48 protein-coding genes and 1 pseudogene (1 of these 49 running past the window's edge) are annotated in these 57,671 nt (G+C 72.7%); 10 read left to right on the top strand and 39 right to left on the bottom strand.

Annotation, left to right across the window (positions count from 1 at the left end; genetic code table 11):
- Positions 1–67 precede the first annotated feature (67 nt).
- Positions 68–565 carry a PaaI family thioesterase gene (locus J2S44_RS30105; protein WP_310420770.1) on the top strand — a complete coding sequence of 166 codons (498 nt, stop codon included), beginning with the start codon at positions 68–70 and terminating at the stop codon, positions 563–565.
- Between the two features lie 170 nt (positions 566–735).
- On the top strand, positions 736–2,355 hold the full coding sequence (locus J2S44_RS30100) for a methyl-accepting chemotaxis protein (protein WP_310420769.1): 1,620 nt from the start codon (positions 736–738) through the stop codon (positions 2,353–2,355).
- A gap of 42 nt (positions 2,356–2,397) precedes the next feature.
- On the opposite strand, the gene urtE is transcribed toward J2S44_RS30100, so the two are convergent.
- From urtE to J2S44_RS30065, 7 genes are all read right to left on the bottom strand, one after another.
- Positions 2,398–3,096, bottom strand: a complete 699-nt coding sequence (urtE, locus tag J2S44_RS30095) for an urea ABC transporter ATP-binding subunit UrtE (RefSeq protein WP_310420767.1) — start codon at positions 3,094–3,096, stop codon at positions 2,398–2,400.
- Positions 3,093–3,845, bottom strand: a complete 753-nt coding sequence (urtD, locus tag J2S44_RS30090; protein ID WP_310420765.1) for an urea ABC transporter ATP-binding protein UrtD — start codon at positions 3,843–3,845, stop codon at positions 3,093–3,095. The genes urtE and urtD overlap by 4 nt, the downstream gene beginning before the upstream one ends.
- Positions 3,842–5,017 carry an urea ABC transporter permease subunit UrtC gene (gene urtC, locus J2S44_RS30085; RefSeq protein WP_310420763.1) on the bottom strand — a complete coding sequence of 392 codons (1,176 nt, stop codon included), beginning with the start codon at positions 5,015–5,017 and terminating at the stop codon, positions 3,842–3,844. The genes urtD and urtC overlap by 4 nt, the downstream gene beginning before the upstream one ends.
- A complete protein-coding gene (gene urtB, locus J2S44_RS30080; protein ID WP_310420761.1) occupies positions 5,014–5,853 on the bottom strand; it encodes an urea ABC transporter permease subunit UrtB in 840 nt (279 codons plus the stop codon). The genes urtC and urtB overlap by 4 nt, the downstream gene beginning before the upstream one ends.
- Positions 5,853–7,076, bottom strand: a complete 1,224-nt coding sequence (urtA, locus tag J2S44_RS30075; protein ID WP_310420759.1) for an urea ABC transporter substrate-binding protein — start codon at positions 7,074–7,076, stop codon at positions 5,853–5,855. Before urtA ends, urtB begins: the two co-directional genes overlap by 1 nt.
- A 185-nt stretch (positions 7,077–7,261) precedes the next feature.
- Positions 7,262–8,593, bottom strand: a complete 1,332-nt coding sequence (hisS, locus tag J2S44_RS30070; protein ID WP_310420757.1) for a histidine--tRNA ligase — start codon at positions 8,591–8,593, stop codon at positions 7,262–7,264.
- A 21-nt stretch (positions 8,594–8,614) separates the two neighbouring features.
- Positions 8,615–9,304, bottom strand: coding sequence for an MBL fold metallo-hydrolase (locus J2S44_RS30065; RefSeq protein ID WP_310420755.1), 690 nt, complete (start codon positions 9,302–9,304; stop codon positions 8,615–8,617).
- A gap of 211 nt (positions 9,305–9,515) precedes the next feature.
- Between J2S44_RS30065 and J2S44_RS30060 the strand changes: the two genes are divergently transcribed.
- The gene (locus J2S44_RS30060) at positions 9,516–10,376 is read left to right on the top strand and encodes a peptidylprolyl isomerase (RefSeq protein WP_310420753.1); all 861 of its coding nucleotides are present in this window, start codon (positions 9,516–9,518) and stop codon (positions 10,374–10,376) included.
- A gap of 54 nt (positions 10,377–10,430) precedes the next feature.
- Positions 10,431–11,261, top strand: a complete 831-nt coding sequence (locus J2S44_RS30055; RefSeq protein ID WP_310420751.1) for a peptidylprolyl isomerase — start codon at positions 10,431–10,433, stop codon at positions 11,259–11,261.
- A gap of 1,360 nt (positions 11,262–12,621) precedes the next feature.
- On the opposite strand, the gene J2S44_RS30050 is transcribed toward J2S44_RS30055, so the two are convergent.
- The 22 genes from J2S44_RS30050 to pgsA form a co-directional block, all read right to left on the bottom strand.
- Positions 12,622–15,144: a RelA/SpoT family protein gene (locus tag J2S44_RS30050; protein ID WP_310420749.1), complete on the bottom strand. Its 2,523-nt coding sequence runs from the start codon at positions 15,142–15,144 to the stop codon at positions 12,622–12,624.
- A 166-nt stretch (positions 15,145–15,310) separates the two neighbouring features.
- Positions 15,311–15,871, bottom strand: a complete 561-nt coding sequence (locus J2S44_RS30045; protein WP_310420747.1) for an adenine phosphoribosyltransferase — start codon at positions 15,869–15,871, stop codon at positions 15,311–15,313.
- Positions 15,872–15,997: 126 nt separating this feature from the next.
- Entirely contained in the window at positions 15,998–17,155 is a 1,158-nt protein-coding gene (gene secF / locus J2S44_RS30040; protein WP_310420744.1) for a protein translocase subunit SecF, read from the bottom strand.
- Position 17,156: 1 nt separating this feature from the next.
- Positions 17,157–19,127: a protein translocase subunit SecD gene (secD, locus tag J2S44_RS30035; RefSeq protein WP_310420742.1), complete on the bottom strand. Its 1,971-nt coding sequence runs from the start codon at positions 19,125–19,127 to the stop codon at positions 17,157–17,159.
- Between the two features lie 162 nt (positions 19,128–19,289).
- Positions 19,290–19,652, bottom strand: a complete 363-nt coding sequence (gene yajC, locus J2S44_RS30030; RefSeq protein ID WP_310429996.1) for a preprotein translocase subunit YajC — start codon at positions 19,650–19,652, stop codon at positions 19,290–19,292.
- 221 nt (positions 19,653–19,873) lie between these two features.
- A complete protein-coding gene (gene ruvB, locus J2S44_RS30025) occupies positions 19,874–20,920 on the bottom strand; it encodes a Holliday junction branch migration DNA helicase RuvB (RefSeq protein WP_310420740.1) in 1,047 nt (348 codons plus the stop codon).
- On the bottom strand, positions 20,917–21,519 hold the full coding sequence (gene ruvA / locus J2S44_RS30020; RefSeq protein ID WP_310420738.1) for a Holliday junction branch migration protein RuvA: 603 nt from the start codon (positions 21,517–21,519) through the stop codon (positions 20,917–20,919). The genes ruvB and ruvA overlap by 4 nt, the downstream gene beginning before the upstream one ends.
- The gene (ruvC, locus tag J2S44_RS30015; RefSeq protein ID WP_310420735.1) at positions 21,516–22,091 is read right to left on the bottom strand and encodes a crossover junction endodeoxyribonuclease RuvC; all 576 of its coding nucleotides are present in this window, start codon (positions 22,089–22,091) and stop codon (positions 21,516–21,518) included. Before ruvC ends, ruvA begins: the two co-directional genes overlap by 4 nt.
- Before the next feature lie 83 nt (positions 22,092–22,174).
- Entirely contained in the window at positions 22,175–22,789 is a 615-nt protein-coding gene (locus J2S44_RS30010; RefSeq protein WP_310420733.1) for a TetR/AcrR family transcriptional regulator, read from the bottom strand.
- 95 nt (positions 22,790–22,884) lie between these two features.
- Entirely contained in the window at positions 22,885–24,456 is a 1,572-nt protein-coding gene (locus J2S44_RS30005; RefSeq protein WP_310420731.1) for an MFS transporter, read from the bottom strand.
- Between the two features lie 110 nt (positions 24,457–24,566).
- Positions 24,567–25,670, bottom strand: a complete 1,104-nt coding sequence (locus J2S44_RS30000) for a DUF1996 domain-containing protein (protein ID WP_310420729.1) — start codon at positions 25,668–25,670, stop codon at positions 24,567–24,569.
- 158 nt (positions 25,671–25,828) lie between these two features.
- Positions 25,829–26,485 (bottom strand): response regulator, encoded by a 657-nt coding sequence (locus tag J2S44_RS29995; RefSeq protein WP_310420727.1) that lies wholly within the window; start codon positions 26,483–26,485, stop codon positions 25,829–25,831.
- Positions 26,482–26,610 (bottom strand): hypothetical protein, encoded by a 129-nt coding sequence (locus tag J2S44_RS29990; RefSeq protein ID WP_310420725.1) that lies wholly within the window; start codon positions 26,608–26,610, stop codon positions 26,482–26,484. The genes J2S44_RS29995 and J2S44_RS29990 overlap by 4 nt, the downstream gene beginning before the upstream one ends.
- The gene (locus tag J2S44_RS29985) at positions 26,607–27,779 is read right to left on the bottom strand and encodes a sensor histidine kinase (protein WP_310420723.1); all 1,173 of its coding nucleotides are present in this window, start codon (positions 27,777–27,779) and stop codon (positions 26,607–26,609) included. Before J2S44_RS29985 ends, J2S44_RS29990 begins: the two co-directional genes overlap by 4 nt.
- The gene (locus tag J2S44_RS29980) at positions 27,776–28,246 is read right to left on the bottom strand and encodes a hypothetical protein (protein ID WP_310420721.1); all 471 of its coding nucleotides are present in this window, start codon (positions 28,244–28,246) and stop codon (positions 27,776–27,778) included. Before J2S44_RS29980 ends, J2S44_RS29985 begins: the two co-directional genes overlap by 4 nt.
- A gap of 820 nt (positions 28,247–29,066) precedes the next feature.
- Positions 29,067–29,822: a YebC/PmpR family DNA-binding transcriptional regulator gene (locus J2S44_RS29975; RefSeq protein WP_310420719.1), complete on the bottom strand. Its 756-nt coding sequence runs from the start codon at positions 29,820–29,822 to the stop codon at positions 29,067–29,069.
- A 54-nt stretch (positions 29,823–29,876) separates the two neighbouring features.
- Positions 29,877–30,485 carry a pyridoxal 5'-phosphate synthase glutaminase subunit PdxT gene (pdxT, locus tag J2S44_RS29970; RefSeq protein WP_310420717.1) on the bottom strand — a complete coding sequence of 203 codons (609 nt, stop codon included), beginning with the start codon at positions 30,483–30,485 and terminating at the stop codon, positions 29,877–29,879.
- On the bottom strand, positions 30,482–31,399 hold the full coding sequence (pdxS, locus tag J2S44_RS29965; RefSeq protein WP_310420715.1) for a pyridoxal 5'-phosphate synthase lyase subunit PdxS: 918 nt from the start codon (positions 31,397–31,399) through the stop codon (positions 30,482–30,484). The genes pdxT and pdxS overlap by 4 nt, the downstream gene beginning before the upstream one ends.
- A gap of 245 nt (positions 31,400–31,644) precedes the next feature.
- On the bottom strand, positions 31,645–32,238 hold the full coding sequence (locus J2S44_RS29960) for a LemA family protein (protein WP_310429994.1): 594 nt from the start codon (positions 32,236–32,238) through the stop codon (positions 31,645–31,647).
- Positions 32,239–32,243: 5 nt separating this feature from the next.
- Entirely contained in the window at positions 32,244–33,386 is a 1,143-nt protein-coding gene (locus tag J2S44_RS29955; RefSeq protein ID WP_310420714.1) for a glycosyltransferase family 4 protein, read from the bottom strand.
- Positions 33,387–33,396: 10 nt separating this feature from the next.
- Complete coding sequence (locus tag J2S44_RS29950; RefSeq protein ID WP_310420713.1) at positions 33,397–34,293, bottom strand: phosphatidylinositol mannoside acyltransferase; 897 nt, start codon at positions 34,291–34,293, stop codon at positions 33,397–33,399.
- A complete protein-coding gene (gene pgsA, locus J2S44_RS29945) occupies positions 34,290–34,922 on the bottom strand; it encodes a phosphatidylinositol phosphate synthase (protein ID WP_310420711.1) in 633 nt (210 codons plus the stop codon). The genes J2S44_RS29950 and pgsA overlap by 4 nt, the downstream gene beginning before the upstream one ends.
- 219 nt (positions 34,923–35,141) lie before the next feature.
- On the opposite strand from pgsA, the gene J2S44_RS29940 reads away from it, so the two are divergent.
- Entirely contained in the window at positions 35,142–37,298 is a 2,157-nt protein-coding gene (locus J2S44_RS29940; protein ID WP_310420709.1) for an elongation factor G-like protein EF-G2, read from the top strand.
- A 43-nt stretch (positions 37,299–37,341) separates the two neighbouring features.
- Here the strand turns inward: J2S44_RS29940 and J2S44_RS29935 are convergent, their stop codons facing one another.
- From J2S44_RS29935 to J2S44_RS29915, 5 genes and pseudogenes are all read right to left on the bottom strand, one after another.
- On the bottom strand, positions 37,342–37,968 hold the full coding sequence (locus J2S44_RS29935; RefSeq protein WP_310420707.1) for a maleylpyruvate isomerase N-terminal domain-containing protein: 627 nt from the start codon (positions 37,966–37,968) through the stop codon (positions 37,342–37,344).
- Positions 37,969–38,015: 47 nt separating this feature from the next.
- Entirely contained in the window at positions 38,016–38,474 is a 459-nt protein-coding gene (locus tag J2S44_RS29930) for an HIT family protein (RefSeq protein WP_310429992.1), read from the bottom strand.
- A 106-nt stretch (positions 38,475–38,580) separates the two neighbouring features.
- Positions 38,581–39,633, bottom strand: coding sequence for a pectinesterase family protein (locus tag J2S44_RS29925; protein WP_310420705.1), 1,053 nt, complete (start codon positions 39,631–39,633; stop codon positions 38,581–38,583).
- 412 nt (positions 39,634–40,045) lie between these two features.
- Positions 40,046–42,046, bottom strand: a pseudogene (gene thrS, locus J2S44_RS29920) (threonine--tRNA ligase); the annotation flags it as partial.
- A 40-nt stretch (positions 42,047–42,086) separates the two neighbouring features.
- A complete protein-coding gene (locus J2S44_RS29915) occupies positions 42,087–43,508 on the bottom strand; it encodes a HAMP domain-containing sensor histidine kinase (RefSeq protein WP_310420703.1) in 1,422 nt (473 codons plus the stop codon).
- A gap of 89 nt (positions 43,509–43,597) precedes the next feature.
- Here J2S44_RS29915 and J2S44_RS29910 point away from each other — a divergent pair, with 89 nt between their 5' ends.
- A complete protein-coding gene (locus tag J2S44_RS29910; RefSeq protein WP_310420701.1) occupies positions 43,598–44,164 on the top strand; it encodes a hypothetical protein in 567 nt (188 codons plus the stop codon).
- A 23-nt stretch (positions 44,165–44,187) separates the two neighbouring features.
- Here the strand turns inward: J2S44_RS29910 and J2S44_RS29905 are convergent, their stop codons facing one another.
- From J2S44_RS29905 to J2S44_RS29890, 4 genes are all read right to left on the bottom strand, one after another.
- Positions 44,188–45,225 (bottom strand): tetratricopeptide repeat protein, encoded by a 1,038-nt coding sequence (locus tag J2S44_RS29905; protein WP_310420700.1) that lies wholly within the window; start codon positions 45,223–45,225, stop codon positions 44,188–44,190.
- Entirely contained in the window at positions 45,222–46,841 is a 1,620-nt protein-coding gene (locus J2S44_RS29900) for an ATP-binding protein (RefSeq protein ID WP_310420698.1), read from the bottom strand. The genes J2S44_RS29905 and J2S44_RS29900 overlap by 4 nt, the downstream gene beginning before the upstream one ends.
- Positions 46,842–46,889: 48 nt before the next feature.
- Complete coding sequence (gene mgrA, locus J2S44_RS29895; RefSeq protein WP_310420696.1) at positions 46,890–47,924, bottom strand: L-glyceraldehyde 3-phosphate reductase; 1,035 nt, start codon at positions 47,922–47,924, stop codon at positions 46,890–46,892.
- A 63-nt stretch (positions 47,925–47,987) separates the two neighbouring features.
- Positions 47,988–49,079 (bottom strand): lytic polysaccharide monooxygenase auxiliary activity family 9 protein, encoded by a 1,092-nt coding sequence (locus tag J2S44_RS29890; RefSeq protein WP_310420694.1) that lies wholly within the window; start codon positions 49,077–49,079, stop codon positions 47,988–47,990.
- Positions 49,080–49,406: 327 nt separating this feature from the next.
- Between J2S44_RS29890 and J2S44_RS29885 the strand changes: the two genes are divergently transcribed.
- The 4 genes from J2S44_RS29885 to J2S44_RS29870 all read left to right on the top strand — a co-directional run bounded on the left by J2S44_RS29885 (position 49,407) and on the right by J2S44_RS29870 (position 54,970).
- Entirely contained in the window at positions 49,407–50,096 is a 690-nt protein-coding gene (locus J2S44_RS29885; RefSeq protein WP_306832792.1) for a response regulator transcription factor, read from the top strand.
- Positions 50,097–50,125: 29 nt separating this feature from the next.
- Positions 50,126–51,529, top strand: a complete 1,404-nt coding sequence (locus J2S44_RS29880; protein WP_310420692.1) for a sensor histidine kinase — start codon at positions 50,126–50,128, stop codon at positions 51,527–51,529.
- A gap of 231 nt (positions 51,530–51,760) precedes the next feature.
- Complete coding sequence (locus tag J2S44_RS29875; RefSeq protein WP_310420690.1) at positions 51,761–54,553, top strand: RICIN domain-containing protein; 2,793 nt, start codon at positions 51,761–51,763, stop codon at positions 54,551–54,553.
- 6 nt (positions 54,554–54,559) lie between these two features.
- Positions 54,560–54,970 carry a hypothetical protein gene (locus tag J2S44_RS29870; RefSeq protein ID WP_310420688.1) on the top strand — a complete coding sequence of 137 codons (411 nt, stop codon included), beginning with the start codon at positions 54,560–54,562 and terminating at the stop codon, positions 54,968–54,970.
- 45 nt (positions 54,971–55,015) lie between these two features.
- Here the strand turns inward: J2S44_RS29870 and J2S44_RS29865 are convergent, their stop codons facing one another.
- Positions 55,016–57,671, bottom strand: the 3' portion of a protein-coding gene (locus tag J2S44_RS29865) for a hypothetical protein (RefSeq protein WP_310420686.1). It continues 1,079 nt past the right edge of the window; 2,656 of the gene's 3,735 nt are visible here — the last part of the coding sequence; its start codon lies beyond the right edge, outside the window — the gene reads right to left on this strand; it ends in the stop codon at positions 55,016–55,018.

Raw genomic sequence — 57,671 nt, 5'->3', positions numbered from 1 at the left:
ACCGCCGGCTGATTTTCGGTTCCGCCGGGTCTCGCGGTGCGGCGGTCGCGGCTGGCAGGCTTTCGCCATGGACGAGACGCAGCGCAGCCGCACGTACGGCTGGACGGATCCCGCGGCGATCGCCGCTCACCTCGGCCGCCGCAGCGGTCTCGACCTGATCCGCGCGATGGCGGCGGGCGAGGTGCCGGCGCCGCCGATCATGCACACGGTCGGGATCGCGGGCATGGAGGCGAAGGAGGGCTGGGTCGGCCTGGAGTTGACGCCGCAGGAGTTCCACTACAACCCGCTCGGCTCGGTGCACGGCGGTGTCATCTCGACGCTGCTGGACACCGCGGCCGCGTGCGCGGTGCACACCACGCTGCCGGCCGGCGTCGGCTACACCTCGCTGGACCTGAACGTGAAGTTCGTCCGGCCGGTCACCGTCGCGACCGGCCGGGTGCGCTGCGAGGGCACGGTGCTCAACCGCGGCCGCCGGACCGCGCTCGCCGAGTCGCGGCTCACCGACGCGGCCGGCCGGCTGCTCGCCCACGGCACGTCGACCTGCCTCATCTTCGACATGCCGTGACCGCTCCGCCGGGCCGGGACCGGCCTGGAGCATCTGATCCACACCACGCCGGTGCTCGGCGGGCGGTAAAAAGCGGTGCCCGATGGGGCAAAAACATAAGACCTCGTGCCGACCGGTCGATTAGCCGGTTGCAGTCCGGTTGCGTCCGGTTCTGATTCGGGGGATGACAGATGAGCAGTGAGGCCTCCTCGGCCGCCCGGCGGGGCGGTCCGGCGCGCTTCTTCACCGACCGGGGTGTGAACGCGAAGATCCTCTCGGCCGTGGCCGTGGCCTCGGTGGCCGCCGGGGTGATCGGTGTGACCGGCTTCGTGCAACTCGACTCGCTGGCGGACAAGAACGAGCAGCTCTACACGGACAACGTCGCACCGTTGACCGTCCTCTCGTCGCTGCAACGCGACATCCAGGCCTGGCGCGCCCGGGTGCTGGAGTACGGCGGCGCCGACGCGGCGACCCGGACGACGCTGCGCGGCGAGATCGACGACCGGGAGAGCCGGATCGAGGCCGGCGCCGCCGAGTACGCGCCGCACGCGGTGGACCCGGACGCCATGCCGACGTTCGACGCCAGCTACGAGAAGCTGGTCGGCATCGCGGAGAACCAGCTGATCCCGCTGGCCGAGCGGGGACAGACCGGGCAGTTCTTCGCGGACTACCGCACCGTCTTCCTGCCGGAGATGACCCTCGCCGCCGACGCCATCGAGACGGAGAACGCGGCCGAGGCCGCGCAGGCCAAGTCACGCGCCGACGACGGTGCCGCGACCGCGGCCACCGGCAAGGAGACGCTGCTGATCGTCGGCGTCGTCGGCGTGCTGCTCGCGCTCGCGCTCGGCATCTGGGTGGCCCGGCAGATCGTCGGCCCGCTGGCCCGGGTCAACCGCTCGCTGACCCGGATGGCCGAGGGTGACCTCACGGACGAGCCGGACGTGCACGGCCGGGACGAGGTCGGCCAGATGGCGGCCGCGCTGGTCCGCGCGCTCCGGCAGACGCGCGAGGTGGTCTCGTCCGTCGGCGCGGCCTCGCAGAGCCTGGCCGCCGCCGCCGAGGAGACCTCGGTCATCGCGAACCAGATCGCCAAGAACGCGGAGGAGGCCTCCACCCAGGCCAAGGTCGTCTCGGCCGCGTCCGAGGAGGTGTCCCAGGGCGTGACCACGGTCGCGGCCGGCTCCGAGGAGATGGGCGCCGCGATCGGCGAGATCGCGCAGAGCGCCAACAACGCGGCCGAGGTCGCCGGGCAGGCGGTCGCGGTGGCGGAGTCCACCAACCAGACCATCGCCACGCTCGGCGAGTCGTCCCGCCAGATCGGCGACGTGATCAAGGTGATCACCGCGATCGCGGAGCAGACCAACCTGCTGGCGCTCAACGCCACCATCGAGGCGGCGCGGGCCGGCGAGGCCGGCAAGGGCTTCGCGGTCGTCGCGACCGAGGTCAAGGACCTGGCGCAGGAGACCGCGCGGGCCACCGAGGACATCTCCCGCCGGGTCGAGGCGATCCAGGCCGACAGCAACCAGGCGGTGACCGCGATCCAGGAGATCGCGGAGGTCATCGGCCGGATCAACGACTACACCACCACGATCGCGTCCGCGGTCGAGGAGCAGTCCGCGACCACGGCCGAGATGAACCGCAACGTGGCCGAGGCGGCGAGCGCGACCGGCCAGATCAGCGCCAGCATCGACAACGTGGCGGAGAACGCCCGGATCACGGCCGAGTCGGTCGCGGACGCCCAGCGTTCCGCCGCCGAACTCTCCCGGATGTCGACCGAGCTGCAGAGCACGGTCTCCCGCTTCACGTACTGACCGGGCCCCGCTCTCCATCGCGCCGGTGAGGTCATCACCCGATCACACGGAGAGAAGCTGGTGCAGGGACTCGTCGTGCAGGTCCGTGCGGTTGCCGGAGCGGACGACCTCGCCGGCGTCCAGGACGACGAACTCGTCGGCGAGGCGCAGTGCCGTGTCCAGGTACTGCTCGATGAGCAGGATGCCCAGGCCGGCCTCGGTGTGCAGGCGGGCGATCGCCTCCTCGATCTCCACGATGATCGAGGGCTGGATGCCCTCGGTCGGCTCGTCGAGCAGCAGCATGCGGGGGCGGGTGACCAGCGCGCGGGCCATCGCGAGCTGCTGTTGCTGGCCGCCGGAGAGGAAGCCGGCGCGGCGCTTGAGCAGACCGCGCAGCGCCGGGAAGAGGTCCAGCGCCTCGTCCAGCGCGGCCCGGTCACCGGCCCGCGTCGCCTCCAGCGTGACCCGCAGGTTCTCGGCCACGGTCAGCTGCGGGAACGTCTCGTGGCCCTGCGGGACGTAGCCGAGCCCACGGCGTACCCTCTCGTGGGTCTTCAGGTTCGAGATGTCCTGACCCTCGAACGTGATCGTGCCGGCGCGCGCGGGCAGCACACCCATGATGGCCTTGAGCAGCGTGGACTTGCCGACGCCGTTGCGGCCCATGACGCAGACCAGCTCACCGGCCGGCGCGTGCAGGTCAACCCCGAAGAGCACCTGCGCCCGGCCGTACGCGACGTCGAGACCCGATACCGCCAGCGTCATGTCGTGGCCTTCCGTGAGGTGGATCGTCCGAGGTAGACCTCCTGCACGCGCGGGTCCGCCTGGACGGCGGCGACCGTGCCCTCGCGCAGCAGCCGGCCCTCGTGCAGCACGGTCACCTGGCTGGCGAACCGGCGCAGGAACTCCATGTCGTGCTCGATCACCACGACCGTGTGGTCCTTCGCGACCGCCTGCAGCAGCTCACCGGTGCGGTCGCGCTCGCCGCGGCTCATCCCGGCCACCGGCTCGTCCAGCAGCAGCAGGCGCGGCCGCTGCACGATGAGCATGCCGATCTCCAGCCACTGCCGCTGGCCGTGCGAGAGCACTCCGGCGGGCCGGCCGGCCAGCGACGTCAGGCCGGTCGTCTCCAGCGCGGCGGTGACCTCGCCGGAGACGCCGCGCCGGGCGCGCAGCAGCGCCGGGATCCGGCGGCGGAACGACGCGGCCAGGTCCAGGTTCTCCAGCACGGTGAGTTCCTCGAACACCACCGAGGTCTGGAAGGTACGGCCGATGCCGAGCCGGACGATCGCGTGCTCGCGCCGCCCGACCAGCTCGGTGCCGTCGAACCGCACCGAGCCGGACGCGGGCCGGGTTCGTCCGGTGATCACGTCGATCAGCGTGGTCTTGCCCGCGCCGTTCGGCCCGATCAGGAAGCGCAGTTCGCCGGGCTGGACCGTGACGTCCAGGTCGGTGATCGCGTGGAAGCCGTCGAAGACCACGTTGAGGCCACGCACCTCCAGCCGCCCGGTCACGCCGTCACCCCGTCCCGCGCCGCAGCCGCTCCCGGGGGCGCAGCCGGTCCCGGGGGAGCCGCGGTGCCCGGGGGAGCCGCGGTGCCCGGGGAGGCAGCCGCGCCTGAGGAAGCAGCCGCTCCCGGGGAGGCTGCCGAGGTGGACGGCAGCCGGCGGCGGGCCAGCGCCACGCCGTCCGAGAGCAGCCCGGCCAGGCCGCGCGGCGCCCACAGCATCACCGCGATGAACAACGCGCCCTGCAGGTACGTCCAGCCGGACGGGAACGACTCGCTGAGCCCGGTGCTGGCGTAGTTGTAGAGCACCGCGCCGCCGATCGCGCCACCGAGCGAGAACCGCCCGCCGATCGCGACCGCCACCAGCATCTCCAGCGACGGCACCACGCCCAGGTCGGCCGGGCCGAGGATGCCGACCACCGGCACGAACAGCGCGCCCGCGATCCCGGCCGTCGCCGCCGACACCGCGTAGACCAGCGTCTTCACCACGGCCGGGTCGTAGCCGAGGAACCGTACCCGGTCCTCGCCGTCCCGGATCGCGATCAGCAGCCGACCGAGCCGGCTGCGGTTCAGCTGCCACGCGATCAGGAACACCACCAGCAGCGCCAGCACCACGAGGTAGTAGACGATCCGCTTCTGCGCCGGGTCGTAGAGGTCGAGCCCGAAGAAGAACTGCACGTTGGTCAGCCCGTTCGTGCCACCGGTCAGGCCCTGCCGGCCGACCAGCAGGATCACGAACGCGGCCGCGAGCGCCTGGGAGAGCACCGCGAAGTACGCGCCGCGCACCCGCTGCCGGAACACCAGCGTGCCGAGCAGCAGCGCGGTCACGGCCGGCAGCACCACCACCATGGCGACCGCGAAGACCGGGCTGCGGAACGGCGCCCAGAGCGCGGGCAGCGACTCCACGCCGCTCCACACCATGAAGTCGGGCAGCGCGCCGGGGCCGGCGTCGGCCAGCTTCAGGTGCATGCCCATGGCGTAGCCGCCGAGGCCGAAGAAGACGCCCTGGCCGAGCGTGAGCATGCCGCCGCGGCCCCAGGCCAGGTGGATGCCGACCGCGACGATCGCGTAGCAGAGCCACTTCGCCAGCAGTTCCAGCCGGAACGCCGGGAGCAGGGCCGGGGCCGCGAGGAGCAGCAGCCCGGCGAGCACGAGGACACCGAGTCTGGCGGATCTCATGTCAGCGCCCGGCTGCGGAGGACGAAGAGGCCCTGCGGACGGACCTGGAGGAACGCGACGATCACGGCGAACACCATCACCTTGGCCAGGCTGGCGTCGGTCCAGAACTCGACGAAGCTGTTCAGCACGCCCAGCACGAACGCGGCGATCACCGCGCCGCGCAGCTGGCCGAGGCCGCCGGCCACCACGATCAGGAACGCGTCCACGATGTAGTAGGTGCCGAGCGACGGCCCGACCGGCCCGATCAGCGTGAGCGCGACCCCGGCGATGCCGGCCAGCCCGGACCCGATGAGGAAGGTGAGCTGGTCGACGCGCTCGGTGGCGACGCCGCTGACGGCCGCGAGCTGCCGGTTCTGCATGACCGCGCGCATGCGGCGGCCCTGCCGCATCCGGGTCAGGTAGAGCGAGATCGCGCCGACACAGGCCAGGGCCAGCACCAGAATGAAGATCCGGCTGTACGGGATGCCGGCCACTCCCCCGGTCAGCCAGGACGGCGCGGTGACGCCGACGTTGGGCGCGCCGAAGATGTCCCGGGCGAGCTGCTGCAGGATCAGGCTGACGCCGAACGTGAGCAGCAGCGTGTCCAGCGGCCGGCCGTAGAACCGGCGGATCAGCAGCCGCTCCAGCACCAGGCCGAGCAGCCCCGCGATCACGAACGCCACCGGGAGCGCCAGCGTCACGTTCTGCAGCACGTAGGCCGTGTACGCGCCGACGAGCAGGAACTCGCCGTGAGCCATGTTGATCACGCCCATCTGGCCGAACGTGAACGTCAGGCCGAGCGCGATCAGCAGCAGCACCGCGCCCATGCTGGCACCGATGAAGAGCTGCGTCGCCATCAGCTCAGCCCTGTCGCCCAGTCGTACCCCTTGAGGTAGGGGTCCGGCTTGATCGGCTGCCCGGAGTTCCACACCTCCTTGATCTGGCCGTCCGGCTGCACCAGGCCGATCCGCGCGGTCTTGAACACGTGCTGGTTCTCGCCGTCGATGGTCACCGTGCCCTCCGGCAGGTCCAGCGCGACGCCCTTGGCCGCGGTCCGGACGGCCTCGGCCTCGGTGGTGCCGGCCTTCGCGACCGCGGCGGCCCACAGCTTGACCGCGTTGTAGCCGGCCTCCATCGGGTCGGAGGTGACCTTGTCCGCGCCGTACTCGGCCTTGAACGCCGCGACGAACGCCTCGTTCGTGGCACCGGCCGTGGTCTGGTAGTAGTTCCAGGCGACCAGGTGACCGGCGATGTTGTCCGGGCCGATGCCGGCGACCTCCTCCTCGGCCACGCTCACGCTGACCGTGGGCATCGCGTCCGCGGTGATCCCGGCGCCGCGCAGCGACTTGAAGAACGCCACGTTGGAGTCGCCGTTCAGCGTGTTGAACACCGCGTCCGGCGCGGCCTGCTGGAGCTTGTTGACCACGGTGGAGTACTCGGTGTGGCCGAGCGGCGTGTACTCCTCGCCGACGATCTCCATCCCGTTCGCCGCGGCATAGGCCTTAATGATCTTGTTGGCGGTACGCGGGAAGACGTAGTCGCTGCCGACCAGGAAGACCTTCTTCTTCCCCTGTTCGCGCAGGTAGTCCAGGCCCGGCACGATCTGCTGGTTCGTGGTGGCGCCGGTGTAGAAGATGTACGGCGAGCTCTCCAGCCCCTCGTACTGCACCGGGTACCAGAGCAGCGCCTTGTTGCGCTCGAAGACCGGCAGCATCGCCTTGCGGCTGGCGGACGTCCAGCCGCCGAAGACCGTGGCGACCCGGTCCGCACTGATCAGCTTCTGCGCCTTCTCGGCGAACGTGGGCCAGTCGGAGGCGCCGTCCTCGACGACCGGCTCCAGCTGCTTGCCCAGCACGCCGCCGGCCGCGTTGATCTCCTCGATCGCCAGCAGCTCGGCGTTCTTGACCGTGACCTCGCTGATCGCCATGGTGCCGCTGAGCGAGTGGAGGACGCCGACCTTGATCGTGTCGCCGCTCGCCGCCTGCGCGCCGTCGTCCGGCGAACCGACGCATCCGGACGTGACGGCGAGTACGGCGGCGAGACCGAGCGCGGCGAACGGATTCCGAAGACCTCGTGACATCCGACTTCCTCTCTGCCGGTGCGGGTGGAGAGGAAGCTAGGGGCGCGCCATTTCACATATCCGCGCCCATGAATGTCCGGCGCTTTAAGGACATCTCACAACGCTCGATGGATCGTTGTGAGGAGTGCTGTACGCAGCGTGACGGTGCGGCGGATTTTACTCCGCCGCACCCCGCACACGCCGGTTCAGACGGCGCCGGTGACGATCGGCCGCAGATCCTCCCGCGGCGGCGCCCAGGTCGTCGCGTCCGCGTCGGTCTGCTCACCGGAGCGGATGTCCTTCACGGAGTCCCGCTCGCCCGGGAACCACACGAACGGGATGCCGCGGCGCTCCGCGTACCGGATCTGCTTGCCGAACTTCGCGGCGCTCGGCGCCACCTCGGTCGGGATGCCGTTGCGGCGCAGCGCGGCGGCCGCCGCGACGCTGCGCGGGCGCTCCTCCTCGCTGTTCACGGCGACCAGCACGCAGGTCGGCACCGCGCGGGACGCGGTGAGCGCGTCCCGGCCGAACAGGATGGCGAGCAGCCGGGTGACGCCGATCGAGATGCCCACGCCCGGGAACACGTCCCGGCCGGACGTGGCGAGGTTGTCGTACCGGCCGCCGGAGCTGATCGACCCGAACCGCTCGTAGCCCTCCAGCAGCGTCTCGTAGACCGTGCCGGTGTAGTAGTCGAGCCCGCGCGCGATCCGCAGGTCCGCGACGACCAGGCCGGGCTTCTCCGCGACCGCGGTGTCGACCACCCGGACCAGCTCCTCGATGCCCTCGTCGAGCAGCGGGTCGGTGATCCCGAGCTGCTTGATCCGGTCGGCGAAGCCGCTGTCCGGCGCCTGGATCTCGGCGAGCGCCAGCACCTTCTCCGCCTGCGCGGCCGACAGCCCCTGGCCGGTCAGCGCCTCCGCCACCTTGGCCGGGCCGATCTTGTCGAGCTTGTCGACCTGGCGGAGCACGTCCTCGGTGCTCTCGATGCCGAGGCCGCGGTAGAAGCCCTCCAGCACCTTGCGGTTGTTGACCTGGATCCGCACCGGCGGGATCGGCAGCCCGCCGAGCGCGTCGCCGATCACCAGCGGGATCTCGGCCTCGTAGTGCGCGGGCAGCGTGTCCCGATCCACGATGTCGATGTCCGCCTGGTAGAACTCGCGGTACCGGCCCTCCTGCGGGCGCTCGCCCCGCCACACCTTCTGGATCTGGTAGCGGCGGAACGGGAACTGCAGCTTGCCGGCGTTCTCCAGGACGAACCGCGCGAACGGGACGGTCAGGTCGAAGTGCAGGCCGAGCTCGTCGTTCGTGGCGGCGTCGTCGCCCTCCCCGGCCTGGAGCCGCCGCAGGACGTAGACCTCCTTCGAGGTCTCCCCCTTGCGCAGCAGCTGGTCCAGGGGCTCGACGGCCCGGGTCTCCAGCGGTGCGAAGCCGTACAGCTCGAACGTGCGCTGGACGCGGCCGAGGATCTCCTGCTCGATGAGGCGCTGCGACGGCAGCCACTCCGGAAACCCGGACAGGGGCGTGATTCTGCTACTCAAGGCTGTTTCCTTCGACAGGGCTTACAGACCGCGGCCGGGCGCTTCCTGGCCGAACTCGCGGAGGTAAGGATTGGTGGCGCGCTCGCGCCCGATGGTCGTGGCGGGGCCGTGGCCGGGCAGGACGATCGTCTCGTCGGCGAGCGGCAGGACCCGGTCCCGCAGGCTCGCCCGCATGGCATCCATGCTGCCGCCCGGCAGGTCGGTGCGCCCGATCGAGCCCGCGAAGAGCACGTCACCGGAGAAACAGATCTCCTCGTCCGCGTTCCCCGGGAGCCGGAACAGCACCGACCCGCCGGTATGGCCCGGTGCGTGGTCGACCGCGATCTCCAGGCCGACCAGGTCCAGCACGGCGCCGTCGATCATCTCCACGACGTCGTCGGGCTCCGCGTACTCCAGGCGGCCGCCGAACAGCGCCCGGTAGTCCATGGACAGCGCCTTCGACGGGTCCTTGAGCAGCTCACGGTCGGCCGAGTGCACGTAGGCCGGGATGCCGCGCGCGCCGGCGACCGGCGTCACGGAGAACGTGTGGTCCAGGTGCCCGTGCGTGAGCAGCACGGCGGCGGGGTGCAGGCGGTGCTTCGCCAGCAGCTCCTCGAGCCGGTCGACGACGCCGATGCCCGGGTCGACGACCACGCACTGCTCCCCGGGGCCGGTCGCCACCACGTAGCAGTTGGTCCCGAAGGCATCGGCCGCAAAGCCGTCGACGAGCACGTACCCTCCCCGGTCCGGGTTTCCAGGCCAGCTTATCGGCAACGGCAAACGACAATCGGCAGGGCGCGAAGCGCGTCGATGATCTTTGATGGCGTGTCGGCGCTACCTGGGCGCCACTTTCCCAGCGGCTGGCCGTACACTACGCCCTCGTGTGGCGTGCCGCACTTACAGTGCGATCGCCCCAGCGGACCGTGACAGGAGATTAGGACTCGTGGCTCCCAGCAAGGAACGGCAGCGCAAGCTCGCGCGTGCGAAGCTCGACCGGCAGATGGCGCGGCGGGCGGCCAAGGAGCGCCGCCGGCGCCAGATCGGGGCGGCCACCGCCATCGGCATCGTGGCCGTGCTCGGCGCCGGCATCGCGGTGTGGGCACTGGGCGTCTTCGATCGTGACACGGACACCACCGAGGCGAGCGGCGAGGCGTGCTCGTGGACCACGCAGTCCGGCGCGGACGCGAGCCGCGACGTGGGCCAGCCGCCGACGGACGGCATCCCGTCCGAGGGCACCCGCCCGGCCACGATCACGTTCAACTCGCTGGCGCCGGTGACCGCGACGCTGAACATCACGGACGCGCCGTGCTCCGTGGCCAGCTTCAGCTACCTGGCCGGCCGGCAGTACTTCGACAACACGAAGTGCACGGAGATCACCGAGGAGGGCGCGCTGCACTGCGGCGACATCACCGGTGACGGGCTGGGCGGCCCGACGTACACGTACTTCGACGAGAACATCCCGGTCGCCACGAACCCGTCCGCCCCGCCGTCGGGCAGCGTCACCCCGGCGTACCCGGCCGGCACGATCGCGCTGACCTCGCCGACCCCGGGCCAGAACGGCAGCCAGTTCCTGATCTTCTTCAAGGACTTCAACCCGGCCACGCCGCAGTACCCGATCATCGGCTCGGTCGCGACCGGCCTGGAGACGGTGCAGGAGATCGGCAAGGCCGAGACCGTCGCGAACGACGCCGGCGAGAAGGTCGTGCCGAAGAACGACGTGCTGATCACGTCGCTGACGGTCGGCGAGGTGGGCGCCACGGCGGCCCCGGCCGCCCCGGCCGCATCGGCGTCCACAGCTTCCTGACTTACCCTGACCTCGTACCCGCTGCCAGCAGATAGCTTATCCAGGAGGAACACCGTGTCGTCCATCAAGGAGCGGCAGCAGCGCGCCGCAGCACGGGCAAAGCTCGAGCGGGAAATGGCGGCCCGCAAGGAGGCTGCCGCCCGCAAGCGCAAGAACCTCTGGATCGCGGCGTCCGCGAGCGCGGCCGTCCTGGTCGTGGCGGCCGGCGTGCTGATCGCGGTCACCGTGCTGCGCGGCGACGACGACGAGTCCACCACCTCGCCGGTCGCCGCCGGCACCACCACCTGCACCTGGAACGCCGCGCCCGACCAGGGCCAGGGCACCACGGTCGACGTCGGCATGCCGCCGGCCAGCGCGTCCAACGTCGGCAAGTCGGTCATGACCGTCACCACCAACTTCGGCGTGGTCGACGTGACGCTGGACAAGACCAAGTCCCCGTGCGCGGCCGAGTCGTTCACGCACCTGGCCGGCAAGAAGTTCTTCGACGGCACCAAGTGCCACCGGATGTTCCCCGGCATGCTGCAGTGCGGCGACCCGAGCGCGAAGGGCGACGGCTACCGGGAGTCCGACGGCACCGGCGGCCCGGCCTACCGCTACAGCAACGAGTACCTGCCGACCAGCGACATCCCGCCGTACCCGGCCGGCGTGGTCGCGCTCGCCAACAGCGGCGCGGACGGCACGAACGGCAGCCAGTTCTTCTTCATCTACGAGGACACCGAGCTGTCGCCGGACTACACCATCATCGGCAAGGTCTCCGACGCCGGCCTCGCGGTCCTGAAGAAGGCCACCGAGAAGGGCCACGACGGCGCGTTCGACCCGAGCCCGGGCGGCGGCCACCCGAAGGAAGACATCAACATCCAGACGGTCACGGTCGCCGCGGCCTGACCCACCCGCTCCACCCGGCCCCCGTCGCACGCGGTTCGCGACGGGGGCCGCCCCATGTCCGGCTCCGGATCACCGAACCACCGGGACACCACCAAACCGAAGATGCGGATATGCCCGCTCCCGGCGGCACCGGTGCCGCACGCTCCCGCGGGCACCGGTCGTCGCCGGCGCTCCTCCCTGCACGATCCGAAGCCCCACGATCAACCCCCGCCCGCCCCACCGCGCCACCGCACCCCACCTCGGCACGCCACCGCATCCCGCACGCCGTCCCACCGAGCCCTGACCTCCACACGCCACCTCGACGGCCTGCCGCAGCACATCAGCCCACGGTGCGCCACTTCCGGCACTCACGCTCACCGCGCGCCGGCTCCACCGACCGCCACGTCATCCCCACAGCGCTCTGCTTCCGACAACGCACCTACCGCACGCCACTTCGACACCCCCGCCCACCGCCCGCCGCTTCGGCGCGAATCCCAGCAAGCGCCGCTTCCACCGCGCGCCACCTTTGGCACGCCAACCCCAGAACGCGCCGCGCCACCACGAGCAGCTCGCGGCACACCGCCCATCACGGGCCGCTTCCACTCGCTACTTCCGGCACGCCACCAGCGGGCGCCACTTCCACGAGCGCCGCTTGCGCGCCACCCCCAGCACACGCCCCGACCGGCTCGCTGTCCGGCTGCGCGCCGCTTGCGCGCCACCCCGGCACACACCCCGACCGGCTCGCTGTCCGGCTGCGCGCCGCTTGCGGCTCGCCATCTCCACCGCGCGCCGCTTGCGGCTCGCCATCTCCACCGCGCGCCGCTTCCGGCTCGCCATCTCCACCGCGCGCCGCTTCCGGCTCGCCATCTCCACCGCACGCCGCTTCCGGCGCACACCACGGGGTGACGTCGGCGTCGGCATCGGCGGAGGCGGAGGCGGCGGAAGCAGCGGAAGCAGCGGAGGCGGTGGGGTCGGTGGGGTCGCCGCCGGCGGCGGTGGAGGGCTTGGGCGCCGCCTGCGGCGGGGGCGATGGGCGGAGCTACGCGCGTCCGGCAGGTGGCGCCGATCTGGCGCGCGCTGGGATCGAGATCCTTTCGGCGCTCATTGCTGGTTCCCAGCGGCGGCGAACAGCAACGCGGGCTGCAGGATCTTGGCTCGCACATCGACGCCGACCGGCCATCGCCTTCCGTGCCCGATATTTCGGGCATATCGGGGGCTTGGCTGCGTTACCGGCGCGGGTGGGGTTGACCTTGCGCGGCGGGACGTGCAGGGAGGAGCGCCAGCGACGACCGGTGCCCGCGGGAGCATGCGGCACCGGGGCCGCCGGAAGCGGGCATATCGGTGGTGTGCCCTTGATGCTTTCGGCGGCGGACGGCGGCGGTCAGGCCCCGGAGGTGACCCGGTAGGCGTCGAACACGCCGTCGACCTTGCGGACGGCGGCGAGCAGGTGGCCGAGGTGCTTGGGGTCGGCCATCTCGAAGCTGAAGCGGCTCACCGCGACCCGGTCGCGGGTGGTGGTGACGGTCGCGGAGAGGATGTTGACGCGCTCGTCGGAGAGCACGCGCGTGACGTCGGCCAGCAGCTTGTGCCGGTCGAGCGCCTCGACCTGGATCGCGACCAGGAACGTGGAGGCGCTGGTCGGCTTCCAGGTGACGACGACGATGCGGTCCTCCTGGACCTTCAGGTCCTCCGCGTTCGCGCAGTCGTCGCGGTGCACGCTCACGCCGCCGGAGCGGGTGACGAAGCCGAAGACCGCGTCGCCCGGGACCGGCGTGCAGCAGCGGGCCAGCTTGATCCACACGTCGGAGACGCCGCGGACCTCGACGCCCGGGTCGTGGCCGGTGGTCCGGGTCCTCGGTGGGCGGGTCGGGACGGCAGTCTCGGCGATGTCCTCGACCGCGCCCTCCTCGCCGCCGTAGCCGGCGACCAGGCGCTGGACCACGGACTGCGCGGAGACCTGGCTCTCGCCGACCGCGGCGTAGAGCGCGGAGACGTCGTTGAGGTGCAGGTCGCGGGCGATCGCGATGAGCGCCTCGGAGGTCAGCAGCCGCTGGAGGGGCAGGCCCTGCTTGCGCATGGCCTTGACCATGGCCTCCTTGCCGGCCTCGATCGCCTCCTCGCGCCGCTCCTTGTTGAAGTACTGCCGGATCTTGGTGCGGGCCCGGGGCGACTTGACGAACCCGAGCCAGTCCTGCGACGGGCCGGCCGAATCGGACTTCGACGTGAAGATCTCGATGACGTCGCCGTTGGAGAGCGTCGACTCCAGCGGGACCAGCTTGCCGTTGACCCGCGCGCCGATGCACTTGTGCCCGACCTCGGTGTGCACCGCGTAGGCGAAGTCGACCGGCGTGGAGCCGGTCGGCAGCGGGATCACGTCGCCCTTCGGCGTGAAGACGTAGACCTCCTGGCTGGAGAGGTCGAAGCGGAGCGCGTCCAGGAACTCGCTCGGGTCGCTCGCCTCGCGTTGCCAGTCGAGCAGCTGCCGCAGCCAGGTCATCTCGTCGATGTGCGCGGGCGGGCCGACCACGGTCGCGCCCTTCTGCTCCTTGTACTTCCAGTGCGCGGCGATGCCGAACTCCGCGGTGCGGTGCATCGCGTACGTCCGGATCTGCATCTCCACCGGCTTGCCGGACGGGCCGATCACGGTGGTGTGCAGCGACTGGTACATGTTGAACTTCGGCATCGCGATGTAGTCCTTGAACCGGCCCGGGACGGGCTGCCAGTTCGCGTGGATCACCCCGAGTGCCGCGTAGCAGTCGCGCACGGTGTCCACCAGGATCCGCACGCCGACCAGGTCGTAGATGTCGTTGAAGTCCCGGCCCCGCACGATCATCTTCTGGTAGATCGAGTACAGGTGCTTGGGACGGCCGGTGGTCTCCGCCTTGATCTTGGCGGACTTGAGGTCGACCTGAACCTTCTGCGTGACCTGCCGGAGCAGCGTGTCGCGCTGCGGCTGGTGCTCGCCGATCAGGCGGTTGATCTCCTCGAACCGCTTCGGGAACAGGAACCCGAACGACAGGTCCTCCAGCTCCCACTTGATCGTGTTCATGCCGAGCCGGTGCGCCAGCGGGGCCAGGATCTCCAGCGTCTCCTTGGCCTTCTGCTCCTGCTTGGCGCGGGGCAGGAAGGTCAGCGTGCGCATGTTGTGCAGCCGGTCGGCGAGCTTGATGACCAGGACGCGCGGGTCCTTCGCCATCGCCACGACCATCTTGCGGATCGTCTCCGCCTTGGCCGCGTCGCCGAGCTTCACCTTGTCCAGCTTGGTCACGCCGTCGACCAGCAGCGCGACCTCGCCACCGAAGTCGGTGCGCATCGCGTCGAGGCTGTAGTCGGTGTCCTCGATCGTGTCGTGCAGCAGCGCCGCGACCAGCGTGGTCGTGTCCATGCCGAGGTTGGCCAGGATGGTGGCCACGGCGAGCGGATGCGTGATGTACGGGTCGCCGGACTTGCGGTACTGACCGAGGTGCCACTTCGCGGCCATGTCGAACGCGCGCTGCAGCAGTCGCACGTCCGCCTTCGGGTGGCTGGCGCGGTGGATCGAGATCAGCGGCTCCAGCACCTCCGCCACCTGCGGCGTCTGCCAGGGCGCGTTGAACCGGGCCAGGCGGGCGCGCACCCGGCGGCCGGACGCCACACCGGTCAGGAAGGTCGGGTCCTCCTGCTCACCGGCGGCGATCTGGTCCGCGACGCTCGGGCCGCCGGGGAAGGGCAGCACCACGCCCTCGCCGTCGTCCGTCGGGTGGGTCGCCGGCGCCGGCGGAGCCTCAAGATCATTCATCGGGGGCTCGGGCACGCGCTCGGCCTCGACGGCCGAGACGATGTCCGGAAGCCGTTCCACCTCGTTCGTCGCCACCGCGCCCTCGCCTGCTTTGCCCTCACCAGGAGAGGCGACGTGACTGGACATCGGCCCCCTCACCTCTCCGATCGGCCACATGTGTGGACGCCCTGACCGTATCCGCACGGTCGGTGTCCGCGCCACCGGGAGGGAACACCCGGGCCGCGTCCGGACGCCAATCCTACCCGTCCGGGCAGCGAAGACACCCTACGCTCGGCCACCTGACAAACACTCATCAAACAGTCAGCAGCGCATCAACGGTACGTCCGGCGAGCCGGCGGCGGCCCTCCAGGAACGACAGCTCCAGCAGCACGGTGAACGCCGTGACCGTGCCGCCGGCCTTCTCCACCAGGTCGAGCGTCGCCTTCGCGGTGCCGCCGGTGGCCAGCACGTCGTCGACCACCAGCACGCGCTGGCCGGCCACGAACGCGTCCTCGTGCACCTCCAGCGTGGCCTCGCCGTACTCCAGCGCGTACGACGCGGAGTGCACCGCGCGGGGCAGCTTGCCGGCCTTGCGGATCGGGACCACGCCCACGCCGGTCGTGTACGCCAGCGCGGCCGCGATCAGAAAACCGCGGGCCTCCACGCCGACCACCACGTCGAACGAGTCCGGCCCGTAGTGGGCGGCGATCGCGTCGATCGTCGCCCTGAACACCGCGCCGTCCGAGAACAGCGGCATCAGGTCCTTGAACAGGATGCCCGGCTTGGGGAAGTCGGGCACGTCCAGCGTCCGGCTCGCGACCAGCGCGGCCACGTCGGCACCGAGGTCACCGGAGAGTGAGGGGGTCGAGGTCACCGGGTCATTCTTCGCGACCCGGATCCCGCGCCTCCACCCGGGGCCGCCCACACAGGGATCGAGGCGTCCCCCGGGCCGTTGGCACGGCTCGGCGGACGCCTCGATCCTGGACTGACGGACGCCGGGCTAGCCGCGGCGCTTGGCTCCGGTGTTGCCGGGGCGGTTGCCACGGTTGCCGGTGTTCGGCCGCTTGGCGTTCGGCCGGGCGCCGACCCGCGGCGTGGAACCGGCCAGCGCGTGCTCCGCGTCCGCCGGCACCGCGTCCGTGCCGGCCTCGGCCGCACGGTTCGCCAGCGACGCGCGGCGCGCCAGCACCCGCTGGTTGTGCACCCGGATCCGCGGCTCGAAGTCCTTCAGCGCGACCAGCACCGGCGTGGCGAAGAACAGCGAGGAGTAGATCGCCAGCGCCATGCCGACGAAGAGCACCAGGCCCAGGTCCTCCAGCGTGCGGGCGCCGAACACGCCCGCGCCGATGAAGAGCAGGCCACCGACCGGCAGCAGCGCCACCAGCGAGGTGTTGATCGACCGCATCAGCGTCTGGTTGATCGCCAGGTTGGACGCCTCCGCGTACGTCTGGCCGCTGCCCGCGGTGATGCCCTTCGTGTTCTCCTGGACCTTGTCGAACACCACGACCACGTCGTAGAGCGCGTAACCGAGGATGGTCAGGAAGCCGATCACGGTCGACGGCGAGACCTCGAAGCCGACGATCGAGTAGACGCCCGCGGTGAGCACCAGGTCGAGCAGCAGCGAGACGACGGCCGCGACCGCCATCCGCCACTCGAACCGCAGCACCAGGTAGAGCGAGACCACCGCGAGGAAGACCAGCAGCGCCAGGATCGCGCGCTCCGTCACGGACGCGCCCCAGGCACCGGAGACCCGGCTGTCCGAGACCAGCGCCGGGTCCAGGTCGAGCGTCTCCGCCACCGACGCCTTGATCTCGATCGACTGGTCGGCCGTCACCTCGCCGGTCTTGACCAGGAGGAAGCCGCTCGTGTCGTCGCCGACCTGCTGGGTCGACTCGACCTTCACGTCCTCCGCGCCGGACTCCTCGATCGCCTTGGTGACGGCGTCCGAGGCCCGGTCGATGGTGAGGTTGGCGGCCGGCACCTGGAACTCGGTGCCGCCGGTGAACTCGATGCCGAGCGTGAAGCCGCGGAGCACGAAGCTGCCGAGCGCGATCAGCACACCGACCGCGGCGATCGCAAACCACATGTTGCGCCGGCCGATGATCTTGAGGCCGGCGTCGCCCCGGTAGAGGCGACTGGCAAGACCTTCCTTGGCCATGTCAGGCCTCCTTCACACGCGACGAGCGCGGCTTGACGGTGTCGGTGGCGGCCGGCTTCTCCTTCAGGACCCGGCCCAGGCCGCTGACCCGCGGCGACAGGAACGCCCGGGTCCGGGCGAACATGGTCATCACCGGGTGGCGGAAGAGGAACACGACGATCAGGTCGAGCAGCGTGGCCAGACCCAGCGCGAACGCGAAGCCCTTCACCTGGCCGACCGAGACGATGTAGAGCACGACCGCGGCCATCAGGGAGATCGCGTTGGCCGAGATGATCGTCCGGCGGGCCCGGGTCCAGGCGCGGCCGACCGCGCTGCGCGGGCTGCGGCCCTCGCGGATCTCGTCCTTCAACCGCTCGAAGTAGATGATGAACGAGTCGGCCGCGACACCCAGCGACACGATGAAGCCCGCGATGCCGGCGAGCGTCAGCGTGAAGCCGATCTGCCGGCCGAGCACCACCAGCGCGCCGTAGGTGAGCAGCGCGGACAGGATCAGGCTCAGGAAGATCACGGTGCCGAGCAGGCGGTAGTAGAAGAACGCGTAGATCGCCACCAGCAGCATGCCGAGACCGGCCGCGAGCAGACCCGCGCGCAGCTGCTCCGCGCCGAGCGTGGCGGACACGTTCTGCGCCTCGTCGGCCTCGAAGGTCAGCGGCAGCGCGCCGTAGCGCAGCTTCGACGCCAGCTCGTTGGCCGAGGCGGAGTTGAAGCTACCGGTGATCTGCGAGTCGCCGGTGAGCACGGCCTGGATCTCCGGCGAGGAGATGACCTCGTTGTCCAGCACCACCGCGACGCGGCAGCGGCTGCCGTCACCGAGCGCGGTCTGGTCGCAGGTGCCACCCTCGTTGTTGTAGGCCTCGCGGGTCAGCGCGGTCCACTTCTCCTGGCCCTCGCCGGTGAAGTCGAGGCTGACCACCCAGTCGCCGGTCTGCTGGTCGAGCACGCCGCTGGCGCCCTCGACGTCGGTGCCGAGCACCTTCGCCACGTCCAGCAGGTACTTCGCGCCGGCCTCACAGGCGACCGCCTGGGAGTTCGGGTCGACGATCGAGCCGGCCGGACGGGCGTCCAGCATCGCGCAGCTGATCTGCGGGACGTTGAACTGCATGGCCGGCTCCAGCGCGCGGACCTCGGTCTCCGGGTCCAGCGTGCCGAACGGCGCGAGCGTGGTGGCCAGCGTCGGGTCGGTGGTCAGGTCGGCCACGCCCTGCAGGCCGGACGCGGCGGCCCAGGCGGCCTCGCCGACCTTCTTCTGCACCTCGGCGCGGATCGCGGCCACGTCCGTGCTGACCGGCGCCGGGGCGGCCGAGCCGCTGGCGGCCGGCGTCGGCGTGGCGCTCGCGGCGCCGGACGGGGCCGGCGTCGGGGTCGCGGTCGCCGCCGCGCCACCGCCCTGGCCACCGGTGCCGCCGCCGGCACCACCGCTGGCGGACGGGCTGGAGGTCACCGCGGCACCGGGCGACTGGCCGGCCGCCGGGGCGCCGCTCGCACCGGGCGACGGGGCGCCGCTGGCACCGGGCGACGGGGACGCGCCGGGCGTCGGGGTCTCGGTGACCGCCGGGGCGACACCGGAGCCGTCCGCGGCCTTCAGAACCTTGCGGAAACGCAGCTGCGCGGCGTCGCCGACCTGCTTGAGGTCGTCCCGGTTCTCACCGGCCAGCGAGATGACGATGTTCCGGTTGCCCTCGATCACCACCTCGGCCTCCGAGACGCCGAGCGCGTTGACGCGGCTCTCGATGATCTGGCGGGCCTCTTCGAGCTGCTCCGCCGGCGGGTCCGCTCCGTCCATCGTGGTGGCGGTGTACGTGACCCGGGTGCCGCCGATCAGGTCCAGGCCCAGCTTGGGCTCCAGACGCTCGGTGAAGCTCGACTTGCCGGGAACGCCGACGAAGAAGACCATGAGGAAGAGGACGACGAAGATCAGGCCGAGCACGGCAAGTTGCCGCCCGGGGCGCATCTGTCCCTGAGGTGGTGCCACGGCTGTTGAGTTCCTTTACGGGCCTGGAGGCCGCCGGGTGGGGCGGCTGGGTTGGAGCGCCGACGCGAACCGGCGAGGAGCGTGATGGTGAACGAGACGCACCCGCTTCCGGGCACACCTCGCGCGATTATCCAACAACTTCAATGACCCTTTGTGAAGGGGTCACTCCTTGACAACGTCCTTGCTGTCCATGGAGGCACGCTTGGTCTCGGCCGGCGTCTCGACGACCGCGTCCACCGGCTCACCGGCCGGCACGGCCTCGTCGGTCACCGGCGCGTCCGCCTTGGTGACGACGCGGGCGATCGCGGGGCGTGCGAAGCGCAGCAGCACGTCGTCGTACGCCTCGATGGTCACGGTGTCGTCGTCGTAACCGGCCACCACGCCGTGCAGGCCGCCGATCGTGACGACCTCGTCGCCGATGCCGAGCTCGCTCTGCATGCGCTCGGCCTCGCGACGGCGCTTCTGCTGCGGGCGGATCATCATGAAGTACATGACGGCCATCAGGCCGACCATCATGAGGATCATCGTGAAGCCGCCGCCGGAGCCGCCCGTCGCCTGCTGCGCGAAATTGTGGGTATGCACGCTGAGACCTTCCAGCTGATTGTCTGCCCGGGAGCCGGCTGAGCGCAGGCGAGGAGGCAGATTAATGTCTATCGGATCGCGGCGAGTGTAGCCCCTGTGACTGAAAACTCCGAGTAGGGGCGTGCAGTCCGTTGATCCACGACTACTCCCTGTCCCGCGAAGAACTACTCCCCGCCCCGCGAGAACAGGTCCGGCTGACCGGGCAGGATCGGGCCGGGCGGCGTCTTGCCGAGGTGCCGCCACGCCGCCTCGGTCGCGACCCGGCCGCGCGGCGTGCGCGCCAGCAGCCCGGCCCGGACCAGGAACGGCTCGCACACCTCCTCCACCGTGTCCGGCTGCTCACCGACGGCCACGGCCAGCGTCGACAGGCCGACCGGGCCACCGCGGAACGACGTCACCAGCGCGTGCACGACCGCCTTGTCCAGCCGGTCCAGGCCGAGATCGTCGACGTCGTAGACCTTGAGCGCCGCCTTCGCCACGTCCCGGGTGATCACGCCGTCCGCGCGCACCTCCGCGAAGTCGCGCACGCGGCGCAGCAGCCGGTTGGCGATGCGTGGCGTGCCCCGCGAGCGGCGGGCGATCTCCCCCGCGCCGTCGTCCGTGATCGGGATGCCGAAGATGCCGGCCGAGCGGCGGATCAGCGCCTCCAGGTCGGCCGCGTCGTAGAAGTCCAGGTGCGCGACGAAACCGAACCGGTCCCGCATCGGGCCGGTCAGCAGGCCGGACCGGGTGGTCGCGCCGACCAGCGTGAACGGCTCCACGTCCAGCGGGATCGCGGTCGCGCCCGGCCCCTTGCCGACCACCACGTCGACCCGGAAGTCCTCCATCGCGCTGTAGAGCAGCTCCTCGGCCGGCCGCGCGATCCGGTGGATCTCGTCGATGAACAGCACGTCTCCCTCGGAGAGGCTGGTCAGGATCGCGGCCAGGTCACCGGACCGCTCGATCACCGGTCCGCTGGTGGTGCGGATGCCGACGCCCAGCTCCGCCGCGACGATGTTGGCGAGCGTGGTCTTGCCGAGACCGGGCGGGCCGGACAGCAGGATGTGGTCCGGCGGCGCGCCCCGGCCGAGCGCGCCCTTCAGCAACAGGTCGAGCTGGTCGCGCACCCGGTGCTGGGCGATGAACTCCTCCAGCCGCTTCGGCCGGACGCTGACCTCGGCCTCACGCTCGCTCGGCGACGCGTAGGCGGAGACGACCTCCTCGGAGTTCATCGCGTCTTGCCCAGCAGCCGGATCGCCTGCTTGAGCAGCTGCGGAACGGGCGGGGTGGGGCCGTCGACGGTCTCCGCGACCATGGCGACCGCCTGATCGGCCTGGCTCTGCGTCCAGCCCAGCCCGGTGAGCGCCTGCGCGACCTGGGTCTGCCAGGCGCCGGAGGTCGGGCCGGTGACGCCGTCCGCGCCGATCGGTAGCGGGCCGATCCGGTCGCGAAGTTCCAGCACCAGGCGCTCCGCGCCCTTCTTGCCGATCCCGGGTACGCGGGTGAGCGTCGCCGTGTCACCGCCGCCGATCGCCTTGCGCAGCACCTCCGGCGGGTGCACCGCGAGCGCGGCCTGGGCCAGTCGCGGCCCGACCCCGGACGCGGTCTGCAGCAGCTCGAACAGGTGCTTCTCGTCGTCGTCGGCGAACCCGTAGAGCGTCAGCGAGTCCTCTCGGACGACCAGCGACGTGGCGAGCCGGGCCTCCTCGCCGAGGCGCAGGCCGGCGAGCGTGTTCGGGCTGCACTGGACGGCCATGCCGACGCCGCCGACCTCGATCACGGCGGCGTCCGGCGCGACGGCCAGCACCTTCCCGCGGACGCTGGCGATCATCGGGTGCCCCCTCGTTGACGTACCGCTGCTGCTTGCTGGTTCTTGGCCTTCTGCACCGCGGCCTCGATCTTCGCGGCGGCGGCCGCCACCCGCGCCCTCGTCCCGCCGCGCCAGATGTGGCAGATGGCGAGCGCGAGCGCGTCCGCCGCGTCCGCGGGCTTCGGCGGCGCGTCCAGCCGGAGCAGGCGCTGGACCATGGTGATCATCTGTGCCTTGTCCGCGACGCCGGAGCCGGTGATCGCGGCCTTGACCTCACTCGGCGTGTAGGTCTCCACGGGTATCCCACGGCGGGCACCGGAGAGCACGGCGACCGCGGAGGCCTGCGCGGTGCCCATCACGGTGCGCACGTTGTGCTGGGCGAAGACCCGCTCGACCGCGACGCTCTCCGGCTCGTACTGCCCGACCAGCGCGTTCAGCTCGGTCTCCAGGCGCAGCAGCCGGTGCGGCAGCTCGTCGGTCGCGTCCGTGCGGACCACGTGGTACGCCACCAGCGTGCACGGCCGGCCGGGAACCCCCTCGACCACGCCGACGCCACACCTGGTCAGGCCCGGGTCGATGCCGAGCACCCGCACGCGCCCACCCCTCCCCGAAGCTCGGCCGCACATCTGTTCGACACCTTAGCGTCGCCCGTTTTCCGGCAGCGCGGCGACACACCTCAGACGGAGATCGCCTTCATCACCATGTCGACGACCTGATCGGGCACGGCGTCGTCGTCCAGTTGCGGGTTCCAGTGCAGCATCCGCTGCATCAGCACCGGGCCGGTGACCATGAGCAGGGTGAACTCGACGTCGAGGTCGGGGCGCAGCTCGCCGCGCTCCACGCCGCGGCGCAGCACCTCACGCATGACCTGGCGGCGCGGCTCGACTATCTGCTGGTACCGCCGGTACTGCTCCGGGGAGCGCATCGCCTCGGGCACCAGGCACGGCATGATCTGCGCGGCGCGCGGGTCGCGGTTGCGCGCGATCGACCGCGCCAGGGTCAGCAGATCCTCCCGGACGCTGCCGGTGTCCGGATCGGCCGGCGGCGCCTTGAGACGCAGCAGCGCATCCTGGAGCAGCGCCTCCTTGCCGGCCCAGCGGCGGTAGATGGTGGCCTTGCCGACGCCGGCCCGCGCCGCGATCGCCTCGATGGTGAGCGACTCGATGCTCGTGCCCTCCGCGAGCAGGTCGAGCGTCGCCTCGATGATCGCCTCGTCCGCCCGGCTGCTCCGCGGACGGCCCGGCGCGCGCGGCTCGGGAGATCGCGGCGCCTCCGGCGCGGTGAGTGTCATGTCGTCATTCTCCTTGATCTTGTTTCCATCGACCATCGCGCCCACCCGCCGACGATCGGGGCGCCCCGCATGTCGCCGGGCGCCCCGATCGTCGCTCACGCCTCGAGCAGCGCGGCCGCCTCGGGAGCGCGCTCGACCCGCGACTCCGGCGCGCCCTTCTCGCGGCCCGGCAGCCACCTCAGCGCGACCAGCGCGCCGACGAACACCACGACCGCACCGACCAGCGCGGAGACGTGCACCGCGTTGATGAACGCGTCGTTCGCGGCGGTGACCAGCGTGCCGCCCTGCGGACCGGCCTGCGCGGCCACCGCGTACGCGCCGGCGATCGACTCGGACGCCGCGTCGCGCGCGGTCTCCGGCAGCGCCGCGACCGCGTCGGCCACCTGGCCGCGGTAGACCGCGGCGAGCACGGACCCGAGCACCGCGATGCCGAGCGCGACCGAGACCTGCCGGATCGTGTTGCTGATCGCGGAGCCGACACCGGCCTGCTCACGCGGCAGCGTGGACATGATCGCCTCCATGGCCGGCGGCATGATGTTCGCCATCCCGGCGCCCTGCAGGAAGAACAGCGCCGCCACCACCCAGATCGGCGTGTCCGCGCCGATCAGCATGAAGCCGAGCAGCGAGACGCCGACGATCGCCAGGCCGGTCGCGGAGACGGCCCGGCCGCCGAACCGGTGCACCATCGCGGCGCTGCGCGGCGCGAACGCCAGCTGGGCCACCGCGAACGGCAGGAGCAGCAGGCCGGTCTGCAGCGGCGAGTAGTCCCGGACCAGCTGCAGGTAGAAGCTCATGAAGAAAAACGTGCCCATGCTGGCGAAGAAGACCAGTCCGATGGACGCGATCGAGGCGGAGAACCGGCCGTTGCGGAACAGCTTCACGTCCAGCGACGGGTACGCGTACCGCCGCTCCCAGGCGACGAACCCGGCGAGCACGGCCAGGCCGGCCACGATGAACGCCCACACCGCGGGCTGGTCGAAGCCGTTCTCGCCGCCGTCGATGATGCCGTAGACCAGCGAGGTCAGGCCGGCCACCGAGAGCAGCACGCCGACCAGGTCGAGCCGGCCGGGGTTCGGGTTGCGCGACTCCGGCACCAGCACCGCGATCAGCACCATGCCGAGCAGCACGATCGGCACGTTGATCAGGAAGACCGAGCCCCACCAGAAGTGCTCCAGCAGGAAGCCGCCGAGGATCGGGCCGATCGCGACCGCGAGGCCGACCGAGCCGGACCAGAGCCCGATCGCCTTGGCGCGCTCGCGGGGGTCGAAGACGACCGAGATGATGGAGAGCGTGACCGGCATGATCGCCGCGCCGCCGAGACCCATCAGCGCGCGCATCGCGATCAGCTGCTCCGGGCTCTGCGAGTACGCCGAGGCGAGCGAGCTGAGGCCGAAGACGGCCAGGCCGACCATCAGGAACCGCTTGCGGCCCCAGCGGTCACCGAGGATGCCGAAGCTGAACAGCAGGGCCGCGAAGACCAGCGTGTACGAGTTGACGGCCCACTCGAGCTCGGCCTGGGTGGCGCCGAGGCCCTCGTTCGGGTCGGCGAGCACGCGAATCGCGACGTTGAGGATCGTGTTGTCGAGCACGACCACGAGCAGGGAGATCACGAGGACGCCGAGAATGGCCCAGCGCCGCGGGTGACCTGTGTTGGTCTGCGGATCCATCCGCGGTCCCCCCAAGGACGATTTACGATACGGAACGGTCCCGTATCCGTCAGGGAGACTACGCCTCGCCTTTGCGATACGGAACCGTTCCGTTTCTTAAGTGTCCCCGATCACGGCTTGTGCTGGTCGTACCCCACGCCGTTGCACTGCCGGCCGCCGTTCACGCAGTGCTTGATCACCTCTACCTGGCGCTTCTGGTCCCAGCCGTTCAGGAAGTCGAAGTGGAACGTGTTCGGCGCGCCGGACGACAGCGTCAGCCCCTTGGTCACGCCGCCGGGCAGCTTGTACGGCACCTTCATCTCGAACATCGGCAGCGGCACCGGGTGGCTCGCCGTGCACCTGCCCCGGACCGGCCACGCCATGTGCGACCGGTGGTCGGCAGTGTCCAGGTGCTTGCCGTCCCAGCAGCTCGGCGCCTTGTAGCGGACGATCAGTGACGACCCGTCCGGGCATGACGCCGGGATCGTGGTCAGCGTCTGCCCGCCGCAGCTCCAGGTGCCCGCGAACTGCTCACCGGCCGGCGCCTTCGCGTTGCCGACCAGCAGCCGGAACCCGGCCGGGAACGCCTGCACGGTCCGGTAGTCGTCCACGCCCGACTTGTAGTAGACCGTCACCTGCTGCGGCGTCAGCGGCTTGCCGTCCTGCAGCAGCGTCGGGAACCAGTACGACGACGCGTCCTTCGGGTCCTGGCACGAGGTCTGCCCGCCGACCAGCTTCTCCGGCGTGCTCGACGCGTTCGTCGTGGGATTGCCGACGAACGTGTGATCGTGCGACGCGCCGGCCAGCCCGGGGAAGACGATCGGGTCGTCCCCGCGCCGGTGCGTCATCGTGCAGTTCGCCGCCACCTCGCGGTACTGCGCCCGCGGCGGCGCGTCGGCGAACGACGGCACGGTCACCGGCGTGGTCACGGTCGGCGCGGTCGTCGGCCGGGTCGCGCTCGGCGCCGGAGCCGCCGTGCTGGTCACCGGCTTCGCGGAGGCGCTCGCCGGCGCGGACGCCGCCGGCGAGCCGGTGGCCGGCGCACACGGCGGCATGGTCAGCCCGGCCTGCGCGGCCGGCGTGGCGAGCTGCTCCGCGTACTCCGGCGGCATGCAGGTCGGCAGCACCAGCGCGGGCGCGGACGAGCCGCCCGCGGTCGGCACGGTGGTCACGGAACAGGCACTCACAGCCATCGCCAGCGCCACGAGCGGCGCCAGACTCAGGCCTCTGGGCATGCGGTGGAATGTCACGGCGTCCTTCCGGCGGTGCGGTCATCACGTGCTCGCCAGCACGCTAGAACCGCCACCGGCCGATGTCCTGAGACGAAAGTCCCACCCGCGACCCGGTCGCGCACCAGCCGCGCTTCAGCCGCGCCCGGCCCGGCCGGCGCGCGTCAGCGGCCGGTCCAGCGGAGCACGGCCTCGGTGCGGTTGCGCGCGCCGAGCTTGGTGAACACCGCGTGCAGGTGGTTCTTGACCGTCTTCTCGGTCAGCCGGAGCCGCTCCGCGATCACCACGTTGGCCAGGCCCTCGGCGACCAGGTCCAGCACCTCACGCTCGCGCGGCGTCAGCCCGTACCGGCGCTGGGTCTCGCGGTGTCGTTCGGCCGCCCGGGCACCGGCCTCCGCGGCCTCCTGGGCCCGGCGCAGCGACTCGGCGGCCACGGTCGCGGCGGCCGGGGAGAGCCAGCCGCGGCCGGACGCCACCACGGTCACCGCGCGGACCAGCTCGGCCGGGTCGAACTCGCCGTGCACCAGATAGCCGCGGGCGCCGCCACGCAACATGTCCCGGACCACCGCGTCGGCGTCCTCGCTGGTCAGGGCGAGCACGGCGGTCAGCCGGGCCAGCTCCGCCACGATCGACAGGCCGTCCGCGACCGGCATGCGGTAGTCGAGCAGCGTCACGTGCGGGCGCAACCGCCGCGCGGCGGCCAGCGCGGTCCGGCCGTCGCCGGCCTCGCCCACCACCCGCGCCACGCCGGAGGCGTCCAGGTGCGCCCGCAGCGCGTCCCGCACGACCGGATTGTCGTCCACCACCAGCACCCGGATCACGCGGCCACCTCCCCGGTCCCGGCCCCGCGGCCGCCGCCCGCGCCCGGGGTGGCGACGCCTCGGGCGGGCCGGCGGGTGCCGGAGCCGGGCGCGTGGCCGGCCGGTCCGGGCGTGGTCGTGGTCATGTGGTGGCTCCGGCCGGGAGCGGGGCGCGGACGCGCAGCAGCGTGCCCCGGCCCGGGACCGAGCGCACCTCGACGGCGCCGCCGACGCCGGACGCGCGTTCGTGCACGCCGACCAGGCCCAGATGGCCGGCCGCGCGCAGGGTGTCGAGGCCGCCGGCGGAGAAGCCCACGCCGTCGTCGGCCACGGTCAGCTCGACCGTGCCGGGCGCGGCGCTCACCTCCACCCACACCGTGGCGGCGCGGGCGTGCCGCTCCACGTTGGTCAGGCCCTCGCGGAGGATGCGCAGCAGCTCGTACCGGGTCTCCAACGGCGGGTCGACGTCGTCGATCCGGGTCCGGACCGGGACGCCGGTGCGCAGCTCCCAGTCCCGGCAGGCGCGGGCCACGCCGAACCCGAAGTCCTGGCCCGGGTCGTCCGCGCGCAGACCCTCCATCAGCTCGCGCGCCTCCCGGGCCGCGACCTCGGCGCCGCGCGACACCGTGTCGGCGAGCCGCTCGGCGAGCGCGGGGTGGCGGCGCAGCGACTGCGGCAGCGCGACCGCGGCGAACGAGACGCCGCGCAGCGTCTTCGCGACCGAGTCGTGCAGCTCCCGGGCCAGCCGGGCACGCTCGGACGCGGCCGCCGAGCGCTGCGCGGACGCGACCACGGCGACGGTCAGCTCCACGTACCGGACCAGCGCCGCGGTGGCCACGGTCGCGCCGACGCCGGCCAGCAGGCCGAGCACCGGGAACGCGGCCACGAACGCGGTCACCTCGGGCGACGGGCGGCTCTGCCGGAGCAGCACCGCGGCGGACGCGAAGCCGAGCGCGGCCTGCACCGTCCACAGCGGCAGCGCGCGCATGCCGAGCAGCGCGCCGGCCAGCGCGGCCGCGCCGGCCGAGTAGCAGAAGAACGCCATGCCGCCCCGGCTCAGCGCGAGCACGCCGCCGGCCACCAGCAGGTCGGCGAGCAGCGCCGGCCACGGCGACCGGACCAGTGCCTCCGCGCGCCGGGTGAGCACCGCGACCTGCACCGCGGTCGCGACCGTCACCAGCGCGATCACGGCCGGGACCCGCCACCGTTCCTCGATCAGCAGCAGGCCGGCGGCGGCCGCGGTGATCGTCACGACCGCGCGGCCGAGCAGCACGGCACGGGCGATCGCGGCCGGGGCGACCAGCTGCCCGCTCACGGCGCCACGAACGCGACGTCGTCGACGAAGAAGCGGTACGCGTTCGGTACGGCCTCGGTGGCGATCTCCAGGTCGATGCGCCGGATCGGCGCGCCGCCGGGAAGCAGGTCGGCGACCGGAACGGTGAACGGCACCCACTCGTCGACCGGCGCGTTCAGCGTGGCCGGCCGGGCCGTGGCGAACCCGGTGGTCGGCGAGAGCGCGAGCCGGGCGACCGTGCCGTGCAGCCGGCCGCCGTAGATCCGCAGCTTGAGCACGGTGCCGTCGGGGACGGTGAACGGCTCGGACGCGATCAGCGACACCGAGGCGGTCTTCTCCTTCGGTTCCACCCGCAGCGCCACGATGTCGGTGCCGGGCACCAGACCGGCCGGGACGACCTTCACGCCCACGCCCTCGGCGGACCAGCCGGAGCCGAGCGCGGTGGTGTAGACCGCGCAGGCCGGCCGCGGCGAGGCACCGGCGGACACGCATCGCGCGGGTCCGGGTTCCGGGCTCGGGCTCGCGCTGGGACTCGCCGCGGGACCGGGACTGCGGCTCGGGGCCGGACCCGGGCTCGGGCTCGCGCTCGGGACGGGCACCGGGCTCGGGCCCGGCGTCGCCGGCGGCGCCGGTGACGCCGACGCCGCGACGGGTAGTCCGGGCTCGTCGGGCGGGGCGATCAGCGGTGGCACTCCCACGGCGATCACGCCGACCACGACGGCGATCGCCGCGTACCGGCCCCACCGCGGCCGGGCCGCCGCCACGTCTGCCTGCACGCCTCGCCGCCTCACCACTCACGCGCCGCCCGGCTGAACCGGGATCAAGCGGGATCTTAGTGTGGCCGCCGGGAGGTCGGCGGATTCGTCCGGCCGGAGCGGGGCCACGGGCACGTCCGCTCGCGCGTCCGGCGTCTTTGTCGGGATATATCGGGCATGGCGTGGGCGACTGGCTGCCCGTCTCGTGGCGCAGGCGGCGTTCTGCGCTTTCGGCGCCGAGGCGCAAAGGCCACAATCCAGTTCACCACCGCGGTACGCGCAACCACGGCGAATCCAGTCGGACGCCGCGACAGCCGGGCGGCGCGGGGCAGCGCCGCGCGACAGCACGGCGACGGCCCCTGAACACCGCGCGAGCACAGCAACGCGGGCGGATGGCACGGGAGCACGGCAACGCGGGCGGAAGGCGCGGCAGCACGGCGACGCGGGCGGATGCCGCGGGGGTACCCGCGAACGTCGTGGGTGTGGCCGGTGGGCCTGCCGAGGTGCGCGGAAGTCCCCCGGCGCGGGCGCCGGGGGACTTCGGACGGAGTCGTTACGCGTCGACCGCGGCCATGACCTCGTCGGAGATGTCGAAGTTGCCGAAGACGTTCTGGACGTCGTCGCAGTCCTCGAGCACGTCGATCAACTTGAAGATCTTGCGGGCGCCCTCCTCGTCGAGGGGGACGTTGACGGACGCGACGAAGTTCGTGTCGGCCGAGTCGTACTTGATGTCGTTGTCGGTGAGCGCGGACCGGACCGCGGGCATGTCGGTCGGCTCGGAGACGATCTCGAATGCCTCGCCGAGGTCGTTGACCTCCTCGGCGCCCGCGTCGATCACGTACATGAGCAGGTCGTCCTCGGTCAGACCGTCGGTCTTCGGGACGATCACGACGCCCTTGCGGGAGAACATGTACGCCACCGAGCCGGCGTCGGCGAGGTTGCCGCCGTTGCGGGTGAGCGCGGTGCGCACCTCGGTCGCGGCCCGGTTCCGGTTGTCGGTCAGGCACTCGATCAGCAGCGCCACGCCGTTCGGGCCGTACCCCTCGTACATGATCGTCTGCCAGTCGGCGCCACCGGCCTCGAGGCCGGAGCCGCGCTTGACCGCCCGGTCGATGTTGTCGTTCGGCACGGAGCTCTTCTTCGCCTTCTGGATGGCGTCGAAGAGCGTCGGGTTGCCGGCCGGGTCACCGCCGCCGGTGCGGGCGGCGACCTCGACGTTCTTGATCAGCTTGGCGAACATCTTGCCACGCTTGGCATCGATGACGGCCTTCTTGTGCTTGGTGGTTGCCCACTTGGAGTGGCCGGACATCACATGCCTCCCGTAGTCGTCTGCGTCTGGCTCGCCGCGCCGTCCGCACCCGTGCTAGCCGGCTCGTCTCACAAGATCGACGAAAGCCTCGTGCACTCGGAGGTCACCCGTGAGCTCCGGGTGGAAGGCGGTGGCGAGCAGGTGCCCCTGCCGAACCGCAACAATCCTACCGGCGGCCGGACCGGACGTGACGCGGCCCAGCACCTGCGCGCCGGGACCGACCTCCTCGACCCACGGCGCGCGGATGAAGACCGCATGGAACGGGTCACCGTCGATGCCGTCGATCCCGACCGCGGCCTCGAACGAGTCGACCTGCCGGCCGAACGCGTTGCGGCGCACCGTCATGTCGATCCCGCCGAACGGCGGGCGGTCCGGGCGGCCGTCGAGCACGGTCCCGGCCAGCATGATCATGCCGGCGCACGACCCGTACACCGGCATGCCGTCGTTGATCCGTTTCTGTACGGGCTCGAAGAGCCCGAACTCGGCCGCGAGCTTGGCGATGGTGGTGGACTCGCCACCCGGGATCACCAGCGCGTCCACGCTGTCCAGTTCCTCGGGCCGGCGCACCGGGCGGGCCAGCACGTCGCACTCGGCCAGCGCGGCCAGGTGCTCGCGGACGTCGCCCTGCAGCGCGAGGACGCCGATCGTCGGGTCGGCGCTCACCAGCCCCGCTCCTGCAGACGGTGCGGCACCGGGATGTCGTCGACGTTGATGCCGACCATGGCCTCGCCCAGGCCGCGGGAGACCTTCGCGATCACGTCCGGGTCGTCGTAGAACGTGGTCGCCTTGACCACCGCGGCCGCGCGCTGCGCCGGGTTGCCGGACTTGAAGATGCCGGAGCCGACGAAGACGCCCTCCGCGCCGAGCTGCATCATCATCGCGGCGTCGGCCGGGGTGGCGATGCCGCCCGCGGTGAACAGCACGACCGGCAGCTTGCCGGTCTCGGCGACCTCCTTGACCAGGTCGTACGGCGCCTGCAGTTCCTTGGCGGCGACGTAGAGCTCGTCCTCGGGCAGGCTGGTCAGCCGCTTGATCTCGGCACGGATCCGGCGCATGTGCGTGGTCGCGTTGGAGACGTCGCCGGTGCCGGCCTCGCCCTTGGAGCGGATCATGGCGGCGCCCTCGGTGATCCGGCGCAGCGCCTCGCCCAGGTTGGTGGCGCCGCAGACGAACGGCACCGTGTAGGCCCACTTGTCGATGTGGTTCGCGTAGTCGGCCGGGGTCAGCACCTCGGACTCGTCGATGTAGTCCACGCCGAGCGCCTGCAGCACCTGCGCCTCGACGAAGTGACCGATCCGCACCTTCGCCATGACCGGGATCGACACGGCCGCGATGATGCTCTCGATCATGTCGGGGTCGCTCATCCGCGAGACGCCGCCCTGCGCGCGGATGTCCGCGGGCACCCGCTCCAGCGCCATGACCGCGACCGCGCCGGCGTCCTCCGCGATCTTCGCCTGGTCCGCCGTGACCACATCCATGATCACGCCGCCCTTGAGCATCTCGGCCATGCCGCGCTTCACGCGCGCGCTGCCGACCACGGGCCGGTCTGGGTTCTCACTGACGGGGTTCTCGGACACGGGACGCTCCTCGGGAGTGTGGTCGACCCGGCGAACGCTACGCCCGAGTGGTCACCGACTCGACGTCCAATCGGCCCCCCAGTGGCCTGCGAGGTCACCGGACCGGCCCCCTCATGACCGATATGTCGTTTTGTTTGATGCCACTCGGTCGAACTGGCATGCCCGGCGCGACGCACTCACCGCGGCGAAACCACCGGCGGGCCGGGCTGAGATCCCGCCGGGGAGTGGGCGGGAGAGCGCCGCCGTCAGGATTTGACCGGCGAGGACGACGGGGCCTCGTGCCGGGTGAACTGGCGCGGGGGTTCGGTCAGCGACGGCGTCAGCGTGGGCTCGTCGATGTCGAAGTAGCGGGGCCGGTCGTGGCCGCGGGCCATGCCGAACACCCGGACCAGCGGCCGGTCCCGGTTGAGCAGGGCGTCCCGGACCGAGTCCGTGTAGACCTGGCGGGCGAGCGCGACCCGGCGGCTGGCCGCGACGACCGGCTCCGCGGTGGCCAGGTCCGCGGTGGGCGCGAGGCGGCGCAGCTGGCGGGTCAGGTCGTTCTCGGCGGCCTCGCGCTCGCCGGAGTCCACGCCGGTGCCGAGGCGGGCGTCGCCGCCGTCGAGGCGGGAGCCGGCGTCGAGCGCGATCCGGGCGGCGGAGTAGAGCTCGACCGCGTCCAGCTGCTCGGCCAGCACGGCCGCGGCCGCGGCCCGGCGGAGCAGGTGCGCGTCGAGCGCGGCGGCGGCGGACGTGGCGCGGGCGTGCAGGCGTTCGACGCGCCGGTCGGTCCAGATGAGGTAGGCGGCGAGCAGCGAGAGCACGACGGCCGCGCCGACCCACCACCACATGCCTGGCATCGTAGTCACTCGATCACCTGCGGGGCTTCCAGGACACGGCCGTCCGTGGCCTCGATCGCGGTCTCGTAGACCTCCAGCACGCGGCGGGCGACCGACGGCCAGTCGTACGCGTCGACCGCGCGGCGGGCCAGCGCGGACAGCTCGGCGCGGCGCTCCGCGTCGTCGAGCAGCCCGGCCAGCGCGTTCTCCAGGGCCTTCGCGTCGCCGACCGGGAAGAGCTCGGCGGCGCGGCCGTTGTCGACCACGCGGCGGAACGCGTCCAGGTCGCTGGCCACGATCGCGGCACCGGCGGCCATCGCCTCGGTCAGGATCATGCCGAAGGACTCGCCTCCGGTGTTCGGCGCCACGTAGACGTCGACGCTGCGCAGCATGCGCGGTTTGTCCTGCTCGGACACCATGCCGAGGAAGCACACCCGGTCGTGCAGTTCCGCCGGGACGTGCTCCAGCAGGTCCGACCGCTCGCCCGGGCCGGCCACCAGCAGCCGCAGTCCGGGCCGGGTCCGGGCCAGGGACACCCACGCCTGGCGGAGGATCGGGAAGCCCTTGCGCGGCTCGGTGAACCGGCCCAGGAAACCTATCGCGCCGCCGGGGCCGGGCCAGCCGTCCAGCGGCTCCGCGTCCGCGAACTTCGCCACGGCCACGCCGTTCGGGATCTCCACGGCGCCGCCGTCGAGGTGTTCGACCTGCACGCGGCGGGCCAGCGCGCTCACCGCGATCCGCGCGGTCACCTTCTCCAGCACGATCTGCAGCGCGCCCTGCACCGCGGCGAGCGCGCGGGACCGGGTCATCGCGGTGTGGAACGTGGCCACCACCGGGCCGTCCGCGTTCAGCACGGCCAGCAGGGACAGGCTCGGCGTGAGGGGCTCGTGCACGTGCAGCACGTCGAAGTGGCCGCGGGCCAGCCAGCGCCGGACCCGGGCCGTGGAGACCGGGCCGAACGAGATGCGCGCGACCGACCCGTTGTACGGCAGCGGGACCGCCCGCCCGGCCGCGACCACGTACGGCGGCAGCGGCGAGTCCTCGTCCGCCGGGGCCAGCACGCTGACCTCGTGGCCGAGGCCGATCAGCGCCTCGGCCAGGTCCATCACGTGGTTCTGCACACCGCCCGGCACGTCGAAGGAGTACGGGCACACGATGCCGATCCGCACTCGTACCCCCTCAGGCCAGTGTTTGCGCGGGCTCGTCCACCCACACCCGCTGCAGCATGTGCCAGTCCTCCGGGTGCTCGGCGATGCCGTCCGCGAGCCGGTCCGCGATCTCCTGGGTCAGGAACCGCACCTTCTCGTCAAGCGTGCCCTCCGCCGGCACCGGGATCGGGCCGACCAGCCGACCGTGGGCGATTCCGTCCGGGTCGTTCCACATCTGCACCACGTAGAGCGGCGCGCCGGTGCGCACGGCCAGCAGCGCCGGGCCGCCGGGCATGCGGGCACGGCCGCCGAAGAACGTCACGTCGATGCCGCGCCTGGAGAGGTCCCGGTCCGCGAGCAGCGGCACGATGTAGCCGGCCCTCAGCTTCTCGGCCAGCAGGTCGAGCGGGGACCGGTCACTGCCGCTGGTCGGGATGATCTCCATGCCGAGCGCCCGCCGGAACGCGAGGAACTGCTGGTAGACGCTTTCCGGTTTGAGCCGCTCGGCGACGGTTATCAGCTTCCAGCCGTTCGCGGCGGCCCAGGCGCCGGCCGCCTCCCAGTGGCCGCTGTGCGGCAGCGCCAGGATGACGCCGTTGCCGGAGGTCGCCTCGCGGGTCAGGTCGTCCAGCCGGTCGAAGCGGAACCGCCGCCGGTGCTCCTCCGGCGTGCGCGTGTGCAGGCGGAACGTGTCCGACCAGTAGCGCGCGTAGGACCGCATACCCTGCTTGACCAGGGCGTCCAGCTCTTGCTCGGAGATGTCGGGCTTGACCCGCCGCAGGTTGGCCCGCAAGCGCTCGACGCCCTTGCCGCGCTTCCGGGTGGCCCGGTCCGCACCCGCGTGGAAGATCGCCAGGGCCGCCTTCTCCGGCAGCCACTGCACGACCTTCCACCCGGCCCGGAAGCCGAACTCCGCGAGGCCGCTCATGCGACCGGCTCGCGCAGCGCGGCCTGGTCGAGCCGGTAGACGTGGCGCATGCGCTGGCCGGCGGTGACGATCGACAGGATCGCCAGCGTCCAGAGCACCACCTGCATGCCCCACATCACGCCGAACGCGGTGCTCAGCGCGCCGATGCCGATGCCGATCAGGCGCTCCGGCCGCTCCACGATGCCGACGTTGCACTCGAAGCCCAGGCCCTCGGCGCGTGCCTTCACGTACGACACGATCATGCTCGCGACCAGGCAGACCAGCGCCACGGTCGCGGTGAGCCAGTCGCCTTCCTTGCCGAACCAGTACACCAGCACGCCGAAGATCGCGGCGTCCGCGATCCGGTCCATGCTGGAGTCGAGGAGCGCGCCGAACCGACCGTTCGGCCCCTCGCGCAGCCGGGCCATCGTCCCGTCGATCAGGTCCGTGAAGCAGAAGAGTGTGACGACGATGCCGCCGATGATGAAGTGGCCCCGAGTGCCGAAGAAGACGGACCCGAAGACCACGCCGATCGTGCCCGCGACGGTGACCGCGTTGGGCGTGACGCCCAACCGGAGGAGGGCACGACTGACCGGTTCGATGAGATGAGCCATCCCGGCGCGCGCCGAGACCGAGAGGATCTTTGCCATGGCCGTCCCACCATAGCGGCGCGTCGCTGTGCGCGACACCGCACGCGCGGATAGCCGACGCACGGTGACGGCTTGCCACGGGCCCATCACATCAGGCAACGTGACCGGCATCACCTTGCGAAACTTCAGGTTACGGGCGGCGTTGGGGGATCATCGCCGACGCCTCTACGCGACGGGGCCAGGAACGACACAAATCGACCCGAGGGAGGTGCGCCGATCATGGCGCAGAAGACACAGGAGAGGGCGGTCGCCGGCAGTGCGCCGGTGGTGGACGAGCCCGGGAGGGTACGTAACGTGGTGCTGGTCGGCCACTCCGGCGCGGGGAAGACCACGCTGGTCGAGGCGCTGCTCGCCGCGACCGGCACGGTGCCGCGCACCGGCAGCGTGACCGACGGCACCACGGTCTGCGATCAGGACCCGGCCGCGATACGGCAGCAGCGCTCCGTGACGCTCGCCTGCGCGCCGCTGATCCACGACGGCATCAAGGTCAACCTCCTGGACAGCCCGGGGTACGCGGACTTCGTCGGTGAGCTGCGCGCCGGGCTGCGCGCCGCCGACGCCGCCCTGTTCGTGGTGTCCGCCGTCGACGGCATGGACGCCGCCACCGCCGCCCTGTGGGAGGAGTGCGCCGCGGTCGGCATGCCGCGCGCGGTCGCCGTCACCCGCCTCGACCACCCGCGCGCCGACCTCGACGAGACCGTGGCGCTCTGCCAGCGCGTCTTCAGCGACAACGTGCTCCCGCTCTACCTGCCGATGCTGGACGACGACGGCGAGAACGTCACCGGCCTGATGGGTTTGATCACCCAGCGGATCTACGACTACACGAACGGCTACCCGGCGGCGGTCCGCGACCCCGACCCGGAGCACTTCGGCGCCATCGAGGAGGCGCGCAACGAGCTGATCGAGGGCATCATCGCGGAGTCCGAGGACGAGACGCTGATGGACCGCTACCTCGGCGGCGAGCAGATCCCGGTCGACATCCTCATCGCCGACCTGGAGAAGGCGGTCGCGCGCGGCCACTTCTACCCGGTCGTCCCGGTCTGCGCGCCCGACCGGGTCGGCCTCGACGTGCTGCTGGAGCTGCTCACCAAGGCGTTCCCGTCGCCGCTCGAGCACGACCTGCCGATCGTCACCGGCATCGACGGCTCCGCCCGCGAGCCGCTCACCTGCGACCCGGACGGCCCGCTCGTCGCCGAGGTGGTCAAGACCACGATCGACCGGCACGTCGGGCGTGTCTCACTGGTCCGCGTCTTCTCCGGCACGCTCACCCCGGAGAAGGTGGTGCACGTCTCCGGTCACGGCCTCGCCTCCCGCGGCCACCCGGACCACGACGCGGACGAGCGCGTCGCGCACATCTACTCGCCGCTCGGCAGCACGCTGCGCGAGGTCGGCGTGTGCATCGCCGGCGACATCTGCGCGATCACGAAGTCCGGCAGCGCGGAGACCGGTGACACGATCTCCACCAAGGACCAGCCGCTGCTGATCGAGCCGTGGGACATGCCGGAGCCGCTGCTGCCGGTCGCGGTCGTCGCCAAGACCCGCTCCGACGAGGACGCGCTCGCCAAGAACCTGGGCCGGCTCGTCGCCGGCGACCCGACGCTGCGCCTGGAGCGCAACCCGGACACGCACCAGATCGTGCTCTGGTGCATGGGCGAGGCGCACGCGGACGTGGTGCTGGACCGGCTGCGCACCGGCGGCGTCGACCTCGAGACCGAGCCGGTCCGGGTCGCGCTGCGCGAGACGTTCGCCGGGCCGGGCAAGGGGCACGGCCGGCACGTCAAGCAGTCCGGCGGCCACGGCCAGTACGCGGTCTGCGACATCTCGGTCGAGCCGCTCCCGGCCGGTTCCGGCTTCGAGTTCGTGGACAAGGTGGTCGGCGGCGCGGTGCCGCACAACTACATCCCGTCGGTGGAGAAGGGCGTGCGCGCCCAGATGGAACGCGGCATCGCCGCCGGGTACCCGGTGGTCGACCTGCGCGTCACGCTGTTCGACGGCAAGGCGCACAGCGTCGACTCGTCCGACGCGGCGTTCCAGACCGCGGGTTCGCTGGCGCTGCGGGACGCGGCCGAGAAGGCGGCGATCACGCTGCTCGAACCGGTCGACGACGTCACCATCCGGGTGCCGGACGCGTACGTCGGTGCGGTGATGAGCGACCTCTCCGGGCGTCGGGGCCGGGTCATGGGCAGCGACGCCGACCCGGACGCCGCCCGGACGCTGATCCGGGCCGAGGTGCCGGCCACCGAGCTGGTCCGGTACGCGGTCGAGCTGCGCTCGATGACCTCCGGCGCGGGCACGTTCTCCCGCACGTTCGCCCGCTACGAACCGATGCCGTCGCACGTCGCCGACGCGGTGAAGAAGGAGCACGGAACGTCCTGAGCCGTTCCGCGGCCCGGGGCTCGCGCGCCCCGGGCCGCATCGGTCACTGCACCACGGAGAAGCCGGACGGAAGCGGCTCACGCCCGGTGAGCGCCCGCACGAGAGGCACACCCGCACCGAGCGCGGCGGTCGCCCGCGCCGCGAAGACCGCCGCCTCGGTGACGGCGGCGGCGTCGTGGGTGACCGGCACGCCCGCGGCCAGGGCGATGTCCGAGGTGTGCACCACCAGCTCGAGCACGCGGGTGGACAGCCAGTCCCGCAGCTTCATCGCGCCGACCGGCGACACGACCAGTTCGTCGTCGCCGACACCGTCCAGCGCCGCCCCGGCCCGCGCGAGATGCTCCCGTACCACCGCGCCCGGCCGGTCACCGAGCGCCTTTCCGTAGTCACGGGCGTTCTGCGTGACCGACGCCGCCGAGGCGGCCAGCAGCTCGCGCGGCGCCCCCTGGATGACCACGCAATACGCCTCCGCGGAGTCGAGCACCAGCCCCGGCTGCGGCGACTCGCCGGCGACGGCGACCGGGCGCAGCGCCGCACTGACCGTGTGCCCGACCAGCTCGCGCAGGCTCCACTCGCCGACCCCGGGACCGTCCAATCCGTCGACCGGTGTCCGCGAGGCCAGGTCCGCGAACGTTTCGGCCGCAGCGAGATAAATGTTGCGAATCGTCATGCCTGAGGGACGACGGCGGACGGCCCGAGGTTCGGCGCGGAACAGGATTACGTGGCGGGCCAGGCGGAGGAGAGCAGATCGCGGGTCTCGGTGAGCAGCTGCGGAAGGATCTTGGTCCGGGCCACGATCGGCATGAAGTTCGCGTCGCCACCCCAGCGGGGCACCACGTGCTGGTGCAGATGGGCGGCGATGCCGGCGCCGGCGACGGACCCCTGGTTCATCCCGATGTTGAACCCGTGCGCGCTGCTGGTGGCCCGGACCACCCGCATCGCGATCTGCGTGAACGAGGCCAGCTCGGCGGTCTCCGCGACGGTCAGGTCGGTGTAGTCGGCGAGGTGCCGGTACGGGCAGATCAGCAGGTGACCGGGGTTGTACGGATACAGGTTGAGCACGGCGTAGACCAGCGCCCCGCGGGCCACGACGAGACTGTCCGACCGGGGCAGGTCCGGCGCCTGGCAGAACGCGCACCCCTCGGACGGCCGCTCCTGGCCGGCGATGTAGGTCATCCGGTGCGGGGTCCAGAGGCGGTCGAGCGCGTCCGGTTCACCGGTGACGGCCGGTGCGACGGGGCGGTCTTCCGGCGGCGTGCTCAGGTCTCCCACGCACGCGATCCTATGGGTTGCACGGGTTCCAGGCGTCGGCACCGGCCAGGAACGTGCGGGGATCGTACCCGTCCGGCGAGGTCAGCTGGGGTCGATTCGGATTGATCGCGGCACCCGGCCCGGTGTTGCGCCACTCGCCGTAGCGAGCGCCGGTCCACGGCCAGGTGCCGAAGTCGGACCACGGCGCGTCGACGCGGACGTGCGCGCCCAGGTACGAGTTCCGGATGATCGTCTGGCCGATCGCGTTCGGGTCGTTGCTCGGGTGCCAGGGCCGGCCGAGGTGGACCGTGCCGGCCGGGGCGTCGCCGGTGAGGCGGCAGTGCGTGAACAGCTGGCCGTGCGGGTTGCCGATGTCGGTGCTGGCCGCGGTGACGTAGCCGAGGTGCCGGTTCAGCGAGTGGACGTGGCAGCGGTCGAACACGGCGGTGCCGCGGCCGAAGATGAAGTCGACGTCTCCCTCGACGTAGCAGTTCCGGAAGTAGGCCCGGGAGATCGTCGCCGCGGCCGGGCTGTTGACGTAGAGCGTGTCCTGGTTGGCCAGGAACGCCACGTCCTCGAAGCGCAGCCGGTCGCCGCGGGTCAGCACGGCCACCGCCTGGTGCCCGGAGATCTCCGGATGGGCGGCTTCGTCGAAGTCGTTGGCGAAGGTCAGGTTGCGGGCGGTGACGTCGTTCGCGGAGATGGTCACGGACGCGCTGCCGGACGTGCCCCAGGTGCCGCCGGTGGCCGGGTTCGGCGTGCCGTTCGCCCGGTCGTCGACGATCACCACGTCCGACCGGCGCCGGCCCAGCCCGACCAGGGTCAGGAACGGCCGGTCGGCCGGGATGACGACCTGCCCACGGTACGTCCCGGGGCGGATCAGGATCGTGGACGCCACGCCCGCCGGCACCGCGTCCACCGCGGCCTGCACGCTGTCACCCGGCGCGACGACCAGCACGTCGCGCCGGCCCGCGAACCCGGCGGGCACCCCGGCCGGCGCCGCGGCGGAGGCGGAGGCGGCCGGGCCGGCGGCCGCGAGCAGCGTGCCGGCACCGGTCGCGGCGAGGAAGGTCCGTCGGCGCATGGGCGTGCTCCTCAGCGAGGTGGGCCGGCGCCGAGTCGGGCGGAACGCGGCGCCGGCGAACGAACGGAACAGCGAACGAGACGTGGGCGGAACAGGACCGAACGGGTCGAGCGTGGAGCCGGCGCGGACCGCGACACCGAGGGTGGAAAGCGCTTGCCCGCGCGAGTGACACGACGCTAACCCGCGCCCGCGACCGGGTCAACGACATCGACGTGCAGCTTTTTTGCAACATCCCGGACACGCACCGCCGGAACGCGCGACGGGCCGGGGAGGCGTCCCCGGCCCGTCGCGACGGAACCTACTGCGCGTGCTTGGCGGCCGCCTGGTTGGCGAGCGCCGTCACCTCCTGCATCGTGCGCTCCTCCAGGTCCGCCGCGCTGGTGTCCGGCGCGGGCGGCTCCTCGACCGGGTTGGCCGACGGCGGCACGTTGGTGCGGGACCGGACGATGTCGGAGACGTGCCGGACCGCCTCGTCCAGCGGCACGCCGTTGCGCTGGGAGCCGTCCCGGTAGCGGAACGACACGGTCTGGCCGGCCACGTCGTCGTCGCCGGCGAGCACCATGAACGGGATCTTCTGCTGCTGCGCGGTGCGGATCTTCTTCTGCATCCGGTCGTCGCCGGCGTCCAGCTCGGCCCGGATGCCCGCGGCCTTGAGCAGGTAGATGAAGCCCTCCAGGTACTCCCGGTGGTCGTCGCGGATCGGGATGCCGATCACCTGCACCGGCGCCAGCCAGGCCGGGAACGCGCCCGCGTAGTGCTCGGTGAGCACGCCGAAGAACCGCTCGATCGAGCCGAACAGCGCCCGGTGGATCATGACGGGCTGCTGCCGGGTGCCGTCCGACGCGGCGAACTCCAGGTTGAACCGCTCCGGCAGGTTGAAGTCGACCTGGATGGTGGACATCTGCCAGGTGCGGCCGATCGCGTCCCGCGCCTGGACGGAGATCTTCGGGCCGTAGAACGCCGCGCCGCCCGGGTCGGGAACCAGCTCGAGGCCGGAGTCCTCGGCCGCGATCCGCAGCGCCTCGGTGGCCCGGTCCCAGTTCTCGTCCGTACCGACGGACTTCTCCGGGTTGCGCGTGGACAGCTCCAGGTAGAAGTCGTTCAGACCGTAGTCGCGCAGCAGGTCCAGCACGAACGTGAGCAGCGACTTCAGCTCGTCCGCCATCTGCTCCTGGGTGCAGTAGATGTGCGCGTCGTCCTGCGTCATGCCGCGGACCCGGGTGAGGCCGTGGATCACGCCGGACTTCTCGTACCGGTAGACGCTGCCGAACTCGAACAGGCGCAGCGGCAGCTCACGGTACGACCGGCCGCGCCCCCGGAAGATCAGGTTGTGGAACGGGCAGTTCATCGGCTTGAGGTAGTAGTTCGCGCCCTCGACCTCCATGGGCGGGAACATGCCGTCCGCGTACCACTGCAGGTGCCCGGAGGTCTCGAAGAGACTGCCCTTGGTGATGTGCGGCGTGTTCACGAACGAGTAGCCGGCCGCCTCGTGCCGCTCGCGCGAGTAGTTCTCCATCTCGCGGCGGATGATGCCGCCCTTGGGGTGGAAGACCGCGAGGCCGGAGCCGATCTCGTCGGGGAAGGAGAACAGGTCGAGTTCCGCGCCGAGCTTGCGGTGGTCGCGGCGGGCCGCCTCCTCGAGCAGCTTCTGGTACGCCTTGAGCGCGTCCCGGGTCGGCCACGCCGTCCCGTACACCCGCTGCAGTTGGGGGTTCTTCTCGCTGCCCCGCCAGTAGGCCGCGGCGGAGCGCATCAGCTTGAACGCGCCGATCAGCCGGGTGTTCGGCAGGTGCGGGCCGCGGCACAGGTCGCCCCAGCAGACCTTCTCGCCGGACGCGTCCAGGTTGTCGTAGATGGTCAGCTCGCCGCCGCCGACCTCCATGATCTCCTCGGCGTCGAAGCCACCGGCGCCGGCCTCACCGACCAGCTCCAGCTTGTAGGGCTCGCCGGCCAGCTCCGCGCGCGCCTCCTCGATCGAGGCGAACTCCCGACGGCGGAACCGCTGGTTGCTCTTGATGATCTCCTGCATCTTCTTCTCGATCTTGCTGAGATCGTCCGGCGTGAACGGCGTGGCCACGTCGAAGTCGTAGTAGAAGCCGTCCCGGATGTACGGCCCGATGCCGAGCTTGGCCTCCGGGAACAGCGACTGCACGGCCTGCGCGAGCACGTGCGCGGTCGAGTGCCGCAGCACGTTGAGCCCGTCCGGCGAGTCCAGCGGGACCGGCGTCATCACGGACTCGTGGTCGGACGACCAGTCCAGGTCGTGCAGCGTGCCGTGCTCGTCGCGGACCACGACGATCGCCTTCGGGCCGGCGAGGGGCAGGCCGATCGCCGCCACCGCGTCGGCCGCCGTCGTCCCGGCCGGGACGACGACTTGGTCCGTCTCAGCGGGCTTCGATGTCGGTGCGGACACGGTGGGATCTCCGTTCATTCGGGAAGACAACCCACCGATGCTATCGCTGCGAGCGCCGCCGCTGACGGGGGACGCGCTCCTGCCGGACCGCGTCCGGATCGCCGAACAGCAGCACCACGCTGGCGCCGCCGAGCCGGGCCCGGTCGATGCTCACGGTGCCGCCGGTCGCGACCGTGGCCCGGCGCGCGATGTCCAGCCCGAGCCCGGTCGAGCCGCGCCCGCTCGCGCCGCGCCGCACCGCGGTGTCCGGGTCCGCGATGCCGGGACCGCCGTCGTCGACCCGGACCGCCACGTATCCGTCCCGCCGGGACACCGCCACCTCCATCGGGGTGCCCTGCGGCGTGTAGCGGAACACGTTGCCCAGCACCGCGTCCAGCGCCGCGGCCAGCTCCGGGCGGGGCAGCGCGACCGGCGCCGGGGCGTCCGCGCCGACGATCACGCACGGCCGGTTCTGGTCACCGGCCACCGCGGACCAGAACGCCATCCGCTGCCGGACGACCTCGCCGGCGTCGCACCGGACCTCCGCCGTCGGGGCCGGCTCGACCGAGGCGGCTCGCGTCGCCCGGATCAGCTCGTCGATCTCCCCCTCCAGCGCCTCGGCCGCGTCCCGGACCCGGTGCACGGTCCGCAGCCGGTCGTCCTCCTCGCGCGCCGACCGGACCGGCCGGTCCAACGTCTCCAGGTCGAGCCGGATCACGGTCAGCGGCGTCCGCAGCCGGTGCGACAGGTCCGCGACCATCTCCCGCTCGTTGGTCCGCAGCACCGCGAGCCGGTCCGCCATCCGGTTGAACGCGAGCGCGGCCTCGGCCAGCTCGCGCGGGCCGGTCGGCGAGATCCGCACGTCCGGGTCGCCCTCGCCGAGCGCGACCGAGGCACGGGCCAGCCGGTCCGCGGACCGGACCAGGTTGCGCGCCAGCCGGTCCCCGACCGCGACCGAGACCACGATCAGGAACACGGCGACGCCGGTCAACGCGGCCCAGGCCGCGTGCACGCCCTCGCTCAGCACCGCGTCGGAGAGGAACACCTCGACGACCGGCGCCGCGTCCTTGCCGATGTCGATCGGTTCCAGGTAGACCATCCCGCCGGGTACGTCACCGGTCAGCGGGTCACCGGACGTGCGGGCCAGCGTGACGTCGCCGACGGTCGCGTGCCCGCTGGCGCCGAGCTGCACCCCGGCCAGCCCGTGCACGGTGACCGGCAGGTCGTCCGAGGCGATCGCCTCCTCCACCGCGGCCGGCTGCGTGGTGATCGCGAGCACCGCCGCGACCACCGCGACCTGCCGTTCCGCGTCCGCGACCGCGCGCTCCTCGGCCAGCTGCGCCACCAGCAGCGCGAGCGGGATCAGGAACGCGAGCGCGACCATGGTGGCGGTGGCCAGGATGACGTAGGCGAGCTGCCGCCGCAGCCCGATGCCGGCGGCGACGATCCGGCCCGCACGATGAGCGGCGCCTGCGGGCTGCATGCGGTTCCTCCGATAGACGTTCAAAAGATCACCACGAGGGTACGGTGGCCCCGCTCGTCGGATCGCGTTCCGTCGGGCATGATGGCCGCGTGCGACGACGGCTGGCATACCTACTGGTCTGGGCGGTGGCGACCGCGGTGGCGGCCGGCGGGTCCTGGCTCGGCATCCGGTCGATCATCGGCGCGGCGGCACCGCAGCGCAACGGTCCGCTGTCCGCGGCCGAGCTGCGCGCGGCGGCCCCGGCCACGATCGCGCCGCCGACGCCGGCCGCGTCCCGGTCCGCGTCGCCGGCACCCGCGCCGGCCACGCCGGCGGCGCCGCCCACCTCGGCGAGCCCGTCCCCGTCCGCGTCCCGGTCCGCGTCACCGACGCCCGCTCCGTCGCAGCCGGAGGTCCGGCAGGCCGGCGCGTGGCAGGACACCGGCGGCGGCGTGTTCCGGCGTGAGTTCGCGGTGCGCGGCGGCACCGCGGTGATCACGGTCTCCGAGTCGGCGATCACGGTGGTCTCCGCGACCGCGGCCGCCGGCTTCGAGGTCGACCAGGACGCGGCGCCCAGCTCGTCCCGCGTCACGTTCGAGAACGACACCCACTCGTCATCCATCTGGGTGACCTGGCGCAAGGACGCGCCCTACGCCGAGATCACCGAGACCGTCTGACGCCGCGAGCCGGCGAAGATCCGTCAGCGCGGCATCCGGCCGTCGAAGATCATCGTGAGCATGACGGGCAGCAGCGCGCAGCCGAGGAGCGCGCCCGGGACGTCCGGGTCCGGCCACGGCCAGAGCAGCACCAACAGCGCGGTCGCCATGACCAGCACGGTCTGCGCGACCACGATCCTCGACCACCGGCCGCGGCGGAGCAGCACGAACAGGTGCAGTCGCACGCCGGCCCGCAGCCGGCGGTACCGCAGGAACCCGGCGACGCCCCAGATCAGCGCCATCACCAGCAGCCCCCACAGCCGGCCGGTGAGCGAGTCCGACAGCACCTGCGGCTCGTCCGCGGTGGGCAGGTCGATCGCCGCACCGGCCACCACCAGGCAGGCCAGCGCCGGCCAGCGGGTGCGGCGCAGCAGCAGGTAGCCGGCGTGGTCCAGCTTCGGCCGCAGCCCGTCCAGCCGCGGGTTCGCCGCGAGCGCGTCCGCGATCACCGCGGACGCCCGGCCGGCCGGCGCACCCGCCGCCTCGGCCAGCGTGAACAGCGTCCGCGCCTCCTCGTGCTCCGGGTCGAGGCGCAGCGTCTCGCGCAACGCGCGCACACAGATCGCGTCGTCGCCGAGCGTGGCCGCGGCCAGGCACACGGCCAGGTGCGCGCCGGGCAGCTCCGGCTCCCGGGCCACCGCCTCGCCGGCCAGCGCGTACGCCTCCGGCGCGCGGCCCGGGTGGGTCCGGATCAGCCGGGACAGGATCACGTACGGTGCGGCCTGATCCGGCTGGGCCGCGATCGCGGCACGCAGCGACGCCTCGGCCTCCGCGTCCCGCTCGGCCCGGGCCAGCAGGTAGCCGCGCAGGTACAGCACCGGGTACGCGTGCGGCGCGATCCGGACCGCCTCGTCGAGCGCGGACAGCGCGGCCGGGACGTCCCCGGTGCCGAGGTGCACCCGGCCGAGCAGCAGCCAGGCGCCCGCGTCGTCCGGGTCCGTCGCGACCAGCCGGGAGAGCAGCTCGCCGGCCGTGCCGTACCGCCCGGCCTCGACCAGCAGCTCCGCCCGCTCCAGGGTCACAACCGGCGCCGGGCCTTCAGGTAGGCGAGCAGGTCGTCGTACATGCCACCCTCGTTCGCGAACATCGCCACGTTGCGGGCGGCGGCGAACCACGGCTCCGCGGACGGGACCGTGGCCTTCGCGGCGGCCAGCAGGTCCGGCATGCCGATCATGCGGACCGTGCCGGACCGGGCGGAGTCGAGCAGCGCACGTTCGGCCGCGCTCTCGCACAGGTGCGCGAGGTCCGCGCCGGAGAGCCCGTCCGTGGCCTTGACCAGCTTGGCCAGGTCGACGTTCTCGATCGGCCGGTCGCGCAGGTGGTACTCCAGGATCGCGGCGCGGGCCGGCGCGTCCGGCGGCAGCACCAGGATCGTCCGGTCCAGGCGGCCGGGGCGGCGCAGCGCCACGTCCACGTCCCACGGCACGTTCGTCGCGGCCAGCACGAAGACGCCCTCGTTCTTCGCGCCGTCCACCCCGTCCAGCTCGGTGAGCAGCTGGTTCACGGTGGTGCGCATGCCGTTCGTGGCCGCGCGGCTGCGCTTGCCGCCGAGCGCGTCCAGCTCGTCCAGGAAGATCACACAGGGCGCCATCCGGCGGGCGGTCGCGAAGACCTCGTGCATGTTCCGCTCCGAGGTGCCGAGCCACATGTCCAGCACGTCGCTGATCGCCACGTTGAGGAAACGCGCGCCCAGCTCGCCGGCGACCGCACGGGCGATGAACGTCTTGCCGCAGCCGGGCGGGCCGTAGAGCAGCAGGCCGCCGCGCAGGCTCTTGCCGAACAGCCGGCGCAGCTCGGGGTTGCGCATCGGCGCCAGGAACGCGGCCTCCAGCCGCTCCTTGACCTCCCGCATGCCGCCCACGTCGGCCAGCGTCAGCCCGCCGACCGACTCCGCCTGCCAGCGATCACCGGGACCGGGCCGGCCGTCCGCCCGCACCTGATCCGGCTCGCCGTCGTCGTCCGGTGCCGGGCGTGCGAAGCGCGGCGGGACCACGTCACCGACCTGCTCCTCCGCCTCCCGCCAATCAAAAGCCTTCGCCGGTACGTCCGCCCCCTGCTCCGGCGTCCCCCGCACTCCCCCGGCCGGCCCGGTCCCCTCGGGCCCGTCCCCGGCCTTCGCCACCGGCTCCCCGGCTTTCGCCACCGGTTCCCCGGCCGACGCGGCAGGTTCCCCGGCCGACGCGGCCAGCTCCCCGGCGGGCGCGGCAGATTCCCCGGCAGACGCGGTGGGCGCGGCAGGTTCCGCGGCGGTGGGTTCCGCGGCCGGCGCGGACAGGCGCGGTGGCTCCGCGGCCGGCGCGGCGGATTCAGCGGTCGGTGCGGGCCGGCGGGCCGGTTCCGCGCCCGGCCCGGCCGCAGCGGCGGGTTCCGCACCCGCCGCGGGCCGGCGTGGTGGTTCCGCGGTGGGTGCGGGGGTGCCGGCCGCCGGGCCGGGTGGCGCCATCGCGCGGGTCATCAGCGACCGCGCGTCCGCGTCGCCCGGCGCCCGCTGGAGGGCAAGCGCGATCTCCGTGATCGCCGCGTCCTGGTGCCCGTCGCGCAGCAGGATCTCGGCCAGGTGCAGGCGCAGCGGCACGTCGTCCGGCGCGGCGTCGACCGCACCGCGCAGACTCGTGATCAGGCGGGACTCCTCGGCCATGGTTCCGGACTGTACCCATACCGCGCCAGAGTCCCGCCCGCCCACGCGTCAGAGCGTGCCGCGGCGCGCGTCCTCCCACTCGTCCACGGACGCGGTGTTCGAGGCCAGCACCTTGTCGATCTCGGCCAGTTCGTCGCCGGTGAACTCCAGGTTCGCCAGCGCGCCGATGTTCTGCTCCAGCTGTCCGGTGCTGCTCGCGCCGATCACCAGCGAGGTGACCCGCGGGTCGCGCAGCGCCCAGGCCAGCGCGGTCTGCGCCAGGCTCTGCCCGCGCCGGCCGGCGATCTCGTTCAGCGCGGTGAGCTGCCCGACCCGGTCGTCGTCGATCGTGAACTTGCCCTGGTCGACCCGGGAGCCGGCCGGGACGCCGGTCAGGTACTTGCCGGTCAGCAGCCCCTGGGCGAGCGCGGTGAAGCCGATCACGCCGACGCCCTCCGCCTCGGCCGCGTCGAGCAGGCCCTCGGTCTCGATCCAGCGGTTGAGCATCGAGTAGGACGGCTGGTGGATCAGCAGCGGCGTGCCCAGCTCGCGCAGCAGCCCGGCCATCTCCCGGGTGTGGTCCGCGTCGTAGGAGGAGATGCCCACGTAGAGCGCGCGACCGGAGCGCACGGCCGTGTCCAGCGCGGCCGCGGTCTCCGCCAGCGGCGTGTCCGGGTCGTACCGGTGGGAGTAGAAGATGTCGACGTGGTCCAGCCCGAGCCGGTCCAGCGACTGGTCGAGGCTGGCCAGCACGTACTTCCGCGAGCCACCGCCCTGCCCGTACGGGCCGGGCCACATGTCCCAGCCGGCCTTGGTGGAGACGACGATCTCGTCCCGGTACGGCCGCAGGTCCTCGCGCAGCAGCCGGCCGAAGTTGCGTTCGGCCGCGCCGTACGGCGGCCCGTAGTTGTTGGCCAGGTCGAAGTGGGTGATCCCGGCGTCGAACGCGGCCCGGACGATCCCCCGTTGCGTCTCGACCGGTACGTCGTCGCCGAAGTTGTGCCAGAGGCCCAGCGACAGCACCGGCAGGTCGAGCCCGGAACGCCCGGTGCGCCGGTACTGCATCGGACCGTCATAACGTGCGGAAGCGGCGGTGTAGCTCATCATGCCTTTATATATGCGACCGCGCGGATGATCCGCGCGGTCGCACATGACCGGTCGCCCGGATCAGACCGTCGCGGTGCAGGTCGGCGCGATCGCCCCCGGGGTGCCGGTGGCGATGAAGCCGAACGACGTGCTCGCGCCCGCGTCCAGCGCGCCGTTGTAGCCGGCGTTCGTCGCGGTGGCCGCGGAGCCGCTGGTGGTGACGGTCGCGTTCCACGACTGGCTGATGGCCTGGCCGCCGGGCAGCGTCCAGGTGACCCGCCAGCCCTTGATCGCGGCGCCGCCCGCGGTGACCTTGACGTCGCCCTGGTAGCCGCCGGACCAGGTGGACGCGGTGGAGTAGGTCACCGAGCAGCCCGCGGCACCGCCGGTCGGGGACGGTGTCGGCGACGAGGTCGGCGAGCCGGTCACGGACGGCGCCGGGGTCGGCGACGAGGTGGCGGTCGCGGTCGGCGTCGGGTTCCCGGTGCCGCCGAAGTTCACGTCGCTGCACCAGTAGTAGGACTGGTCGAGGTGGCTGGCCTGCCAGATCGTGTAGACCACGTGCCGGCCGGTGCGCCCGGGCGCGTCGACCGGGATGTCCAGCGCGACGCCGCCGGCGACCTGGTCCCACCGCGCGGCCGGCGTGTCACCGATCTCCTTGACCAGCTCCAGGTCGCCCCAGCCGAGCGGCTGCGTCGTCGGGTCGTACCCCTGCTCGGTCACGTAGACCCGGATGTAGTCGGCGCCGTGGCTGGCCTGGTCGAAGACGTGCGCGGTGAACGAGTTCGACACCGTGGTGGCCGACCAGTCGCCGACCGCGTCGAGCGCGTCGTAGCGGCCGCTGTTCGACCGGCCCGCGCTGCACAGCTGGCCGTCCGGGATGGCGGCCTGGTGGTTGCCGGCCACACCCTCGCGGAACAGGCCGTTCCAGTTCCACATCGCGTTCGGGTCGGCCTGCCAGGCCTGCCAGCACATCGGGTCCTCGGTGGCCATGGCCGGGTTCTGGAAGTCGCCGCCCCACCGCTCCCAGCAGGAGAAGTTGCGTGACGGCGGGTCCTGGATGTTGCCGTGCGCCCGGGCCGGCACCGCCCAGCCGGCGGTGACCACGACGATCGCGGCGGCCACCACGGCCAGCGCGCGGAGAAGGAGGTTTCGGGACAGAGCAGAATGCATGCGGAGCGCTCCAAGGCAGGAAGAGGGACGAGTGCGGCGCGGCGTGTGAGCTGCCCGTGCTCCGGCGCGCGTCTTGCCCTGCGAAAATCGGCTCCGCGACAGAGATTCACACATCTCGATCAGGACTGTCAAACCCGCGAAGAGGTCAGGCCGGCCGGGCCGGCGGCGGGGGTACGCCGTTCGGCGCGCCGGCCTCGGGCGAGCGGCTGAATTCCGTACCGCCGAAGGGTTGTGGGTCGGTCTTTATAGCCCGATATTTCCTGACTCATCCCACAACATCGATGCCCCAGACTCCGTCGCGCTTGCCACGCCAAGTACGTTCTTCGCATGGCCACGGTGTTGCTCGTCGAGGACGACCACGTCGTGCGGGGTGCGATGTTGCGCAGCCTCGCCGATCGTGGGCATGCCGTCCATGCCGTCGGCACGGCGCTGGAAGCGTTGCGCCGGGTCGCCGCGGAGACCCCCGACCTGGTCGTGCTCGACCTCGGACTCCCCGACCTGGACGGCGCGGACGCGTTGCGGATGCTGCGCGGCATCACGGACGTGCCGATCATCATCGCCACCGCGCGGGACGACGAGCAGTCGATCGTCCGGCTGCTGCGCTCCGGCGCCGACGACTACATGGTCAAGCCGTTCACCGGCGCCCACCTGGACGCGCGCATCACCACCGTGCTGCGCCGCGCCGGGCGCGCCACCCGCACCGCCCAGCCGGCCGTGCACCAGGTCGGCGGCCTGCGGGTCGACGTCGGCGAGCGCTCCGCGCAGCTCGACGGCGCGCCGCTCGCGTTGACCCGCAAGGAGTTCGACCTGCTCGCTTACCTCGCCGCCCGCCCGGGTCGCGTGGTGTCCCGCCGGGAGCTGTTGGAGGAGGTATGGCGACAGCCATCGGTCGGCGAGGACCAGACGATCGACGTGCACCTGTACTGGCTCCGCCGCAAGCTGGGCGAGTCCGCGGCGAAACCGCGCTACCTGCGCACCGTGCGGGGGGTCGGATTCCGGTTGGTGGCACCGGACTGAGGGCGGGACTGGCGTACGTCAGCGCGGCGATGACCGCGGTGGCCGCGCTGGTCTTCGTGATCCCCCTCGCGATCCAGGTCCGGGAGGACGCACGGGAACGCGCGCTGACCGAGGCCGGCCGGCGCAGTGCGATCGTCGCCGGCGCGCTGGCCGCGCAGGCCGACGAGGCGGGCGTGCAGCGCGCGATCGAGGCGGCCGGCAGCGGCCCGCTGACCGACACACCGGTGGTGCTCGGGCTCTCCAACGAGTCCGCGACCGGCCGCGCCTCCGATGCCGACCTGGAGCGCACGGTCGACGGCGGCCGCCCGCTCGTGGTCGACGTGGCCGGCGGCGCGCTGCGGCTGGAACCGGTGATCGTCGGCGAGAGCACCGCGGTCGTCGAGGTGTTCGTGCCGGACCACGCGCTCAACGACGGCGTCCCCGCGATCTGGTGGACGCTCGCCCTGATCGCGCTCGGCCTGGTCGGCGCCAGCGTGTTCGTCGTCGACCGGCTGGCCGGCCGAACGGTCGGCTCCGCGAAGTCGCTGGTCCGGGCCGCGATGGCGGTCGGCGACGGCGACCTCGGCGTGCGCATCCAGCCGACCGGCCCGCGCGAGCTGGCCGAGGCCGGCTACGCGTTCAACCGGATGGCGGACCGGCTGGTCACCTCGCGCACCAACGAACGGGAGATGGTGGCGGACCTGTCGCACCGGCTGCGCACCCCGCTGACCGTGCTGCGGCTGGACGCGGAGGCGCTCGACCCCGACGACACCAGCGTCGGCGACTTCTCCGCGGCGGAGCTGGACCGGCGGCGCACCATCCGGCGCATCCGGCAGGCCATCGTGACGCTGGAGGGCGAGGTGGACGCGCTGATCACCACCACCCGGCGCGCGGTCGCGGACCGCGGCGCCCCACCGCCGGAGGACGGCGGCTGCGACGCCAGCGAGGTGGTCCGGGAACGGATGACGTTCTGGTCCGCGCTGGCCGGCGACCAGAACCGCCCGTACCGGGTGCTCGGCGCGCAGACCCGCATCCCGGTGCAGGTGCCCCGCTCCGAGCTGGCCGCCGCGCTGGACGCGGTGCTGGGCAACGTGTTCCGCTACACCGCGCAGGGCACCGCGTTCGAGATCGGCGTGTCCCGGCGGGACGGCTGGATCGCGATCCGGGTCGACGACGCGGGCACCGGCATCCCGGACCCGGAACGGGCGCTGCAGCGTGGCGCGTCCGACCGCGGTTCCACCGGGCTCGGGCTGGACATCGCGAAACGGGCCACGCTCGCCACCGGCGGCTCGGTCAGCATCGCGCGGTCCTCGCTCGGCGGCGCCAGCGTGGTCCTGCTGTTCGGCGACGCGGAGGCGAAACCGAAACAGGCCAGCCGGTTCGGCCTGGTCGGACGCCTGGCGGGCGAGCCGGGACGACCCCGGTGGCCCCGCCCACGGGATAACGCCGAGTGATGCGAAGGCCACCCAACGATCCGATTCCCAAACTTTGCTTAGTTTCGCCTTAAGCCCATTCCCACAGCCATCTGCCAGGTGGCAGTCTTCAACCCGATCCCATCCGGTTACGTCGGACCACCGCCCGCAAGTCGTCCCCACACCCCGGTCCGGTGTAACCCGCGTGCGGCGGGGTGCGGTCCCCCAAACCCTCACCCCGCCGCACGCCCACCATGCGGAGGTATCACACGCGTGTCGTCGCACCGCGAGCTTCCACGGCGGCGAACGGCCACAACGCGCTCCTTCATCCGGGATCTTCCGGCCTCGTTCGCCTCGACCTCCGCACGGCACCGCCGCGCGGGGGCTCCCGAGCCGCGGCGGACCGGTCTCTCCTCCGGACTCGCGCGCCTGTCCGGGATCGCCCGGCTCACCGGGATCACCCGCCTGTCCACCGTCGCCCGCCGGTCCGGCATCGCCCGGCCGGACGGCGTCGTGGCGCGCTGGGACCGGGTGCGCGAGATCGTCACCGCGCGGGCCGTCCCGGCGATCACGTCGCTGCGCGGCCGGCTGACCACCGCGTCCGCGCCGGCCGAACCCACGGAACCCCGCACCCCGTCCGCGGTACGGCGTGAGGGTGCCCGCCGCCGTGCCCAGGAACTGCCGGCGTGGGCCAGCCGGACCCAGCTGATGCGCGTCCAGGCGATCCGGCGGGACCGCGGTGGACGCGTCCCGGCGCCGGTCGAGCCACCGGCCTCGCCCCGGGCCGCGAAACGGCACGGCGAGGTCGTCCGGCGCACGTCGGCCGCGCGGGACCTGCCCGCGACCGTGCGCTTCCCGCGCCGGATCAACCTGGCCACCGGTGCCGTGGTGCTCGGCGTCCTGCTGCTGGTCCTGCCCGCGCTGCTCACCCAGTGGACGCCCGGCATCAGCTCGCTGCCCGGCCTGGTGCCGATCGCGGCGCTGCCGGCCAGCCAGCCGGAGGACGGCCTGGTCTACGACGGGCTCACCCCGGCCAGCCGCAACTCGCTCTGCATCGGTGCCTACGAGATCAACGACTCCGAGGGCGTCTGCTCGTACGGCCCGGACCCGGCACCGCCGACGTTCAAGGTCACCCAGGACGTGGCCCCGATCGCGGAGGGCGTGCCCCCGCTGGTCGAGCCGGTCAAGGACACCCGCGGCGTGCCGGACGACGCGGACGTGGTGCGCGACGAGGGCGCGGTCGTCCCGGCCAGCTCGATGCCCGCGCTGGTGCCGGACCCGGCCAGCGGCGACGACGCGTTCACCATGGGCGAGGACGGCGTGGCCTGCGAGGGCGACGGCTACCAGGGCAAGCGGGTGCAGGTGCTGTACGCGTACCCGACGGACGCGGTCAGCCGGTTCAGCCGCTACCTGCCGTCGATCCGCCGCTGGGCCGCCGAGGTCGACGAGATCTTCGCCGCCAGCGCGGCCCGCACCGGCGGCATCCGCCATGTGCGCTACGTGACCACGCCGGACTGCCGCGTCGACGTGACCGAGGTGCAGCTGCCCGCGGACCGGCTGGACAGCTTCGACGTGACGCTCGCCGGCCTGCGCGCGCTCGGCTACGACCGTACCGACCGGAAATATCTGATCTTCGCGGACACGAACGTCTACTGCGGCATCGGCACGGTCATCCGGGACCCGCGGGCGGACGCCGGCAACCTGAACAACGGCGGCCCGTCCTACGCGCGCGTCGACGCCGGCTGCTGGTCCGCGCCGATGGCCACGCACCAGCTCGTGCACACGCTCGGCGGCGTCGCGGACGGCGCGCCGAACAGCAGCGGCCTGGGCCACTGCGTCGACGACCACGACCTGATGTGCTACCCGGACGAGAGCGGCGAGGAGGTCCGGGTCGACTGCGGGAGCCCGTCCGGCGAGGCGCTGCTCGACTGCGGCGGCGACGACTACTTCAACACCGACCCGGAGCCGGGCAGCTACCTCACGCAGAACTGGAACCTGGCGAACAGCGAGTTCCTGATCCGCGAGGCCGCGCCGGCCGCCGATCCCGCCCCCCAGCGTCCGGCCGATACCGTCGCGCCGCCGCGCGGCAACCCGTCGCCGTCGCCCCGGCGGTCCCTCGCACCCACGGCGTCACCCACGCCGGCACCGGCCTCGCCCACGCCGACCAGCGGTGAGGACGACCCGGAGGATCCCGAGGACCCGGAGGACACCGGCGGCGACGACGACAAGACGCCGGCCGCCGGGCAGGCGCCGGCCGGTGGCCAGGGCGCCGGCGCGCCGGCCTCGCCCAGCCCGTCGGTCACGGCGTCCGCGGCCTCGCCGACGCCGTCCCTGCCGGCACCGCCGCCGGCCGAGCCGGGCCTGGCCAGCGAACCGCCGATCGGCGCGCCACCACCGCCCGGCTTCCTGAAGATCCGGGACACCACGAGCACGTCCACCCGGGTCAGCTGGAACGCGTCCGCGGACGCGGTGCACTACACGGTGGCGGTCAACGGGCAGATCATCGGCGTCACCGCGGCCACCCGGGCCCGGATCATCGGCCTGACACCCGGCACGGAGTACAGCATCCAGGTGCTGACCAACGACGGCGAGCGGTTCACCGACGCGCTCGCGGCCAAGACCTCACCGGCGGCCCGTCCGATCATGGAGGGCTGGTTCCAGCTCAACAACGCGCTCACCGGCGGTGCCGCGCACCTCTACGGCGCCCGCTCCAACGAGTCCACGCCGATCGTGGCCCAGCGCGCCGAAGGCGTCACCCAGCAGCAGTGGAGCCTGCGCCGGGTCGGCAACGCGTTCCAGCTGATCTCCAGGGTCACGGAGAAGTGCGTGGTCCCGCTGGACGGCGAGCTCGCCGCCGGAGTCCCCCTCGTCCAGGTCACCTGCAAGGAGGCGGCCGATGAACAGCACTGGGTCGTCCTGCCCACCGACAACGGCTTCACGCTCCGCGCGGCCGGCGCCAACCTGGTGGCCGGCCTGGGCGAGCAACGGTACGGCGGCGCGCGCGTGCTCTCCCTGCAGAACCCGGAGGGCCTGCTCCACCAGTCCTGGACCGCGCTCCCCGGGTAGCCGTCCGTGAGCCCGCGACGCCCGCCCGCGACGCCGGCCTCCAGCCCGGAGGCCGGCGGCTTCCTCACGCGCCGCCGCGTCGTCCGCTGGGCGATCCTGCTGACGCTGGGCGTGCTGGGCTTCCTCGCCTGCTGGCAGGACCCGGTCTACTCCGGCACCGGCGGTCTCGGCGCCGGCCCGGCCGCGGTGGCGACGCCGGAACCGCACCTCTGCCCGACGGCACCGGCCGGTGGCGGTGACGCGGCCGTCCCGGGCGCGGTCGTCTGCGCCGCGCCCCCGGCACCCGCGGTGCGGATGGCCGACGTGGAGGTTCCCGCCACCGGCCACGCGTCCGTCACCGCGCTGCTGATCGGCACGGCCGTGGTCGCCCTGCTGTTCACCGCGATCACGCTCGCCACGCTCCGCCGCCGCCCCTGAGCGATCCGTCCACGGTCACCCGCGTCCCGGGACCGCCGGCCCGCTTCAGGTCCGCCGCGGCCAGCCGGCCTCGGCGTCGCGGATGACGGCGTCGAGCACCGCGTCGTTGGCCCGGTCCCACCGGTGGAACGCGTCGCGCACCCGGTGCAGCCGCGTCGCGCCGGGATGTCGGGCGGCCGCCCGGTCGAGATGGTCGCCGAGGTCGCCGGCGACGTCGATCCGGGCGAGCAGGTCGGCGTCGGGCGCCTCGGCGGCGTCCGCGACCGCGATCTCGCCGAGTGCCCCGCGGACCGCGGCGCGCAGCTCGGGATTGTCGCCGCGCAGGTTCCGCAGCGTCTCCGGCGAGTCGCTGATCCGCCGGCGGGACAGCGACGTGCCGACGCCGGGGACCGGGTTCCGCAGCGTGATCGTGTCGCCGGGGCAGCCGGCCGCGACCCAGACCAGGGCCCGGCGCACCTCGTCGACCGGGAACAGGTCGGCGACGGCCCGGTTGCTGCCGATCAGGTCCGAGGCGGACTCGGTGAGCCCCGGCTCGCCCCGCCGCCACGCCGCGATGTCCGCCGGCTGCCCGAGCAGCAGCCGGTAGAAGTAGTGGATGAGCACGTGATCGTGGAATCCGGGGCCGCCGCCGAGCGTCTCGAGGTCCACCGCGGGCAGCGCGATCACCGAGCCGCTGAGCAGCGCCGCGACGGTCTGGTAGCGGTGCGGGGTGAGCCGCCCGCCGCCGAACGCCGACGCCCGCGGGCCGTACTCGTCCCAGCGCGCGAGGTCGCAGCAGGCCTGGGCCAGCCATTCCGGCTCGGCGAGCCCGGTCCGCGGGGCGGGCCGCGCGTCGAGCAGCTCCAGCGCCTCCGCCGCCGCGTCGTTGTCGACCAGGAACCGGCCGCGGCGGTCCAGCCACCGCACCCAGGCCGGATCGCGCAGCAGCAGCGCCTCGGCCAGCGGCGGCGTCTCCCCGCGCAGCACCCGGACCTCGGCCGCGGTCGCGGGCGGCAGCTCGTCCACCGCGTCACCGAGCGCGAGCAGCCGGCCGGCGAGGTGTGGGTCCGCGGGATCGAGCGGGTCCGCGGGCCGGTCCCGGCCGGCGCCGTCGCCGGGCCGGCGCACCGGTTCGTGCGGCTCCACCGGTTCCGCCGAGTCGGTCGGCCCGGCTTCCGGCGCCGGGCCGGGCCACCGGCCGGACCCGTCCCGTGCGCGCCGTCCCCACGGCCACGCAGGCCGCCAGCCGCGTCGCCGCCGGGCCGGAGCGGCACGCGGGCCGGACGGCTCCACCGGATCCCGGGCCGGACCGGTCCCGCCCGGCGGGGACGGCTGCGGCACACCGGGCGAGCCGGCCGGCGGGACCGGGGGCCGCGGCCGGGCGGGCCGTCGTTCGGACAGTCCGCGGGCGGTGTCGTCGTCGAGGCGGAGCATCAGGTCGTGGTAGAGCGCCTCGACCGCGGCCTCCTCGCCGGACCGGCCGCGGTACCAGGACGCGGCCGCGCGGTGGATCGCGGGCAGCGCGTCGCGGTGGGCCGGGTCGGTGGCCATCAGGTGCAGCATCGCGCGGCGGACGTCCGGCAGGTGGCGCAGCTCGGCACCGTCGCGTTTGACCAGCCAGACCTCGTCCGCGAGGCGTTCCAGCAGCTCGGCCGCGTCCGCGTCGGTCAGCGGGCCGAGGCCGCAGTACGGCGCCAGCACGTGCCGGATCAGGCCCGCGGTGACCCGGCGCAGGACCAGCCCGGGGTGGGCCAGGCGGCGCACCCGCGGATCGGCGATGTGCCCGAGGAAACGCGCGTAGAGCACCTCCCGGCGCAGCTCGCCGTCGAGCGCGGCCCCGGTGCGCGCCACGAAGTCCGCCCGTTCGCCCGGTGGCAGGTGCGCGAAGAACCGCGCGGCCACGCGCAGCGTCAGCGGGTTCCCACCGACCAGACCAGCAAGATCCAGAGCCTGCTCCACCGGTACGCCGTGCGCCGCCAGCAGCTCCGCCGCGGCCTCCGGCGCCAGGTCGGCCAGGCAGATCGCCTCCTCCGTCTCGACCCGGTCCGTGACGTCGGCCGCGTTGATCGCGACGTCCGCGCGGCCGGAGAGGATCACGCGCAGCCCGTGCAGTCCCATGACGTCCCGCAGCCGCACGATCCAGCGCAGGATGCGCGCCTCCGGGTCGTTGTCGTGCAGCCGGGGCCGCGCCGGGTCCGGCCGGTCCCGCTGCCATTCCTCGAACGTGTCCAGGATCAGCAGCACCGGCCGGGTGTCCAGCTCGTGCAGGCGGACGGCCAGCGACGCGTCCCGTTCGAACGCGGGCGCGTCCCCGGCACCCTCCCCGGCCGCGAGCGACCCGGTGTAGCGGGCCGCGGCCGTGCCCGCGCGTTCCTGGCGCACCTGGTAGCGCAGCGCGGAGAAGTCCGCGGCCGCGACCGGGTGCGCGTTGCCGAGCTGCCGGCTGACCTCGAAGGACAGTTCCAGCTCCGCGTCGATCCGGAACTGCACGCGGTCGAAGTCGATCACGATGACGACCGGACCGGTGGAGTCCGGGCGCAGGATCTCGCGCAGGTACGGTTCGACGAACGCGGCCAGCGCGGTCGACTTCCCGGCGCCGCCGATACCGACCACGGGCAGCAGCGGCACCGGCGCGGCGTCGGCCGGGACCGGCGCGGTGGCGAAGTCCCGCAGCCGGGACAGCTCCGCCTCGCGCCCGAAGAAGCCGTTGCCGAGCAGCGCG

Source organism: Catenuloplanes niger, from assembly GCF_031458255.1.
Taxonomy (GTDB): Bacteria; Actinomycetota; Actinomycetes; order Mycobacteriales; family Micromonosporaceae; genus Catenuloplanes; species Catenuloplanes niger.
The sequence above is the reverse complement of the archived record's forward strand: the minus strand, read 5'-3'. Positions and strand labels throughout refer to the sequence as shown.

Bases quoted from the DNA above. Each gene is read 5' to 3' on its own strand.
- J2S44_RS30105 (WP_310420770.1), top strand. From the start codon at position 68: ATGGACGAGACGCAGCGCAGCCGCACGTACGGCTGGACGGATCCCGCG.
- J2S44_RS30100 (WP_310420769.1), top strand. From the start codon at position 736: ATGAGCAGTGAGGCCTCCTCGGCCGCCCGGCGGGGCGGTCCGGCGCGC.
- urtE (WP_310420767.1), bottom strand. From the start codon at position 3,096: ATGACGCTGGCGGTATCGGGTCTCGACGTCGCGTACGGCCGGGCGCAG.
- urtC (WP_310420763.1), bottom strand. From the start codon at position 5,017: ATGAGATCCGCCAGACTCGGTGTCCTCGTGCTCGCCGGGCTGCTGCTC.
- urtB (WP_310420761.1), bottom strand. From the start codon at position 5,853: ATGGCGACGCAGCTCTTCATCGGTGCCAGCATGGGCGCGGTGCTGCTG.
- urtA (WP_310420759.1), bottom strand. From the start codon at position 7,076: ATGTCACGAGGTCTTCGGAATCCGTTCGCCGCGCTCGGTCTCGCCGCC.
- J2S44_RS30050 (WP_310420749.1), bottom strand. From the start codon at position 15,144: ATGTCCAGTCACGTCGCCTCTCCTGGTGAGGGCAAAGCAGGCGAGGGC.
- secF (WP_310420744.1), bottom strand. From the start codon at position 17,155: ATGGCCAAGGAAGGTCTTGCCAGTCGCCTCTACCGGGGCGACGCCGGC.
- yajC (WP_310429996.1), bottom strand. From the start codon at position 19,652: ATGATCCTCATGATGGTCGGCCTGATGGCCGTCATGTACTTCATGATG.
- ruvB (WP_310420740.1), bottom strand. From the start codon at position 20,920: ATGAACTCCGAGGAGGTCGTCTCCGCCTACGCGTCGCCGAGCGAGCGT.
- ruvA (WP_310420738.1), bottom strand. From the start codon at position 21,519: ATGATCGCCAGCGTCCGCGGGAAGGTGCTGGCCGTCGCGCCGGACGCC.
- J2S44_RS30010 (WP_310420733.1), bottom strand. From the start codon at position 22,789: ATGACACTCACCGCGCCGGAGGCGCCGCGATCTCCCGAGCCGCGCGCG.
- J2S44_RS30005 (WP_310420731.1), bottom strand. From the start codon at position 24,456: ATGGATCCGCAGACCAACACAGGTCACCCGCGGCGCTGGGCCATTCTC.
- J2S44_RS30000 (WP_310420729.1), bottom strand. From the start codon at position 25,670: ATGCCCAGAGGCCTGAGTCTGGCGCCGCTCGTGGCGCTGGCGATGGCT.
- J2S44_RS29990 (WP_310420725.1), bottom strand. From the start codon at position 26,610: ATGACCACGACCACGCCCGGACCGGCCGGCCACGCGCCCGGCTCCGGC.
- J2S44_RS29975 (WP_310420719.1), bottom strand. From the start codon at position 29,822: ATGTCCGGCCACTCCAAGTGGGCAACCACCAAGCACAAGAAGGCCGTC.
- J2S44_RS29960 (WP_310429994.1), bottom strand. From the start codon at position 32,238: ATGCCAGGCATGTGGTGGTGGGTCGGCGCGGCCGTCGTGCTCTCGCTG.
- J2S44_RS29950 (WP_310420713.1), bottom strand. From the start codon at position 34,293: ATGAGCGGCCTCGCGGAGTTCGGCTTCCGGGCCGGGTGGAAGGTCGTG.
- pgsA (WP_310420711.1), bottom strand. From the start codon at position 34,922: ATGGCAAAGATCCTCTCGGTCTCGGCGCGCGCCGGGATGGCTCATCTC.
- J2S44_RS29940 (WP_310420709.1), top strand. From the start codon at position 35,142: ATGGCGCAGAAGACACAGGAGAGGGCGGTCGCCGGCAGTGCGCCGGTG.
- J2S44_RS29935 (WP_310420707.1), bottom strand. From the start codon at position 37,968: ATGACGATTCGCAACATTTATCTCGCTGCGGCCGAAACGTTCGCGGAC.
- J2S44_RS29930 (WP_310429992.1), bottom strand. From the start codon at position 38,474: ATGACCTACATCGCCGGCCAGGAGCGGCCGTCCGAGGGGTGCGCGTTC.
- J2S44_RS29925 (WP_310420705.1), bottom strand. From the start codon at position 39,633: ATGCGCCGACGGACCTTCCTCGCCGCGACCGGTGCCGGCACGCTGCTC.
- J2S44_RS29915 (WP_310420703.1), bottom strand. From the start codon at position 43,508: ATGCAGCCCGCAGGCGCCGCTCATCGTGCGGGCCGGATCGTCGCCGCC.
- J2S44_RS29900 (WP_310420698.1), bottom strand. From the start codon at position 46,841: ATGGCCGAGGAGTCCCGCCTGATCACGAGTCTGCGCGGTGCGGTCGAC.
- mgrA (WP_310420696.1), bottom strand. From the start codon at position 47,924: ATGAGCTACACCGCCGCTTCCGCACGTTATGACGGTCCGATGCAGTAC.
- J2S44_RS29890 (WP_310420694.1), bottom strand. From the start codon at position 49,079: ATGCATTCTGCTCTGTCCCGAAACCTCCTTCTCCGCGCGCTGGCCGTG.
- J2S44_RS29885 (WP_306832792.1), top strand. From the start codon at position 49,407: ATGGCCACGGTGTTGCTCGTCGAGGACGACCACGTCGTGCGGGGTGCG.
- J2S44_RS29880 (WP_310420692.1), top strand. From the start codon at position 50,126: ATGACCGCGGTGGCCGCGCTGGTCTTCGTGATCCCCCTCGCGATCCAG.